The organism is Amycolatopsis bartoniae (assembly GCF_014191255.1).
Lineage (GTDB): Bacteria > Actinomycetota > Actinomycetes > Mycobacteriales > Pseudonocardiaceae > Amycolatopsis_E > Amycolatopsis_E bartoniae.
The window spans coordinates 744,889-800,516 of the sequence record NZ_JACHWH010000003.1; the positions used below are offsets into that span (position 1 = coordinate 744,889).

Annotated in this window: 52 protein-coding genes (1 of these 52 running past the window's edge); 25 read left to right on the forward strand and 27 right to left on the reverse strand. The window is 73.2% G+C overall.

The genetic code is table 11. The annotated features are described in order from the left end of the window. A protein-coding gene (locus tag FHX82_RS20245) for a GOLPH3/VPS74 family protein (RefSeq protein ID WP_145936171.1) crosses the window boundary here: on the forward strand, positions 1 to 618 show its 3' portion. 12 nt of this gene lie to the left of the window's left edge; 618 of the gene's 630 nt are visible here — the last part of the coding sequence; its start codon lies off the left edge, out of view; it ends in the stop codon at positions 616 to 618. A 692-nt stretch (positions 619 to 1,310) separates the two neighbouring features. Here the strand turns inward: FHX82_RS20245 and FHX82_RS20250 are convergent. After that, positions 1,311 to 2,249 carry a 5'-3' exonuclease gene (locus FHX82_RS20250; RefSeq protein WP_145938148.1) on the reverse strand — a complete coding sequence of 313 codons (939 nt, stop codon included), beginning with the start codon at positions 2,247 to 2,249 and terminating at the stop codon, positions 1,311 to 1,313. A 63-nt stretch (positions 2,250 to 2,312) separates the two neighbouring features. On the opposite strand from FHX82_RS20250, the gene FHX82_RS20255 reads away from it, so the two are divergent. The 9 genes from FHX82_RS20255 (at position 2,313) to FHX82_RS20295 (ending at position 12,368) form a co-directional block, all read left to right on the forward strand. Further along, entirely contained in the window at positions 2,313 to 3,452 is a 1,140-nt protein-coding gene (locus FHX82_RS20255) for an NAD(P)/FAD-dependent oxidoreductase (protein WP_145938149.1), read from the forward strand. Further along, complete coding sequence (locus FHX82_RS20260) at positions 3,449 to 3,715, forward strand: (2Fe-2S)-binding protein (RefSeq protein ID WP_145938150.1); 267 nt, start codon at positions 3,449 to 3,451, stop codon at positions 3,713 to 3,715. Before FHX82_RS20255 ends, FHX82_RS20260 begins: the two co-directional genes overlap by 4 nt. Further along, positions 3,696 to 5,066 carry an FAD/NAD(P)-dependent oxidoreductase gene (locus FHX82_RS37765; protein WP_145938151.1) on the forward strand — a complete coding sequence of 457 codons (1,371 nt, stop codon included), beginning with the start codon at positions 3,696 to 3,698 and terminating at the stop codon, positions 5,064 to 5,066. The genes FHX82_RS20260 and FHX82_RS37765 overlap by 20 nt, the downstream gene beginning before the upstream one ends. After that, the gene (locus FHX82_RS20270; RefSeq protein WP_145938152.1) at positions 5,063 to 5,947 is read left to right on the forward strand and encodes a dihydrodipicolinate synthase family protein; all 885 of its coding nucleotides are present in this window, start codon (positions 5,063 to 5,065) and stop codon (positions 5,945 to 5,947) included. The genes FHX82_RS37765 and FHX82_RS20270 overlap by 4 nt, the downstream gene beginning before the upstream one ends. Next, a complete protein-coding gene (locus tag FHX82_RS20275) occupies positions 5,947 to 6,948 on the forward strand; it encodes a proline racemase family protein (protein ID WP_145938153.1) in 1,002 nt (333 codons plus the stop codon). The genes FHX82_RS20270 and FHX82_RS20275 overlap by 1 nt, the downstream gene beginning before the upstream one ends. Continuing rightward, positions 6,945 to 7,811 (forward strand): ornithine cyclodeaminase family protein, encoded by an 867-nt coding sequence (locus FHX82_RS20280; protein ID WP_221216176.1) that lies wholly within the window; start codon positions 6,945 to 6,947, stop codon positions 7,809 to 7,811. Before FHX82_RS20275 ends, FHX82_RS20280 begins: the two co-directional genes overlap by 4 nt. 2 nt (positions 7,812 to 7,813) lie before the next feature. Next, entirely contained in the window at positions 7,814 to 8,473 is a 660-nt protein-coding gene (locus FHX82_RS20285; protein ID WP_222425995.1) for a GntR family transcriptional regulator, read from the forward strand. A 176-nt stretch (positions 8,474 to 8,649) separates the two neighbouring features. Further along, positions 8,650 to 10,695: a hydantoinase/oxoprolinase family protein gene (locus tag FHX82_RS20290; RefSeq protein WP_183176715.1), complete on the forward strand. Its 2,046-nt coding sequence runs from the start codon at positions 8,650 to 8,652 to the stop codon at positions 10,693 to 10,695. Next, entirely contained in the window at positions 10,692 to 12,368 is a 1,677-nt protein-coding gene (locus FHX82_RS20295) for a hydantoinase B/oxoprolinase family protein (RefSeq protein WP_145938154.1), read from the forward strand. The genes FHX82_RS20290 and FHX82_RS20295 overlap by 4 nt, the downstream gene beginning before the upstream one ends. A gap of 83 nt (positions 12,369 to 12,451) precedes the next feature. Here the strand turns inward: FHX82_RS20295 and FHX82_RS20300 are convergent, their stop codons facing one another. Continuing rightward, complete coding sequence (locus tag FHX82_RS20300; protein WP_229880652.1) at positions 12,452 to 13,288, reverse strand: helix-turn-helix domain-containing protein; 837 nt, start codon at positions 13,286 to 13,288, stop codon at positions 12,452 to 12,454. A 146-nt stretch (positions 13,289 to 13,434) separates the two neighbouring features. On the opposite strand from FHX82_RS20300, the gene FHX82_RS20305 reads away from it, so the two are divergent. Then, positions 13,435 to 14,175, forward strand: coding sequence for an SDR family oxidoreductase (locus FHX82_RS20305; RefSeq protein WP_145938155.1), 741 nt, complete (start codon positions 13,435 to 13,437; stop codon positions 14,173 to 14,175). A gap of 25 nt (positions 14,176 to 14,200) precedes the next feature. On the opposite strand, the gene FHX82_RS20310 is transcribed toward FHX82_RS20305, so the two are convergent. From FHX82_RS20310 to FHX82_RS20355, 10 genes are all read right to left on the reverse strand, one after another. Beyond that, entirely contained in the window at positions 14,201 to 14,758 is a 558-nt protein-coding gene (locus FHX82_RS20310) for a GTP-binding protein (RefSeq protein ID WP_145938176.1), read from the reverse strand. Between the two features lie 97 nt (positions 14,759 to 14,855). Next, complete coding sequence (locus FHX82_RS20315; RefSeq protein WP_145938156.1) at positions 14,856 to 15,227, reverse strand: DUF742 domain-containing protein; 372 nt, start codon at positions 15,225 to 15,227, stop codon at positions 14,856 to 14,858. Positions 15,228 to 15,335: 108 nt separating this feature from the next. Then, positions 15,336 to 15,737, reverse strand: a complete 402-nt coding sequence (locus FHX82_RS20320) for a roadblock/LC7 domain-containing protein (protein WP_145938177.1) — start codon at positions 15,735 to 15,737, stop codon at positions 15,336 to 15,338. Beyond that, the gene (locus FHX82_RS20325) at positions 15,737 to 18,184 is read right to left on the reverse strand and encodes a sensor histidine kinase (RefSeq protein ID WP_145938157.1); all 2,448 of its coding nucleotides are present in this window, start codon (positions 18,182 to 18,184) and stop codon (positions 15,737 to 15,739) included. The genes FHX82_RS20320 and FHX82_RS20325 overlap by 1 nt, the downstream gene beginning before the upstream one ends. Positions 18,185 to 18,495: 311 nt before the next feature. Then, positions 18,496 to 20,031, reverse strand: a complete 1,536-nt coding sequence (locus FHX82_RS20330) for a PucR family transcriptional regulator (RefSeq protein WP_145938158.1) — start codon at positions 20,029 to 20,031, stop codon at positions 18,496 to 18,498. Further along, positions 20,028 to 21,128 carry a DUF917 domain-containing protein gene (locus FHX82_RS20335; RefSeq protein WP_145938159.1) on the reverse strand — a complete coding sequence of 367 codons (1,101 nt, stop codon included), beginning with the start codon at positions 21,126 to 21,128 and terminating at the stop codon, positions 20,028 to 20,030. Before FHX82_RS20335 ends, FHX82_RS20330 begins: the two co-directional genes overlap by 4 nt. Beyond that, positions 21,125 to 22,330: a hydantoinase/oxoprolinase N-terminal domain-containing protein gene (locus FHX82_RS20340; protein WP_145938160.1), complete on the reverse strand. Its 1,206-nt coding sequence runs from the start codon at positions 22,328 to 22,330 to the stop codon at positions 21,125 to 21,127. The genes FHX82_RS20335 and FHX82_RS20340 overlap by 4 nt, the downstream gene beginning before the upstream one ends. A 9-nt stretch (positions 22,331 to 22,339) precedes the next feature. Then, the gene (locus FHX82_RS20345; RefSeq protein ID WP_145938161.1) at positions 22,340 to 23,332 is read right to left on the reverse strand and encodes an ABC transporter permease; all 993 of its coding nucleotides are present in this window, start codon (positions 23,330 to 23,332) and stop codon (positions 22,340 to 22,342) included. Beyond that, on the reverse strand, positions 23,329 to 24,828 hold the full coding sequence (locus FHX82_RS20350; RefSeq protein ID WP_145938162.1) for a sugar ABC transporter ATP-binding protein: 1,500 nt from the start codon (positions 24,826 to 24,828) through the stop codon (positions 23,329 to 23,331). Before FHX82_RS20350 ends, FHX82_RS20345 begins: the two co-directional genes overlap by 4 nt. 2 nt (positions 24,829 to 24,830) lie before the next feature. Next, positions 24,831 to 25,844 carry a sugar ABC transporter substrate-binding protein gene (locus FHX82_RS20355; RefSeq protein WP_145938163.1) on the reverse strand — a complete coding sequence of 338 codons (1,014 nt, stop codon included), beginning with the start codon at positions 25,842 to 25,844 and terminating at the stop codon, positions 24,831 to 24,833. Between the two features lie 151 nt (positions 25,845 to 25,995). Here FHX82_RS20355 and FHX82_RS20360 point away from each other — a divergent pair, with 151 nt between their 5' ends. The 3 genes from FHX82_RS20360 to FHX82_RS20370 are packed head-to-tail and all read left to right on the forward strand — an operon-like array spanning position 25,996 to position 30,895. Continuing rightward, positions 25,996 to 28,014, forward strand: coding sequence for a hydantoinase/oxoprolinase family protein (locus tag FHX82_RS20360; protein WP_145938164.1), 2,019 nt, complete (start codon positions 25,996 to 25,998; stop codon positions 28,012 to 28,014). Continuing rightward, complete coding sequence (locus tag FHX82_RS20365) at positions 28,011 to 29,720, forward strand: hydantoinase B/oxoprolinase family protein (RefSeq protein ID WP_145938165.1); 1,710 nt, start codon at positions 28,011 to 28,013, stop codon at positions 29,718 to 29,720. Before FHX82_RS20360 ends, FHX82_RS20365 begins: the two co-directional genes overlap by 4 nt. Continuing rightward, positions 29,717 to 30,895, forward strand: a complete 1,179-nt coding sequence (locus tag FHX82_RS20370) for a metal-dependent hydrolase family protein (RefSeq protein WP_145938166.1) — start codon at positions 29,717 to 29,719, stop codon at positions 30,893 to 30,895. Before FHX82_RS20365 ends, FHX82_RS20370 begins: the two co-directional genes overlap by 4 nt. Before the next feature lie 4 nt (positions 30,896 to 30,899). On the opposite strand, the gene FHX82_RS20375 is transcribed toward FHX82_RS20370, so the two are convergent. The 3 genes from FHX82_RS20375 to FHX82_RS20385 form a co-directional block, all read right to left on the reverse strand. Next, positions 30,900 to 31,601: a haloacid dehalogenase type II gene (locus FHX82_RS20375; RefSeq protein WP_145938167.1), complete on the reverse strand. Its 702-nt coding sequence runs from the start codon at positions 31,599 to 31,601 to the stop codon at positions 30,900 to 30,902. Positions 31,602 to 31,611: 10 nt separating this feature from the next. Beyond that, positions 31,612 to 32,778, reverse strand: a complete 1,167-nt coding sequence (locus tag FHX82_RS20380) for a glycoside hydrolase family 64 protein (RefSeq protein ID WP_145938168.1) — start codon at positions 32,776 to 32,778, stop codon at positions 31,612 to 31,614. 292 nt (positions 32,779 to 33,070) lie between these two features. Then, on the reverse strand, positions 33,071 to 33,751 hold the full coding sequence (locus FHX82_RS20385; RefSeq protein ID WP_145938169.1) for a helix-turn-helix transcriptional regulator: 681 nt from the start codon (positions 33,749 to 33,751) through the stop codon (positions 33,071 to 33,073). Positions 33,752 to 33,844: 93 nt separating this feature from the next. Between FHX82_RS20385 and FHX82_RS20390 the strand changes: the two genes are divergently transcribed. Then, on the forward strand, positions 33,845 to 36,202 hold the full coding sequence (locus FHX82_RS20390) for an ATP-binding protein (protein ID WP_145938170.1): 2,358 nt from the start codon (positions 33,845 to 33,847) through the stop codon (positions 36,200 to 36,202). Between the two features lie 52 nt (positions 36,203 to 36,254). Further along, the gene (locus FHX82_RS37770) at positions 36,255 to 37,229 is read left to right on the forward strand and encodes a helix-turn-helix domain-containing protein (protein WP_145938171.1); all 975 of its coding nucleotides are present in this window, start codon (positions 36,255 to 36,257) and stop codon (positions 37,227 to 37,229) included. Positions 37,230 to 37,523: 294 nt separating this feature from the next. Here the strand turns inward: FHX82_RS37770 and FHX82_RS20400 are convergent, their stop codons facing one another. From FHX82_RS20400 to FHX82_RS20410, 3 genes are all read right to left on the reverse strand, one after another. Then, positions 37,524 to 37,889 carry a hypothetical protein gene (locus tag FHX82_RS20400; protein ID WP_145936874.1) on the reverse strand — a complete coding sequence of 122 codons (366 nt, stop codon included), beginning with the start codon at positions 37,887 to 37,889 and terminating at the stop codon, positions 37,524 to 37,526. Positions 37,890 to 37,955: 66 nt separating this feature from the next. After that, complete coding sequence (locus FHX82_RS20405) at positions 37,956 to 38,633, reverse strand: thiamine pyrophosphate-dependent enzyme (RefSeq protein WP_145936875.1); 678 nt, start codon at positions 38,631 to 38,633, stop codon at positions 37,956 to 37,958. After that, positions 38,630 to 40,369 carry an AMP-binding protein gene (locus FHX82_RS20410; protein WP_145936876.1) on the reverse strand — a complete coding sequence of 580 codons (1,740 nt, stop codon included), beginning with the start codon at positions 40,367 to 40,369 and terminating at the stop codon, positions 38,630 to 38,632. Before FHX82_RS20410 ends, FHX82_RS20405 begins: the two co-directional genes overlap by 4 nt. A gap of 173 nt (positions 40,370 to 40,542) precedes the next feature. Between FHX82_RS20410 and FHX82_RS20415 the strand changes: the two genes are divergently transcribed. Further along, complete coding sequence (locus FHX82_RS20415) at positions 40,543 to 41,838, forward strand: nicotinate phosphoribosyltransferase (protein ID WP_145936877.1); 1,296 nt, start codon at positions 40,543 to 40,545, stop codon at positions 41,836 to 41,838. 10 nt (positions 41,839 to 41,848) lie between these two features. Here FHX82_RS20415 and FHX82_RS20420 read toward each other — a convergent pair whose 3' ends face one another. Together FHX82_RS20420 and FHX82_RS20425 are read right to left on the reverse strand one after the other, a co-directional pair. Further along, positions 41,849 to 42,124, reverse strand: coding sequence for a dsRBD fold-containing protein (locus FHX82_RS20420; RefSeq protein WP_145936878.1), 276 nt, complete (start codon positions 42,122 to 42,124; stop codon positions 41,849 to 41,851). 125 nt (positions 42,125 to 42,249) lie between these two features. Then, positions 42,250 to 42,906 (reverse strand): response regulator, encoded by a 657-nt coding sequence (locus tag FHX82_RS20425; protein WP_145936879.1) that lies wholly within the window; start codon positions 42,904 to 42,906, stop codon positions 42,250 to 42,252. Between the two features lie 212 nt (positions 42,907 to 43,118). Between FHX82_RS20425 and FHX82_RS20430 the strand changes: the two genes are divergently transcribed. Further along, positions 43,119 to 43,517: a pyridoxamine 5'-phosphate oxidase family protein gene (locus FHX82_RS20430; protein WP_145936880.1), complete on the forward strand. Its 399-nt coding sequence runs from the start codon at positions 43,119 to 43,121 to the stop codon at positions 43,515 to 43,517. Positions 43,518 to 43,525: 8 nt separating this feature from the next. Here FHX82_RS20430 and FHX82_RS20435 read toward each other — a convergent pair whose 3' ends face one another. Beyond that, on the reverse strand, positions 43,526 to 45,250 hold the full coding sequence (locus FHX82_RS20435) for a sensor histidine kinase (protein WP_145936881.1): 1,725 nt from the start codon (positions 45,248 to 45,250) through the stop codon (positions 43,526 to 43,528). Between the two features lie 165 nt (positions 45,251 to 45,415). Here FHX82_RS20435 and FHX82_RS20440 point away from each other — a divergent pair, with 165 nt between their 5' ends. Together FHX82_RS20440 and FHX82_RS20445 are read left to right on the forward strand one after the other, a co-directional pair. Beyond that, positions 45,416 to 46,414, forward strand: a complete 999-nt coding sequence (locus FHX82_RS20440) for an Acg family FMN-binding oxidoreductase (RefSeq protein ID WP_145936882.1) — start codon at positions 45,416 to 45,418, stop codon at positions 46,412 to 46,414. Next, the gene (locus FHX82_RS20445) at positions 46,411 to 47,322 is read left to right on the forward strand and encodes a hypothetical protein (RefSeq protein WP_145936883.1); all 912 of its coding nucleotides are present in this window, start codon (positions 46,411 to 46,413) and stop codon (positions 47,320 to 47,322) included. Before FHX82_RS20440 ends, FHX82_RS20445 begins: the two co-directional genes overlap by 4 nt. Positions 47,323 to 47,372: 50 nt before the next feature. Here the strand turns inward: FHX82_RS20445 and FHX82_RS20450 are convergent, their stop codons facing one another. Together FHX82_RS20450 and FHX82_RS20455 are read right to left on the reverse strand one after the other, a co-directional pair. After that, positions 47,373 to 47,804, reverse strand: coding sequence for an Hsp20/alpha crystallin family protein (locus tag FHX82_RS20450; protein ID WP_145936884.1), 432 nt, complete (start codon positions 47,802 to 47,804; stop codon positions 47,373 to 47,375). A 105-nt stretch (positions 47,805 to 47,909) separates the two neighbouring features. Continuing rightward, a complete protein-coding gene (locus FHX82_RS20455; protein ID WP_145936885.1) occupies positions 47,910 to 48,269 on the reverse strand; it encodes an STAS domain-containing protein in 360 nt (119 codons plus the stop codon). A gap of 129 nt (positions 48,270 to 48,398) precedes the next feature. Between FHX82_RS20455 and FHX82_RS20460 the strand changes: the two genes are divergently transcribed. The 5 genes from FHX82_RS20460 to FHX82_RS20480 are packed head-to-tail and all read left to right on the forward strand — an operon-like array spanning position 48,399 to position 52,309. Beyond that, complete coding sequence (locus tag FHX82_RS20460) at positions 48,399 to 49,268, forward strand: STAS domain-containing protein (protein WP_145936886.1); 870 nt, start codon at positions 48,399 to 48,401, stop codon at positions 49,266 to 49,268. After that, positions 49,268 to 49,630 carry an STAS domain-containing protein gene (locus FHX82_RS20465; RefSeq protein ID WP_145936887.1) on the forward strand — a complete coding sequence of 121 codons (363 nt, stop codon included), beginning with the start codon at positions 49,268 to 49,270 and terminating at the stop codon, positions 49,628 to 49,630. Before FHX82_RS20460 ends, FHX82_RS20465 begins: the two co-directional genes overlap by 1 nt. Further along, positions 49,627 to 50,046 carry an ATP-binding protein gene (locus FHX82_RS20470; RefSeq protein WP_145936888.1) on the forward strand — a complete coding sequence of 140 codons (420 nt, stop codon included), beginning with the start codon at positions 49,627 to 49,629 and terminating at the stop codon, positions 50,044 to 50,046. Before FHX82_RS20465 ends, FHX82_RS20470 begins: the two co-directional genes overlap by 4 nt. Continuing rightward, positions 50,043 to 51,032, forward strand: coding sequence for an ATP-binding protein (locus FHX82_RS20475; RefSeq protein ID WP_145936889.1), 990 nt, complete (start codon positions 50,043 to 50,045; stop codon positions 51,030 to 51,032). Before FHX82_RS20470 ends, FHX82_RS20475 begins: the two co-directional genes overlap by 4 nt. Beyond that, the gene (locus tag FHX82_RS20480; RefSeq protein ID WP_145936890.1) at positions 51,032 to 52,309 is read left to right on the forward strand and encodes a PP2C family protein-serine/threonine phosphatase; all 1,278 of its coding nucleotides are present in this window, start codon (positions 51,032 to 51,034) and stop codon (positions 52,307 to 52,309) included. The genes FHX82_RS20475 and FHX82_RS20480 overlap by 1 nt, the downstream gene beginning before the upstream one ends. On the opposite strand, the gene FHX82_RS20485 is transcribed toward FHX82_RS20480, so the two are convergent. The 4 genes from FHX82_RS20485 to FHX82_RS20500 form a co-directional block, all read right to left on the reverse strand. Next, entirely contained in the window at positions 52,302 to 52,736 is a 435-nt protein-coding gene (locus FHX82_RS20485) for an ATP-binding protein (protein WP_145936891.1), read from the reverse strand. The two genes, FHX82_RS20480 and FHX82_RS20485, sit on opposite strands and share 8 nt — an antisense overlap. Positions 52,737 to 53,007: 271 nt before the next feature. Continuing rightward, a complete protein-coding gene (locus FHX82_RS20490) occupies positions 53,008 to 53,652 on the reverse strand; it encodes a response regulator (protein WP_145936892.1) in 645 nt (214 codons plus the stop codon). Continuing rightward, positions 53,649 to 55,172 (reverse strand): GAF domain-containing sensor histidine kinase, encoded by a 1,524-nt coding sequence (locus FHX82_RS20495; RefSeq protein ID WP_229880654.1) that lies wholly within the window; start codon positions 55,170 to 55,172, stop codon positions 53,649 to 53,651. Before FHX82_RS20495 ends, FHX82_RS20490 begins: the two co-directional genes overlap by 4 nt. Before the next feature lie 34 nt (positions 55,173 to 55,206). Further along, a complete protein-coding gene (locus FHX82_RS20500; protein WP_145936893.1) occupies positions 55,207 to 55,608 on the reverse strand; it encodes a pyridoxamine 5'-phosphate oxidase family protein in 402 nt (133 codons plus the stop codon). Positions 55,609 to 55,628: the final 20 nt, after the last annotated feature.

Consider the following 55,628-nt stretch of genomic DNA (forward strand, 5'->3'; position numbering starts at 1 on the left):
TTGCCTGCCAAGATGTTCCTGCTGGCGTTCCACCCGGTGAAGGGCCGGTTGACGTCCCGGGACGAGCTGGGCCACCTGCTGCGTGCGGCGGCGCTGGCCGAGCTGGTCCTGAGTGGGCGGTTGCGGGACGACGGCGGGAAGGCCGTGGTGGCCGGTGCTGTACCGTCGGACCCCGTGCTGGCGGCGGTGTGGCAGGAGGTTTCGGAGTCCTCGCCGCGGTCGTGGAGCCGGTGGGTCGGGCGGGGCCGGAAGGAGATCTTCGCGGCGGTACGGGACCTGCTGGCGGACGAGCGGGTGATCCGGGTGGAGCACGCGCGGTGGCTGGGGCTGGTGCCGCACACGCGGATCACGCTGCGGGACACCCGGGAGGCGCGGCGGCTGGCGGAGCAGGTGCGCCGAGCCCTGGTGGGCACCCAGGCACCGTCCCGTGTGGACGGTGAGATTCGTGTCCTGGCGGCACTCGCGGGGGCGGCCCAGCTGCGGGTCGTGCTGTCGGCGGCGGATCGGCGCCGGAACCGCGCGAGGCTCGACCAGCTGGCGGAGCCCATCGCCCCGGTGGCGAAGGCCCTGCGGAAGGCCATCACGGCGAAACGCGCGGCAGCAGCGTCGAGCGGGTGAGGCGATGGGGGCGGTTCGGCGGTTGCTGTCAGGGGGCCGGGAGCGGGGATGGCTCGGAGGTGACGGTGGCGCCGGTCCGGTGACGCGGTGAGGGCCGGGGCAGGGGGTGGCCCGGAGGTGGCGTGCGTTCCGGTGGCGCGGCTGGTGGGTGGGGCCAGACCCGTTCCGTGGGCGAGGTTGCCCGAGGAGTGCGGTGGTTCGGCTGCCGCGGCTGTGGTTACGGGACCGGGCGCAGTGGCGGGGTAGGGGAGCCCCTGCCATCCTCCGGCGGTGGGCTGTGGGCCAGGCAAGGTCCCGGCCTCCGAGCGGCGGTGGCGAAGCAGGGGGAGCGCCTGCCACCGTGCGGCCGGGAGCCGGGAGCCGGGAGCCGGGAGCCGGGAGCCGGGAGCCGGGAGCCGGGAGCCGGGAGTGCCTGTCACCCCAGCCCGGACGGAGCTGGGGAGCGTCTGCCACCCCGCGGCCCGGAGGGGGCCGAGGGCCTGCCTGCCTGCGTGCGGGAGCCGGGAGCTGGGGAGTGCCTGTCACCCCAGCCCGGACGGAGCTGGGGAGCGTCTGCCACCCCGCGGCCCGGAGGGGGCCGAGGGCCTGCCTGCCTGCGTGCGGGAGCCGGAAGCCGGGAGTGCCTGTCACCCCAGCCCGGGACGGAGCCGGGAAGCGGCGCCGTCCTGCGGCGGAAGCCGCCGGAAAACCCGCTACTTCCCTCCCTCGATCGCTGCCACCAGGCGCTTCACCGAGCTGCCCAGGTTCCAGCGGTCGGCCAGTTCCGCCAGGCGCTTCGGGTGCTTCACCTTCGCCGGGACGGTGTCCGCGCCCGACAGGGACACCGGGGCGTCCACGGCCACCTCCACCACCTTCGGCGCCACCGCCAGGTAGTCCTCCGCCGAGGTCAGCTTGAGGCGCATCTTCAGCGGCAGCTCCCTGCTCCCGGACTTCGCCGCCGCCAGCAGGGCCGCCACGGAACCGAACTGCGTGATCAGCTTCGCCGCCGTCTTCTCGCCGATACCCGCCACCCCCGGCAGGCCGTCGGACGGGTCGCCGCGCAGCGCCGCCATCGCCGCGTACGCCGGGCCCGCTTCGGCCTTCGGCACGCCGTAGCGCTCGGCGATCTCCGCCGGGCCGAGGACCTCCGCCTTCGCCCAGCCCTTGCCCACGTAGATCACCGACGCCGGCGTCGGCTTCGCCCGCACCAGCTGGAACAGGTCGCGGTCACCCGTGATCACTTCCACCGGGTCCTCCGCCTCCCGCGCGGTGAGCGCCCCGATGACGTCGTCCGCCTCGTAGCCCGGCGCCTCCGCCGTCGCGAGCCCCACCGCTGCCAGCAGGTCGAGGATGATCGGCACCTGCGGCGTCAGCGTGTCGGGCACCTCCTCGGCGTTCGCCGCCTCGTCGGCCACTCGGTGCGCCTTGTAGCTGGGCAGCAGCTCGACCCGGAACTGCGGCCGCCAGTCCGCGTCCAGGCACGCCACCAGCCGCGCCGGGCGCCGGTCGGTGAGGATGCGCGCCACCGTGTCGGCGAACCCGCGCACCGCGTTGACCGGCGTGCCGTCCGGCGCGGTCATCGACTCGGGCAGCGCGTAGAACGACCGGAAGTACAGGCTCGCGGAGTCCAGCAGGGCTAACGTCACGCGCACAGCCTGCCAGAACCGTCCGACAGTTTCTTGACCGTCTCTGTGCAATGTCACATACTACTGCCCATGGATGTGGTGGTCGTCGGCGCCGGGATGGTCGGCGCGGCCTGCGCGTACTTCTGCGCGGCGGCTGGGTTGCGGGTCGCGGTCGTGGACCGGGGTGGCGTCGCGGGCGGCACCACCAGCGGCGGCGAAGGCAACATCCTCGTGTCGGACAAGGAGCCCGGGCCGGAGCTGGACCTCGCGCTGCGGTCGGTCCGCCGGTGGCGCGAGCTGGGCGAACGCTTCGGCCCGGGAACCTTCGAGCTGGAGCCGAAGGGCGGCGTGGTCGTCGCGCAGTCCCCGGAAGCGGCCGACGGGCTCGCGAAGCTCGCCGCGGCCCAGCGCGAGAGCGGCGTCGAGGCGCAGGACGTGTCTCCGGCGGAGCTGTTCGAGCTGGAGCCGAACCTGACGCGCGAGGTGGTGAGCGGCGTCTTCTACCCGCAGGACATGCAGGTGCAGCCGATGCTGACGGCGGCACAGCTGCTGCGCCAGGCGAAAGCCCTCGGCGCGACCGTCCACACGGGAACCGAGGTGCGGGGTTTCCGTCACGACGGCACAAAGATCACGGCGGTCGAGACGAGCGCGGGTGTGCTGTCCACCGACTGGGTGGTCAACGCCGCCGGCACGTGGGGTGGCGAGGTCGCCGCGCTCGCGGGCGCGCCGGTGCCGGTGCTGCCCCGGCGCGGGTTCGTGCTGGTCACCGAGCCGTTGCCGCGGGTGGTGCGGCACAAGGTCTACACCGCGGACTACGTCGCGAACGTGGCGAGCGGCGACGAGGGCCTGGAGACCTCGGTGGTGGTGGAGGGCACGGCGGCCGGGACGGTGCTGATCGGGGCGAGCCGGGAGCGGGTCGGCTTCGACCGGACGTTCTCGCTGCCCGTGGTGCGCAAGCTCGCCGCGCAGGCCATCGGCGTGTTCCCGTTCCTCGCCGACGTCGGGTTGCTGCGCTCCTACCTCGGTTTCCGGCCGTACTGTCCCGACCATCTACCGGTCATCGGGCTGGACCCGCGCGTGCCGGGACTGCTGCACGCGTGCGGGCACGAGGGCGCGGGGATCGGGCTGGCCGCCGCGACGGGGGAACTGGTCGCTCAGGTGGCCGCGGGGAAGCAGCCGGACTTGGACCTGACGCCGTTCCGGCCGGATCGGTTCGAGGAGGTCGCGTGAGTTTCTCCTTCCAGGGCAAGGAAATCCAGGCCGAGCCGGGACAGAGTGTCGGGGCGGCGTTGCTCGCGGCCGGGCATCGGTCGTGGCGTACGACCCGGCACGGGGGTGAGCCGCGGGGAATCTTCTGCGGCATCGGGGTCTGCTTCGACTGCCTCGTCGTCGTCAACGGGCGGCCCGGGCAGCGGGCGTGCCTCACCGAAGCGCGGCCGGGTGACCGGGTCGAGCCGCAGGAAGGAGCCGGGCGTGCCGACCTCGCCTGCTGACGTCGCCGTGCTCGGCGCCGGTCCCGCCGGGCTCGCCGCCGCCGCGGCGGCTTCGCACGTGGGCGCACGCGTCGTGCTGCTCGACGCCGGGCAGCGCGTGGGCGGGCAGTTCTGGCGACACCGCGACGGCGACTCCGGCGCGGGCCACCACCACTGGCGCGAGCTGGAACGGCTGCGGGCCGCCGTGCCGGAGTTCCTCGCCGGGCGTCAGGTCTGGCACGTCGAACGCCGGGACGACGGCTTCACCTTGCACACCAGCCAAGGCGAGGTCACCGCACGCACGCTCGTCGTCGCGACGGGCGCCTACGACCGTCAGCTGCCGTTCCCCGGCTGGACGTTGCCGGGCGTCTTCACGGCGGGGGGCGCCCAGGCGCTGCTGAAGGGGCAGGGCGTGACGGCCGGGCGCCGCGTGGTCGTCGCCGGGACGGGACCGTTCCTGCTGCCCGTCGCGGCCGGGCTCGCGGAGGCCGGGGCCGAGGTCGCAGGCGTGTACGAAGCCGGTTCACCAGCGGGATTCGCCCGGCATCCGCGCGAGGCGCTGGCGAAGGCGGGAGAGGGCGCCGAGTACGCGCGAACGCTGCTCAAGCACCGGATCCCGTACCGCACGCACTCGACGGTCGTCGCCGCGCACGGCACCGGTGCCGTCGAAGGTGCGATCATCGCCTCCCTGGACGCGAGCTGGCGCATCACCGGCACGCGCGAGGTGGCCTGTGACGCGGTCGCCGTCGGCTACGGGTTCACGCCCCAGCTGGAGATTCCCCTGCAGCTGGGCTGCGCCACGCGCCTGGACGTCGACGGAAGTCTTGTCGCGCAAGCCGATGAGCAGCAGCGGGCGAGTGTGCCCGGCGTGTACCTCGCGGGGGAGGTGTGCGGTGTCGGCGGCGCTGAACTGTCCCTTGTGGAGGGTGAGCTGGCCGGACTGCACGCCGCGTTCACCACCGTAGGCGCGGTACCGGACGACACGAGAGTGGCGCGGCTGCTGCACAAGCGCCGCCGGGCCCGCGCGTTCGCCCGGGTGCTGCACCAGACGCATCCCGTCCGGCCCGGCTGGCAGACCTGGCTCACTGACGACACGCTCGTGTGCCGGTGCGAAGAGGTCCCGGCGAGCCGGATACGACAGTCCATAGTGGACCTGGGCGCGATCGACGCCAGGGCCGTGAAACTGCTGGCACGTCCAGGAATGGGGCTGTGCCAGGGGCGGGTGTGTGGTTACGCCACCGCCTGCCTCACCGCTGGACATCAGAGGCGTGACGTGACCGCGCAGGACCTGCTGGGCCTGGCCGCGCGCCCCAGCGCGAACCCGGTCCCGCTCGGGACCGTGGCACAACCGGAAACTGTGGAGGGCTCATGACCCCGTGGCACGGCGTTCTCGTGGCAACCGCGCTGCCGCTCACCGAAAGCCTGGAGGTGGACTACGACCGCTTCGCCGAGCACGTGGCCTGGCTGGGCGCGGAGGGCTGCCACGGCGTGACGCCGAACGGCTCGCTGGGGGAGTACCAGACGCTCACGCCCGAGGAACGCACCCGCGTCGTCACCACCGCCGTGGCCGCCGCGCCCGAGGGCTTCACCGTGATGCCGGGCGTCGCCGCGTACGGCGCCGCCGAGTCCCGCCGGTGGGCCGAGCAGGCGGCCGAGGCGGGCTGCCCGGCCGTGATGTTGTTGCCGCCCAACGCCTACCGGGCCGACGAGCGGGCGGTGATCGCGCACTACCGTGAGGTCGCCAAGGCGGGCCTGCCGATCGTCGCCTACAACAACCCCATCGACACCAAGGTCGACCTCGTTCCCGAACTGCTCGCCGAGCTGTACGCCGAAGGGCTCATCGTCGGGGTCAAGGAGTTCTCCGGCGACGTGCGCCGCCCGTACCGGATCGCGGAGCTGGCGCCCGGGCTGGACGTGCTGTGCGGGGCCGACGACGTGTCGCTGGAACTGGCGGTCGCGGGGGCGCCCGGCTGGGTTTCCGGTTACCCCAACGCGCTGCCGCGCGCGTGCGTCGAGCTGTGGCGGGCCGCGAGCGCGGGCGAGCTGGACAAGGCCGTGCCGCTGTACCGGCTGCTGCACCCGTTGCTGCGCTGGGACTCCCGCACCGAGTTCGTCCAGGCGATCAAGCTGAGCATGGACCTCGCCGGCCGCTACGGCGGGCCGTGCCGCCACCCGCGCGTCCCGCTCACGCCCGAGCACGAGAAGCTCGTGCGGGAGGCGACGGAGCAGGCACTCGCGGAAGGGCTGCGCTGATGCGCGCCAAGCGGGTCTTCTCCGCGGTCGACTCCCACACCGAGGGCATGCCCACGCGTGTCATCACCGGCGGCGTCGGCGTCGTGCCCGGCGAGACGATGTTCGACCGCCGCCGCTACTTCGTCGAGCACTTCGACCACCTGCGGCAGCTGCTGATGAACGAGCCGCGCGGGCACTCGGCGATGAGCGGCGCGATCCTGCAGCCGCCCACCCGGCCCGACGCCGACTGGGGCGTGCTGTTCATCGAGGTCTCCGGCTGCCTGCCGATGTGCGGGCACGGCACGATCGGCGTCGCCACGGTGCTGGTGGAGACGGGCATGGTCGAGGTGACCGAGCCCGTCACCACGGTCCGGCTGGACACCCCGGCCGGACTGGTCGTGGCCGAGGTGCGCGTCGAGGACGGCGCCGCGCGGGCGGTCACGATCCGCAACGTACCGTCGTTCGCGGTGGGGCTGGACCGCAAGGTGCCGGTGCCCGGGCTCGGCCAGGTGCGCTACGACCTCGCGTTCGGCGGCAACTTCTACGCCATCGTCGAGCTGGCCGAGCTGGGGCTGCCGTTCGACCGGGCCGAGAAACAGCGCCTGCTCGACGCCGGGCTCGCGATCATGGCCGCGATCAACGAGCACGACGAGCCCGTGCACCCGGCGAACCCGGAGATCACCGGCTGCCACCACGTCTACCTCGCCGCCCCCGGTTCCGACGCCCGGCACTCCCGGCACGCCATGGCCATCCACCCGGGCTGGTTCGACCGCTCGCCCTGCGGCACCGGGACCAGCGCGCGGATGGCGCAGCTGCACGCGCGCGGCGAACTGCCGTTGCACACCGACTTCCGCAACGAGTCGTTCATCGGCACGCGGTTCACCGGGCGGCTGGTCGAGGAGACCGAGGTGGCGGGCGTGCCCGCGGTGGTCCCGACGATCACCGGGCGCGCCTGGCTGACCGGCACCGCGCAGTACTTCCTCGACCCCGACGACCCGTTCCCCGCGGGATTCCAGCTGTGATCGGGGTGGCCACGGCGATCGCCGCGCTCCGCGGCGCGCTGGCCGCCGGGCTCGACCCGGACGCCGACCCGCCGCGGTCGGTCGCCCCGGTGAGCCGGGGGCACCTGCTGCTCATGCCCGCGGAATGGGACCGGTATGTGGGGGTCAAGGTCGCGTCGGTGGCGCCGGCCAACCCCGCGCGGGGGCGGGCGCGGATCCAGGGGCGCTACCTGCTGCTGGACAGCGAAACCCTGACGCCGCTGACGGTTCTGGACGCCGTCGCGCTCACCACCGTCCGCACCGCGGCGGTGTCCGCGGTGGCCGTCGACGCACTGGCGGAGGCCGGGGCGTCGCGGGTGGTCGTGTTCGGGACCGGGCCGCAGGCACGCGCCCACCTGGAGGCACTGCGAGTGGTGCGGCCGGTCGAGGACGTCGTCGTGGTCGGCCGGGATCCCGGGCGGACGCGGTCGTTCGCGCAGGAGACCGGCGCCCGCGTCGGCACCGCCGAGGACGTCCGGGATGCGGACCTCGTCGTGTGCTGCACCACCGCGAGCGAGCCGCTGTTCGACGGGCGCCTGCTCGCGCCGCACGCGACCGTCGTGGCGATGGGGTCGCACGAGCCGGACGTACGAGAGGTGGACGACGAGACGGTGCGGCGCTCGACGGTCGTCGTGGAGTCCCCGGGAACGGCGTTGCGGGAGGCGGGGGACGTCGTCCTCGCGGTCGCGGCGGGGGTGTGCGACCCGGCGGAGCTGGTGGGGCTGGCCGCCGTCGTGCGCGGGGAGGCGAAGCCCGCCGTGGGAGCGCCACGGCTGTTCAAGAGCGTCGGGATGGCGTGGGAAGATCTGGTGGTTGCCGCGAGGGAGTACGAGGAGGGGGCATAACGGTGGAACAGCCGGCGTTCCCGTCGTTCGGCGCCCGTGGCAACCTGCGGGACGAGATCATCCAGACGCTGCGGGCCGCGGTGATCTCCGGGGAGCTGCGGCCGGGAGTGGTGTACTCCGCGCCGAGCCTGGCGGCGCAGTTCGGCGTGTCCGCGACCCCCGTCCGCGAGGCGATGCTCGACCTGGCGAAGGAAGGGCTCATCGACACGGTGCGGAACAAGGGTTTCCGTGTCACCGAACTGTCCGAAAAGGACCTGGACGACCTGAGCGAGCTGCGGGCGCTCATCGAGGTGCCCACCGTCCGGCGCATCACGGCGGCCGGTGTCGACGCGGCGGTGCTGCGGGAGCTGCGCCCGCTCGCGGTGGCGATCGAGGAGGCCGCCGCCGAGGGCGACCTGATCACCCACATCAAGGCCGACATGCAGTTCCACCTGCGGCTGCTCGCCCTCGCGGGCAACCCGCACCTGGTCGAGACGGTGCGCTCGCTGCGCGCCCGCTCGCGCATCTACGGCCTGCGCTCCCTCGCCGACCGCGGCGAGCTGGTGGCCTCCTCGCACGAGCACGCGGAGCTGCTGGACCTCATCGCCGCCCGCGACGCCGACGCGGCGGAAGCGCTGATGGACCGCCACATCCGCCACGTGCGGGGCATCTGGGCGCGCTGACCGGTTCCCCCACGACACGCCCGGCCTTCCGCGTGCCGCCCTCCGCCGCAGGCCGCGCCAGCCCGTCCGTGCGCGGCGCATAGTGATCGCCCGGTCACCGGTGCGGTGAGCACATCGCCCCCGAAAGCGCGGCTCCTAGCTTTCCAGGCACGTCTGCTGCTGGATTGGAGTACGCCATGGCGCGGTACCGCGTGTCGATGGACATCGGGGGCACGTTCACCGATGTCGTCACCTACGACGACGAAGCCGGGGTCTTCGCGGCGACCAAAGCGTCGACCACCCCCGACGACCTGAGCGAGGGGGTCATGGCCGGGCTGGGCGCGGTCGTCGACACCCCCGGGGACATCGGTTTCCTCGTGCACGGCACCACCCAGGGCCTCAACGCGTTCCTCGAACGCCGCGGCGTCCCGGTGCTGCTGCTGGGCACCGCCGGGGTCGAGGACAGCTACCACATCGCCCGCGGGCCGCGGACCCGCCTGTACGACCTGCACTACCGCAAGCCCGAACCGCTCGTGCCGCGCCGCGACGTGCTCGGCATCGGCGGCCGCATCGCGCCCGACGGCAGCGAGCTGACCCCGCTCGACGAGGACGCCGTGCGCGCCGCCGCGCGCACCGCGCGCGACCGCGGGCACGGCGCGATCGCCATCGCGTTCCTGTTCAGCTACGCCAACCCGGCGCACGAGCTGCGGGCCCGCGAGCTCGTCCTGGAGGAGCTGGGCGAGGACTTCACCGTGTCGCTCTCGCACGAGGCCGCCAAGGAGTGGCGCGAGTACGAGCGCACCTCCTCCGCCGTGGTCGAGAGCTACACCGGCCCCATCGTGCGCCGCTACCTCAGCCACCTCGAAGTCCGCCTGCGCGACGGCGGCCTCGCCGTGCCGCTGCACGTGATGCAGTCCTCCGGCGGCATCCTCACCGCGGACTCCGCGCGCGCCCGGCCGCTGCAGACCCTGCTGTCCGGGCCGGTGGGCGGCGCGATCGCGTGCGCCGAGCTGTCCCGGGTCAGCGGCAGGCCGAACCTGATCGGCGTGGACATGGGCGGCACCTCGTTCGACGTGTCGCTCATCGTCGACGGCGAGCCGGACGTCTCCGCCGAGGCGCAGCTCGAAGGACTGCCGATGCTGATGAGCGTGGTCAACATCCACACCGTCGGCGCGGGCGGCGGCTCGGTCGCATGGGTCGAGGCGGGCGGGCTGCGGGTCGGGCCGCGCTCGGCGGGCGCCCGGCCGGGCCCCGCCTGCTACGGCCGCGGCGGCACCGAACCGACCGTGACCGACGCGAACCTCGTGCTCGGCCGCATCGACCCCGAGGGCTTCGCGGGCGGGCAGATGACGCTCGACACCGCCGGCGCGGAACAGGCCGTCGGCAAGCTCGGCGAGACCTTCGGGCTCGACGCCGTCGCGATGGCCGAGGGCATCTGCGACGTGGCGAACTCCAAGATGGCGCAGGCGATCCGCACCATCACCGTCTCGCGCGGCATCGAGCCGCGGGACTCCAGCCTCGTCGCGTTCGGCGGCGCGGGCCCGATGCACGCCGTGTTCCTCGCCCGCGAGCTGGGCATCGCCGAGACGATCGTGCCGCGGTTCCCCGGCGCGTTCTCCGCGTGGGGCATGCTGCAGACCCGCATCCGCAAGGACTTCACCGAGCCGTACTTCTTCCTCGACGCCGACCTCGACGGCGCAGACCTCACCGCCGTGCTGCGCCGGCTGGAGGAGCAGGCACTGTCCACTTTGGGCGAAGAGGGCGTGCCCGAGGGACAGCGGTCGGTGGCGCACTCGGTGGACATCCGGTACGAGGCGCAGGAGTACACGCTCACCGTGCCGATCACCGACGCCGCCGATCCGTCCACACCGGACTTCCTGAAGGTCGTCGCCGAGCGGTTCGCCGAGATGCACCACAGCCGCTACGGGCACGCGAACCCGGGCGCGCCCATCGAGTTCGTCACCGTGCGCACCGCCGCGTTCGGCGACCTCGGCCGGCCGGAACCGCAGAAGTGGCCGCACGCGGAGAAACCGGAGTTCCCGCACGAGGTCAAGCAGGTCGTCTTCGGCGGCACGCCGTGCGACACGACCGTGGTGCGCCGCGACGACCTGCTCGCCGGGCACACCTTCGCCGGCCCGGGTGTCGTCGTCGAGGACACCGCCACCACCGTCGTCCCGCCCGGCTACTCGGTGTCCGTGGACGAGATCGGCTCGCTGATCATCCGCAACAAGGAGCAGGCATGACCACCACGACCGTCGACCCGGTCACCGTCGAGATCATCCGCAACGCGCTCAACTCCGCGGCGGACGACATGAACGCGACCCTCATCCGCTCGGCCTACACGCCCATCATCTACGAATGCGGCGACTGCGTCGTCGCGCTGCTCGACGCCCAGCACCAGGTGCTCGGCCAGTCCGCGGGCCTGCCGATCTTCCTCGGCAACCTGGAGACCTGCACCCGCGCCACCGAGGAGCAGTTCGGCCGCGAGGTGTGGCAGCCGGGCGACGTGTGGATCCTCAACGACAGCTACCTCGGCGGCACGCACCTCAACGACGTCACGATCTTCGGCCCCGTCTTCGTCGGTGACACGCTCGTCGGCTTCACCGCGTCCCGGGCGCACTGGATCGACGTCGGCTCGAAGGACCCGGGCGGCTCGATGGACTCGGTGTCGATCTTCCAGGAGGGCCTGCGGCTCGGCCCGCAGAAGCTGGTGTCCGGCGGCGAGGACGAGGCCGCGCTGATGGACACGATCGCCCGCAACGTGCGCTTCCCCTATCCCACCACGGGCGACATGCACGCCATGATCGCCTGCATCACGATGGGGGAGAAGCGGCTGCGGGAGATCGTCGAGCGGTTCGGGCTGGACACGCTGGAGGCGGCGCGCGACGAGATCTTCCGCCAGACCGAGGTGCTGGAGCGCGAGACGATCGCGAACATCCCGGACGGGGTGTACGCGGCGGAAGGCGTGCTGGACAACGACGGCGTCGACCTCGACACCCCGATCGCGATCCGGCTGAAGATCACCGTCGCCGGGGACACGATCGACTTCGACGTCACCGAGTCCGCCGACCAGACCGCCGGCCCGGTCAACTGCGGTGTGCCGCAGGCGGTTTCGGCGCTGCGGGTGGGCTACAAGCTGCTGGTGAGCCCGGACCTGCCGGGCAACGGCGGCTCGTTCCGCACCATGACCACCCAGGTGCGCGAGGGTTCCGTGCTCGGCGCCGTCGCGCCCGCGGCGTGCCAGTGGTACTTCTCCCACCTCGGGCTGCTGATCGACATGGTCGCCCGCGCGCTCGCCCCGGCGATGCCGGACCGGGTCGCGGGCGCCAGCCACGGTGACTCGATGATCGTGCTGACCTCGGGCGTCGACCCGCGGTTCGGGCGGGAGTTCGTCAACCTGGAGGCCACCGTCGGCGGCTGGGGCGCGTGGTCCGGTTCGGACGGGGAAAGCGCTCTCATCAACAACGTCAACGGGTCGCTGAAGGACATTCCGATCGAGGTGCTGGAAACGCGCTACCCGTTCCGCATCACCGAGTACCGCATCCGCCCCGACTCCGGCGGCGCGGGGAAGTGGCGTGGCGGCAACGGCGTGGTGCGGGAGTACGAGGCGCAGACCGACTGCTCGCTGTCGCTGTGGTTCGAACGCTCGCGGCAGCCGGCGTGGGGCCTGTTCGGCGGCGAGGACGCGGTCGGCCCGGAGGTGGTGATCAACCCCGGGCGCCCCGACGAGCGGCGGATGCTGAAGGTCAACGGCACGACGGTCCGCAAGGGCGACGTGATCCGCTGCGCCACCGGCGGTGGCGGCGGCTACGGCGACCCGGTGGAACGCTCGGCCGACGACGTCCGCGCGGACGTCGCGGACCGCAACATCACCCCGGAGACGGCGCTGAGCCGCTACGGCATCGGCGACGAATAGTCAGGACAACGCCTGCACGCGGTCGGATCGAGGTCGCGGGTCCGACCGCATGCGGGCGTCTCCGGCCTGACGCGCTTCGGGTGCTACGTCGGCGACCCGGTGTCCGGCGCCGTGGACGCCAGTGAGGCGAGCAGGGCGACCTTCTCCGCGCTGTCACTGTGCTCGTCGGGGTAATAGACGACGAGGATCAGCTCGTCGACCGGAAGCTTCTCGCGGTGCAGGCGCAGCTGCCCGACGACCGGGTGGTTGACGGACGTCGTTCCTCCCGCCAGCAGCCGGACGTCGTGCCGCCCCCAGAGCGACCGGAATCGCGCGCTGGCGAGGGAGAGCTCGCCCACGAGCTCGATGGCGCGCGGGTCGGCGGAACCGTCTCCGAGAGAGCGGCGGAAGGAGGCGACGAACTCGCCGACGGCGCTGTCCCAGTCGTCGTGGAACTCGCGCTCCTCGGGATCGAGCATCAGCGACCGCAGCCGGTTGTGGCCGGGAGCGAGCCTGGGGCTGAACGCGACGGCGAGCGGGTTGGCGGCGAGGACGTCGAAGTAGCGGTTCTCGATGAACGCGGGGATGTCGAGCGCCGCGAGGAGATGGTGCAGCCTCGCGGGCACTCGCTCGGTGCGCCGGGGCCGCCGGCGCCGGGGACGAGGGCCGCCCAGGCCGAGCAGGTATTCGGTCTCGACGTCGTCCAATCGCAGGACGCGGGCCAGTGACTCCAGGACCTGGACGGACGGGTTCTTGTCCCGTCCGCGTTCGAGCCGGAAGTAGTAGTCGGCGCTGATGCCCGCCAGCAGAGCGACCTCTTCCCGGCGCAGCCCCGGCACCCGGCGACCGGAACCGGCCGGGAGGCCGGCCTGCTGAGGCGTGACCAGCGCGCGACGCGCGCTCAGGTATTCGCCGAGCCGGTTCTCTTCGTCCGCATCCACGATTCCCACCCTAGCGACGCCTGCTCCGCCGAAGGGTGCCCTGTCACTACCTGGAGCAACGGGTCCTTCCTGGTGCGAACGCGGCGGCCGAACATGGTGCTGTGCCGGTCATCGGGCCGGACTCCGGAAGAGAAAGAGAAGCAGGAATGGACATCAGCGGACGCACCGCACTGATCGTCGGCGGCACCACGGGAATCGGCCGCGGCCTCGCGCAGCGGTTCGTGGACGCCGGCAGCACCGTGGTCGTCGGTGGGCGCGACACCGGCCGGGTCGAGGGCCTCGAAACGGTCCGGGTCGACGTCACCGACCCGGCCTCCGTCCTCGCCGCCCGCGACGAGGTCCTCGCGAAGCATCCCGGCCTCGACCTCGTGGTGACGATGTCGGGCGTCATGCTCACCGAGGACCTGCGCGACCCCGGCCACATCACCCAGGCCGAAGCCACCATCGCGGTCAACCTGCTGGGCACCATCCGGGTCATCGACGCGTTCACCCCGCACCTGACCGCCCGCGGCGCCGGCGACATCATCACCGTCTCCTCCGGCATCGGCTTCGTGCCGTTCCCGCTCATGCCCACCTACGGCGCCTCGAAGGCCGCCGTGCACTCCTACACCGAGTCGCTCCGCGCGCACCTCGCCGGCACCGGGATCGCGGTCACCGAGCTCATCCCGCCGGCCGTCGCCACCGCCGGACAGGAGAAGCTCAACCCCCACGCCCTGCCGCTGGACGGTTTCCTCGACGAGGTCATCGGGCTCCTCACCCGGAACCCGGCCCCGGACGAGATCGTCGTCGAACGTGCCAGGCCGCTGCGCCGGGCAGAGCACGACGACACCTACGCCGAACTGCTGGCCGCGCGGTCCCGGGCGCTCGGCAACCTTCCCGGACGCTGAGCCGCTACGGCATCGGCGACCGTAGTCAGGACAACCGCAGTTCCAGTGACCGCTTGGTCGCCATGACGTGCTCGATCAGCGTGATGAGCACCTGCTTGGTCGACTCGCGGTCGCGGGCGTCGCACAGCAGGACCGGGACGTGGTCGTCGAGCTCGATCGCGTCCCGGACCTCTTCCGTGCCGTAGCGGTAGGCGTCGTCGAAGCAGTTCACGCCCACCACGAACGGGATCCCGCGCCGCTCGAAGAAGTCGACCGCGGGGAAGCAGCTCTCCAGGCGGCGGGTGTCGGCCAGCACCACCGCGCCCAGCGCGCCGATCGCCAGCTCGTCCCACATGAACCAGAACCGGTCCTGCCCCGGCGTGCCGAACAGGTACAGGATCAGCTCCGGGTTGATCGTGATGCGCCCGAAGTCCAGCGCGACCGTGGTGGTGGTCTTGCGCTCGACCCCGGTCAGGTCGTCGACCCCGGCGGACGCCGCGGTCAGCGCTTCCTCGGTGCGCAGCGGCGGCACCTCGCTGACCGAGCCGACCATCGTGGTCTTGCCGACGCCGAACCCGCCCGCGATGAGCAGCTTGAGCGTCATCGCGTTCAGGTTGCGCCGGTACTGCGGGAAACCCGGCGCCGCGCCGGGCTGCTGCAGCTGTCCTCGAACGGGGGAGTCCACTGTGCTTGCCGCCCTATCAGAGTCTGCGGATGCCATCGAGCACCGCCTGGAGGATGCGTTCGTCGGGGGCCGCGGTCATCGGGGACGCGCTGCGGAAGATCACGTGGTTCTGCTCGATCAGGTCCGCCAGCAGCACCTTCACGACCGGCAGCGGCAGGTCGAGGTACGCGGCGACCTCGGCCACCGACAGCGGCTGCTGGCACAGGCGCACGACGCGCGCGTACTCCTGCGGCAGGTGCGCGGCGTCCATGATCGAGGTGACCGCGACCACGAGCGTGAGCAGGTCCAGCCCCAGTGTGTCGGTGCGGGTCCGGCCGCCGGTGACCGTGTAGGGCCGGACCAGCGGCCCGGCGGCGTCATCGAACCACGCCTCTTCCTCGGCTGTCATGGCCGCGGGTCAGGCTTCCGCTCACTCATGCGGCCTCCTGCCGGACGCGGCACGCCGCGACAGTGTTGTTGGCCGGCATGGCGCTCGATGATTCGCTCGCAAGCTCACTCATGCGTGCTCCACCCGCGGAGCGGCCGAAAGCACCGCCCCGACCCGCTTGACCATCATGTTCATCGCGTAGGCGACCAGCCCCATGTCGGCCTCCTCGCTGGTCAGCAGCGCCAGGCAGGCGCCGTAACCGGCGGCGGTGACGAACAGGAACGCGTGGTCCATCTCCACGACCGTCTGGCGCACCTGGCCACCGCCGAAATGCCTGCCGGTGCCCTTCGCGAGGCTCTGGAACGCCGAGGCGACGGCCGAGAGGTGCTCGCCGTCCTCCTCGGTGAGGTTCGACGAGCGGCCGATGAGCAACCCGTCCGCGGACAGCACCACGGCCCGGTCCGCCCCGGCGACCTGCTGGAGCAAGTCGTCGAGCAACCAGTCCAGTTCGTTCAAGCCGGGAGTGGCCATCATCTGCGCTCTCCAAAGAAATCGGTGGCGGCTGGGTCGGTGTCGCGGGCCCGCCGCGTCCCCTGCTGGAACGAGGCGAGCCTGCTACGGGCCAGGTCGGGATCTTCCCGCGGCTCGTACGACGAGGGAGCCTCGTAGGGCACCTCGTCGGTGCGCAGCTGGGGCGCCAGGTTCTGCTGGCGCCGCCGGCGCGGCAGCTGGGGGCGGTCCGGCGACAGCGGTCCCTGCTGCGGCCGGGACCGGGTGTCCTGCGGAGCGCGGTTCTCCTGCGGCGGCCGGGCGGGCTGCGGCGCGGCCCGGTGCTGCCCCGTCCTGCCCTGCGGCTGCTGCGGCTCACGGGGCTGCTGCTGTTCGTACCGCGGCTCGCGCTGCGGCCGGAACAGGTCGACCCGCCCGCCGTTGCCGTTCCCGTTGCTCCCGGCGGCGTCGACCTGTGCCTGCGCCTGGGCGAGCGAACCGGCGACCTGGCGCGCGGTCTCCTCCGCCGACGGCACCGCCTGCGGGCGGCGCACGGGCAGGCTCGGGTGGCTCGCCGTCTGCCCCTGCGAGGGCACGGGCGCCGCCGGCTCGGGCTCGTCGGCCAGCGGGACCGGTGTCAGCAGCTCCGAGCGGACCAGCACGATCGCCCGCGTGCCGCCGTAGGCCGACGGCCGCAGCGTCACCGAGATGCCGTGGCGCGACGCCAGCCGGGCGACCACGAACAGGCCGAGGCGGGGCTCCTGCGACAGCGCCATCACGCCGAAGTCCGGCGGGTCGGCGAGCATCGCGTTCAGCTCGTCGATCTGCTCGGGCTCCATGCCCAGGCCCTGGTCCTCGATCTCCAGCACCACACCGCGGCCGACGACGTCACCCCACACCTCGACGCGCGACTGCGGCGGCGAGAACGACGTGGCGTTGTCGATCAGCTCGGCGAGCAGGTGGATCAGGTCGGCGACCACCGGGCCGTTCACCGCGACGGCGGGCATCTTGCCGACGTTGACGCGGGCGTAGTCCTCGGTCTCCGCCGTGGCGCCTCGGATCAGGTCCGCCAGCGCGACCGGGTTGCGCCACTGCCTGCCCGGCCGCTCGCCGCCGAGGATGATCAGGTTCTCGGCGTTGCGGCGGGCACGCGTGGACAGGTGGTCGAGCTTGAACAGCAGGTCGAGCTGGTCGGGGTCCTCCTGCTTGCGCTCGGCCTCGTCGAGGGCCTTGAGCTGCCGGTGCACGAGCACCTGGCTGCGGTGGGCGATGTTGAGGAAGACCTTGCTGGTGCCCTCGCGGGTCTTGGCCTCGTCGACGGCCGCGGCGACGGCGGTCTGCTGCGCCTTGTTGAACGCGTCGGCGACCTGCCCGATCTCGTCCTCGCCGTGGTCGAGGAAGGACATCTCGGTCTCGAGGTCGACGTCCTCGCCGTTGCGGACCCGGCCCACCAGGTCCGGCAGCTGCGTGTCGGCCATCTCCAGGGTTTCCTCGCGCAGCCGGTGCAACCGCCGCACGAGCCTGCTCGACATCCGCCACGCGATGATCGTCACGAGCAGCGCCAGGATGATCGCGGCCGCGCCGGCGGCGATGGCCGTGACCAGCATCTGGTTGCCGGTGTCGATCTCGACGTTGGTGGCGTTGGTGCTCTGCTGGATGTAGAGGTTCATCAGCGCGCCGGCGACCTGTGTGCTCGCGGCCTGCCACTGCTGCGCCGTCACGCCCGCGGGCAGGCTGCGGTGGTTGCCGTCGATGATCGACTTCTCGACGCTCGTGACGGTCGCCCACGCCGGGCTCGCCTTGAGCGCGCTGTACTGCTGCGCGACCGTCGGGATCATCTCGGGCACCGCGTTGTCGAACCCGGCGTGGTAGGCGCCGGTGGTCGCGATGAACGCGCTGAACTCGTCGTCGGACAGGCCGCCGTTGGCGATCCCGCCCGAGGCCAGTGCGACGCTGCGCGCCATCTGGTCGGCCGCCACGAACAGCGGCATCGCCGTGGCCCGCAGGTACGCGGTCTTCGCGTCCGGCGTGCCCTCGGCGACGCCCAGCAGGCCGTCGGTGTAGGTGTCGAGGATCCGGTTGTAGAACGTGTACGCGTCCAGCAGCGAGACCTGGTGCGCGTCGACCTTCGCGCGGAACTCCGGCAGCTGCGCCAGGTTCGCCGCGGTCTGGTTGATGCTCGCCTGCACCCGCGGCGGCGCCTGGTCGTAGAGGCCGGACAGGTTCTGCGCCTGTCCCGCGCCGGTGCTGTCGGTCTTCGCGCGGACCTGCGCGAGCTGGGGCTGCACCGAGCCGTTCGTCGCCAGGTCGGTGAGCGTGAGCTGGCGCTCCTGCTGCACCGAGGCGAAGAACTGCACGGCGATCGTGGCCGAGTCGTGCACCTTGCTGATGAACGTCCGCGCGGCGACCGCGTTGTACAGCAGGTATCCCGCGAGTGCGACGCCGGCCACCAGCAGCGCGATGCTGGGCACGAAGGCGATCGACAGCACCCTCGTCCGGATCGAAGCACGTCCCTTGCGTGGTCCGAAGTTTTTCTTCAAGGCTCCTGAGGGCCTTCCCGCATCCGTTGTGACTGGCCAGGGCCCCCGCACCCAGTTGACATGTGGCGCCCGGGGCGACCGGTCCGGCCTCCTCAGCGCCTGAGCAGATTAATCGGGCTGCAACTCTGAGTCAACATCGCGCGTCCATTCAGCCCAATGTGGCTCTTGACATCGGAGCCGAGCCCTGTCACAAATTGTGGATCTTCCTGCGAGACATGATACCCGTTCATGTATTTGGCCCTCTTGCAGGGGAATGGCGGTCAGCCCCTGCCGGGCACCCAGAGTGACGCCAGGGAGTAACACAGCACGTGGAGGGCGAGCCGGCGCGCCGGATCGTCGAACACCAGGCCCAGCTCCTTCGCCCGCGCCACCCGCGAAAGCACGGTGTTGCGGTGCACGCCGAGGCGGGCCGACGCCTGGCTGAGCGAACCGCCGCAGTCGAGCACGGCGAGCACGGTGTCCACCAGCGCCTCGCGGTCGCGGGCGCCCATGAGGTCGGCCAGGCACAGGTCGGCGACCTCCGCGATCCGTGCCCGCGGCAGCCACGCGAGCGCGGCGCGGGCACCCACCTGGTCGAACCACTGCACCGAGCCGGGGCCGCCGTCGCGGGCGACGTGCGCCGCCAGCCGCGCCTCGGTGACCGACCGCATGAGGCCCGGCACCCCGGCGTGCGCGCCACCGACGCCCAGGACGAGGCCGTGGTCCGTGGCCGCGCGGGCCAGTGCCGTCAGTGCCCGGCGCATTCCGGCGGTGTCGTCGTTTCCGGAATCTTCGGAATCTTCGGGGTCTTCGGGGATGTTCTGCCACGACAGCCAGCCGTCGGAGTCGGCGACCAGGGGCCAGTCCGGGCGGGTGCGCTGCCAGAACGCGCGCACCAGCTGCGTCAGTTCGTCGGCGGGCACGCCGTGCACCGGGGACAGCCACAGCGCGCGGTTGCGGCCCTCCACCCGCCAGCCCAGCTCACCCGTCCACGAGGGCACGTCCACGTCGGCCGGAGGTGGCGCGGTCGCCGCGGGCTCGGTGGCGAGCCGCCGCAGGAGCCCGAACGCGGCCTGCTCCTGCGCGGCCTGCGCCGAGCTGTTCATCCGGGTCTGCGCCCACGCCGCGAGCAACGGCAGGCGGGCCAGGCGCAGCACGGACTCCACGTGCGCCGCCGAGCCCGCGCTCTTCGCCGGCACCGCGGCCACCAGCTCCGCCCACGGTCGTCCCGCCGCCTGGATCTCCACCCGCACCCGGGTCGTGTCCGGGCGCTCCTCCGCCGCCGCGGCCCGCCCGCCCGCGACCGCGCCGCCGACCAGCAGCGCGACCGGCACCGGTGTGAGCTCGCTGTTGAGCACACCCAGGACCCCGCGGAGGCTCGACTGCTCCGCGAGCCGTTCCGCGCACAGCGCGACCCGCAGCGCACGGGCCGCCTGCGGCGCGCTGACCTGCCCGGCGAGGGTGAGCGCGACGTCCACCGGCTCGTCGGAGATGACCAGCAGCGCGATCCCGAGCCGGTCGGCGAGCACGGCACTGGACGGGCTCATCGCCGCCTGCGGGACCACGACCGCGGAGACGTTGCGCTCCCACCCGGCGTGCAGCGCCGCGGCCAGCGCCCAGCCGCCGGTCGCGGCGTCGTCGTGCAGCACCACGAGCGAGTGCGGGGCCGCGCGGTGCAGCCGGTCGAAGGTCTGGGCGAGCACCACCTCGTGCACCGCGCGGGCCGGGTCGGGCAGGTGCACGGCCTTCGCGCGGGCGAGCGGGTCGACGCGCAGCAGCTCGGCGAGCACCAGTGGGTCCAGCGGCGGGCGGCTCATCGGCGCCTCGGGTGGGCCAGCGGGATCCCGTGCGAGGCCGGGCCGACCATGGCCAGCCCCTCGGCCGAGTACCAGACCGCGTCGGCGGGCATCACCAGCACGTCCACCAGGTCACCGGGCTCCAGGCTGTCCAGTGTGGACAGTTCGCCGTGCAGCACGTCGACGAGGCAGATCAGGTCCGGCGCGGCGGCCGCGAGCGCGCCGTCGGCGAACACGGCGACGACCTCGCTGCGCAGCTCCAGCCGCAGCAGCCTGCCCTGCCCGCCCAGCTCGTCGACCACCACCGTCGACGGGTGCGCGGGGATGGTCACGTCGGCCGGGCGGCTCAGGTGCTCCAGCTCGACGATGCGCCCGCGTCCGATCCGGCGGCAGCCGGTGACGGCGGCGAGCCGGGCGACCAGCACGTCCGGATCGCTCGACTCCAGCAGCAGCCGTCCGACGTTGACCAGCCGCGACACCGTGCCGGTGAGCGCGCCGCGGCGCAGCTCGCCGGTCGTGGTGGGGTACGCGGCCAGCGCCGCCCAGCCGCCGACGACGTCCACATTGGACCGCAGCAGCGTGTCGGCGCGGGCCGGGTCGGGCACGGTGATCGCGACGTTCTCCCCGGTGGCGCCCCGGATCACCAGCGGGGTGGGGGACAGCCCGGCCAGGTGCATCGCGGTGTGGTGGATCAGCGCGAACGTCCGGCCCATCCCGTCGGCGTCGATCAGCGGCACGTCCAGCTGCGAGGCCGCGGCCAGCGGGGCGAGCGCGCTCACCGTCGCCGCCGCGAGCGGGTAGACGGCCTCGAACCGGCGCCGCGTCAGGCGTTCCAGCTCGCGCACGGCGAGGGCGAACTCGTCACCGGACGGCGGCAGGTCCGCCAGCGCCGCGCCCGAGCCGATCACGCAGAGGGCGGCGCAGCGGGTCTCCGGGGCGAGCGCGTCCGGCCGCACGAGCGTCACCGGGCCGTTGCGCTCCAGCAGGTTCGTGGTCCACGCCTGCAGCGTGGTCTTCTCCGGGGCGACGGCGGGGGAGTAGAACTTCGCGCCCTCGTAGAGCGCGGCGACGTCGTCGGCGGTGATCGTGGTGGCGGCACCGACGTAGCGGGTGGTCATGCGTCCGGCACCCCCGCCACCCGCACGCGCACCCGCACCGTGCCCGAGGGGCTGTAGGGCACGGCCACGGTCGACATCTCGACCACGTCGGCGCTGCCGGGCGTGGCGCCGTTCGCGGTGGCGATCGCGGTGGCGCGGGCCTGCGCGTCGCGCCGGACGCGGTCCAGCTCCGCGGTGGACTCGATGAACGCGATCTCGTCGAGCCACGCCGTCGGGCGGCTCAGCGCGGCGCCCACGCAGGTCAGCTCCTCCGCCGGCCGGTCGGCCTTCACCAGCGCGAGGTCGCCGGGGCCGGAGGTGCCGGTGCGGGTCAGCGCCGCGGTGGGCACGACCAGCGCGGTGCCGAGCCCGGCCACGAGCTGGGGCCGGACTGCGGCGAGCCCGTGGCGCACGTCCCCGACCAGCGGGTGCGGCGCCCGGTCGAGCAGCACCCGGCAGTCGTCCGCGCCCGCGAGGACGGCCGCGCCCTGCAGCTGCAGCGCGTCGGCGGCCCCGATCCCGAGCACGGGCAGCGTGCGCAGGCGCGAGGGACTGACCCAGCCGCCGTCGCCGCGGGCGATCTGGAACGGCGTGCCGCGCGCGGCGCGCTCGCACACGTCGAGGATCTTGCCGCCGGCCGCGGACAGCGCGGCGTTGAGCACCACCGTCGCCTCGCGCGCGGCGAGCCCCTGGCCGCCGAACTCGTACGCGACGGAGATCTCGGCGTCGGGCATCGCCGCCTGGAGCGCGTCCGCGACCTCCCGCTCGTGCCGCGGCTGCGCGGGCGAGCCCGACGCGACGACCGCGATGTGCCGGGCCGGGCCCTGCCGGATCTCCTGGCACACCGCGTGCAGCGCGCCGCGGTCGATGGGCCGCAGCTCGCGGCCGAACAGGTCGTGCCCGCCGGGCACGGTGTAGCGGCGGGTGACCAGGCGCTCGACGACGTCGTCGGGATGCCGGGCGAGCGCCGGGTCGGTGGCCGCGCGCGGCACGACGCGGATCATCGCCACCGGCGACAGCTCCCCGTGCCGGTGCAGCACGTGCTCGACCAGCACGCTGCTGACGTCGATCACCAGGCCCGCCGCGTCCGGATGCCTGCGCACCACCTCGCCGAGCAGCTTCGCCGGGTCCGGTCCGGAGACGTGCCTGAGCACCTCGCCGTCCCGGACCGTCACCGCGCTGGACCGTCCAGGACCGAGGCTCACGCCGATCCTGACTTCCATTGCCGCAATCTACCTGGTCTTTTTCCGCAGGTAACGATCAACGGCGACGGCCAGGAGGATCAGGCAGCCCTGCACGACCTGCTGGTAGATGGTGTCCCAGCCCAGCAGGTTGAACCCGTTGCCGATGAGGGTGAGCAGCAGCGCGCCGACCACGCCGCGCCAGATCGCGCCCTCGCCGCCGAGGATGCTGGTGCCCCCGATGACCGCCGCCGCGATCGCCGACAGCTCCATCCCGGTCGCCATGCTCGACTGCGCCGAGCCCGCCCGCGACGCCAGGATCAGCCCGGCCAGCGCCGAGCAGATCCCGCTCACCACGTAGGCGGCGACCTGGATCTGGCCGACCCGGATGCCGGACAGCCGCGCGGCCTCGGCGTTGCCACCCACCGCGTACACCCGGCGCCCGAACGTCGTGGCCGAGATGAGCACCCCGATCGCGGCGACCACCACGACGAACACGATCGTCGCGGACGTCAGCCCGAACAGCGAAGGCCACGTGAGCATCCCGAAGTCCTCCTGCTGGGTGGCCAGCGGGTAGACGATCGCCCCCGCCGTGACCACCACCGCGAGGCCGCGGTAGATGATGCTCGTGGCGAGGGTCGCGATGAACGAGTTGACCCCGCTGCGCACCACGATCGTGCCGGTGACCAGGCCGAGCAGCGCGCCGGCCACCACGGCGGCGGCGAACCCGGCGAACACGCCGAACTCCCGCCCCGCCTGGACGCCGACGATCGCCGAGAGCGCCAGCGACGCGCTCGCCGTCAGGTCGAAGACGCCGCTCATGATGCAGACGGTCGCGCCCGCCGCGAGCAGCCCGACGACGGAGCACTGGTCGAGCAGGTTCACCAGGTTCGACGTGCTGAGGAACGTGCTGGTGCTCACCGACAACGCGAGCACGATCGCCAGCAGCGCGACGAGGATCCCGTAGTCGCGCATCCGGCTGCCTTTGCGCACCGCCCTGGCCGGAGCTGCCTGTGTGGTCTCCGGTGCCGTTTCGACCGTCATGCGGTCTCCCCTTCCTGTCCGAACGCCGCCGCGAGCACGTCCTCGCGCGGTGCGCCCCGGGTGAACTCACCGGCCACGCGGCCGTGCCGCAGCACGAGCACCCGGTGGGCGAGACCGAGCACCTCCTCGATCTCCGAGGACACGACGACGACCGCGATGCCCTCCGCGGCCAGCCCGGTGATCAGCTGGTGGAGCTGGGTCTTGGCGGCGACGTCGACCCCGCGCGTCGGCTCGTCGACGAGCAGCACGCGCGGCCGCCGCAGCAGCCACTTCGCGAACAGGGCCTTCTGCTGGTTGCCGCCCGAGAGCGTCTCGATCGCCGCGTCCGGTTTCGCCGCCCGGATGTCGACCGACCGCGACACGGTCTCGACGGCGCCGCGCTCGCTTCCGCGGCGGACGAACGGGCCCACGCGGCGCCCGCCGAGCGAGGCGAGCGCGACGTTCTCCCGCACCGACCGGGCCAGCACGAGGCCCTGTTCCTTGCGGGACTCGGGTACCAGCGCGATTCCGGCCGCCATCGCGCGGCGCGGGGTGAGCCGGGTAAGCGCTTTCCCGTCGACCTCGACGACGCCCGCGGTCGCCCGGTCGGCGCCGAACAGCAGCCGCAGCGTCTCGCTGCGGCCGCTGCCCACGAGCCCGGCGATGCCGAGGATCTCCCCGGCCCGCACGGACAGGTCGATGCCGTCGACCAGCCCCCGCCGCAGGCCGCGGGCGGCCAGCCGCACGGGCGCGTCCGGCGGCAGCGGCGGCGGGTCGGAGTGCAGCACCTCCAGCTGCCGCCCGACCATGTGCCGCACCAGGGTGGCGGGCGTGTGCCGCGCGGCGTCCTCGCTGAGCACGAGGTTGCCGTCCCGCAGCACGGTCACGCGGTCGGCCACGCTCAGCACCTCGTCGAGGAAGTGCGACACGAGGATCACCGTGCGGCCGTCGGCGGCGAGGCGGCGGATCAGCCCGAGCAGGTTCCGCTTCTCGTGCTCGGTCAGCACCGCGGTCGGCTCGTCCATCGCCAGCACGCGCGCCCCGCGCGCCAGCGACCGCAGGATCTCCACCTGCTGCTGCGTGCCGATCGGCAGGTCGCCCACTCGCGCCTGCGGGTCGACGGTGAACCCGGTGACTTCGAGCAGCTCGTCGAACGTGCGGCGGTCGTCGCGCCGCCGCGCGAACCCGGCGCGGTTGGCCCACCGGCCCAGGAACACGTTCTCCAGCACCGTGCGGGCCGGCACGAGCGCGCCCTCCTGCGAGATGAGGCTGACGCCGTGCCGGATCGAGTCGCGGGGCGTGTGCAGGGTGGCGGGCCTGCCGTCGAAGGAGATCGTGCCGGCGTCGGCCCGGACCGCGCCGCCGAGGATCTTCAGCAGCGTGCTCTTGCCGGCGCCGTTCTCGCCGACGAGGCAGTGCACCTCGCCCGGCGCGATGTCCAGGTCGATGTCGCGCAGGACCGACACCCCGCTGTAGCTCTTCCCTGCTCCGCGGACGGAGATGGCGGGTGCTCGCATCGTCAGTCCGAGTAGTCCGACGTCAGGCCCTGCAGGGTGGCCTTCGTGCCGAGCGCCTGGAACGTCGTGAGCGAACGGGCGTCGGTGGCGACGGGGACCTGCTGACCGCGGGCCTTGGCCAGGCCCAGCTCGGCGGCCTTCGCGCCCTCGGCCTTCTCCGGGATGACGTAGACGCCGTACCACGCACCGCTCTGCACGGCCTGGTACGCCTGCTGCGACCCACCGTTGCCGACGAACTTGATGTTCTTGCCCGCGGCCAGCGGGGCCGCGCCCTCGATGGCCTGCGAGGACCCGATCACGACGTTCACGTCGGGGTGCGCCTGCAGCACGTTCTGGAACGCCGCGCGCCCGGAGTCCTGCGTGTAGCCGCCGACCACGTTCGCCACCACGTCCGCGCCGCCGGCCTTGAGCGCGTCGACCGCCGCGTTGGTGCGGGCGGTGTCGAGCGGGTAGTTCGCGAAGCCCTGCAGGAACGCGACCTTGCACGGTTTCGCCCCGGCCTCCTGGCACGCGCCGAGCCCGAGGGTGGCCATGCCCTGGCCGTTGATCGTGGGCGCGTCGACGATGCTCACCGTGCCCGGCACCTGCGGCTGGGTGGTGGAGTAGTCGCCGCCGACCGGGGTGAACTCGATGACGACGGTGATCCCGGCGGCCACGGCCTGCTTGACCGCGTTGACGATCGCGGTGCCGTCGTTGGCCTGCACGATCACCACGTCGTAGCGCTTCGAGGTGACCGCGTCCTGCAGCTGGTTGACCTGCGTGGGGCCGTCGAAGTTCGAGTCCAGGAAGGTCGCGGTGGCGTTGTGCCCCGCCGCGTACTCCTGGATGCCGGCCCAGGTCGCCTGGGCGAAGGAGTTGGCCTTCGCGAAGCCGAAGAAGCCGATGCTGAGCGTCTTGTCCGCCGGTGCCGCCGCGGTGGCACCCGTGGCGTTGGTACTGGGCCGGCTGCACGCGGCGAGCGACACCGTCAGTGCCGCCGCTCCCACGAGCGCCGTGAGCCGAAGTGAGGTCCTCATAGCTCCTCCTCCGCCTTTCTCCAGGAATCGAGGTGGGGGAATGCTGACTGTGGCCCGCGTCGCGCCGATGTGCTCGCAGCACAGCGTTCGCCTGCCCGCCTGTGCTCCGTCATCCAGCCGTGCCCTGGGCGAAACCTCGATACTGCGCCGCATGACAAAGACCAGCCGGCTGGCGATCGACGTCGGGGGCACGTTCACCGACGTCGTCGAGCTGCTGCCCGACACGGGCGAGCTGCGCTTCGACAAGGTCGCGACCACCCCCGAATCGCCCACCACCGGAGTGCTCGACGCGTTCGGCGTGGCCACCACCGGCGTCGGCGGCATCGCGATGTTCACCCACGGCACCACGCTCGGCCTCAACGCGCTGCTGACCCGCACCGGCGCGCGGACCGCGGTGATCGGCACGCGTGGCTTCCGCGACGTCTACCTGCTCGGCCGCACCGACCGGCGCACCAACTACGACATCACCTACCGCAAGCCCGAGCCGCTGCTGGAGCGCTACGACACGTTCGAGGTGACCGAGCGCAGCCTGTTCGACGGCAGCGTGCACACCCCGTTCGACGACGAGGACGCGCGGCGGGTCGCGCGGACGATCGCCGAGCGCGGCTACCGGTCGGTCGCCGTCGCGTTCCTGCACTCCTACGCCAACCCGGCGCACGAGCTGCGGATGCGCGAGGTGCTCGCCGAGGTCGCGCCCGGGGTGGCGGTGACGCTCTCGCACGAGCTGTCGCGGGAGTACCGCGAGTACGAGCGCACGAGCACCGCCGTGCTCGACGCCTACGTCAAGCCGATCGTGCGGCAGTACCTGCACGACCTCGAAGGCGAGCTGACCGGGCGCGGGTTTCCCGGGCGGTTCCTGATGACGCGCTCGGGCGGCGGCGCGATGACCGTCGGCACCGCCCGCGAGCAACCGGTGAGCCTCATCCTGTCCGGGCCCGCGGGCGGCGTGATCGGCGCCGCCGCGTTCGCGGAGCTGACCGGCAGGCCGAACCTGATCACGATCGACATGGGTGGCACGAGCCTCGACGCGTCGCTGGTCCTCGACGGCGAACCGGTGCTGTACCAGGGCGCGGAGTTCGAGGGGCTGCCGATCAACACGCCGTCGCTCTACATCCACACGATCGGCGCGGGCGGCGGCTCGATCGCCTACCTCGACGAGGCCGGGGCGCTGCAGGTCGGGCCGCAGAGCGCGGGCGCGGCCCCGGGACCGGCGTCCTACGGCCGCGGCGGCACCGCGCCCACGTTCACCGACGCCGCGCTCGCGCTCGGCTACCTCGGCACCGACGCCCCGCTCGGCGGGAAGCTCGTGCTGGACCGGGTGCTCGCGGAGAAAGCGCTTTCTCCCGTCGCCGAGCGGCTCGGGATGAGCGTGCCCGCGCTCGCCCGCGGCATCGTGCGGATCTCCAGCACGAAGATCATGGGCGCGGTCCGGGCGATCACCGTCGAGGTGGGCCGGGACCCGAAGGACTTCGCGCTGCTGTCGTTCGGCGGCGGTGGCGGGCTGGTCGCCGTCGACGTGGCGGCCGAGCTGGGCATCCCGACGGTCGTGGTGCCGCCCGGGCAGGGCGCGTTCTCCGCGTTCGGGATGCTCCTGGCCGACGTCCAGCACGACTTCGCCCGCACCCTCGTCGCGCCGCTGGCCGAGCTGGACCCGGCGCAGGTCGAGGCGGCGTATGCGGACATGGCGGGCGAAGCCACCGAACTGCTCGCCGCCGAGGGCTTCGAGGCGACGCTCACCCGCAGTCTCGACGTGCGCTACGCGGGGCAGGAGCACTCCGTCACCGTGGCGTTCGCCGGACTGTCCGAAGTGGAGGCCGAGTTCGCCCGGCTGCACGAGCGGCAGTACGGGCACACCATGACCGACCCGGTCGAGGTCACCACCCTGCGCCTGCGGGCCACCGGCTCGGTCGACAAACCGCAGCTGCCGCTGCTGCCGTCCCGCACCTCCGGCGCCGTGGCACCCCACGGCACGCGGCCGGTGTACGTGTCGGAGGAGCAGCCCGCCGTGCCGTACTCGCTGTACACGCGCGAGGAGCTGCTGGCCGGGGACGAGTTCGACGGCCCGGCCGTGGTCGCCGAGCACACCGCCACCACCGTTATCCACGCCGGCGACCACCTGACGGTCGGGGCCCACGGCGAACTCGTGATCACCGTCGGGGAGAGCCGATGAACGCCATCGAAACCGAGATCATCCGCCACGGCCTGCTCGCCTCCGCCGAGGAGATGGCCCGCAACCTCTGCCGCACCGCCTACAACACCGTGGTCTACGAGATCCACGACTACGGCATCGGCATCCACGACGCCGCCGGGGACGTGGTCGCCGACGCGCCCGGTATCGCGATCTTCACGCGCGGCAACGACCACGGCATCAAGGAGGCGCTGAACTTCCTCGGCGCCGACGCGATGCGCCCCGGCGACGTGTTCGTGCTGAACTACCCGTACTGGTCCAGCGCGCACACGCTCGACCCGCTGGTGTTCGCGCCGGTGCACGCGGACGGGCGGCTCATCGGGTTCGCCTCCTGCCGCATCCACGTGCTCGACCTCAAGCAGAAGGACCCGGGCTACGTCCTGGACTCCACGGACATGTACCAGGAGGGCCTGTTCTTCCCGGCCACCCGGCTCTACCGCGAGGGCGTGCCGAACGACGACGTCTTCAACATCATCCGCTACAACTCGCGGATGCCGGAGCGCACGATCGGCGACCTGCAGGCCCAGGTCTCCGCGTGCGTGACGGGGGTGCGGCGCACGCAGGAGATCGCCGCGAAGTACGGCGTGGACGCGCTCGTCACCGCGATGGACGCGATCAACGACCACGGCGAGAAACTCGCCCGCCTCGCGCTCGCGAAGCTGCCGAAGGGCACCTGGACCGCGGAGGACTTCGTCGACTCCGACGGCGTCGACCTCGACCGGATGATCAAGCTACGCGCCACCGTGACCGTCACCGACGACGAGCTGGTCATCGACTGGACCGGCAGCGAGCACGGCGTGCGCGGGCCGATCAACCTGCCGCTCGGGCAGACGGAAGCGTTGTGCAGCCTGGTGTTCAAGGCGCTCACCACGCCGGACACGCCGGTGGTCGCGGGCAACTTCCGGCCGTTGCGCGTGGTCACCGAACCGGGTTCGGTCATGCACGCCGTGCCGCCCATGCCGACGTTCACCCTGTGGACCGGGCTGCTCGCCGGCGAGGTGGCGCTGAAAGCGCTTTCCCAGGGGATGCCGGACAAGGTGCCCGCGTGCTCCGGCGGCGACGTGTGCTCGATGATGGGCCTCGGGGTGAACCCGCGCACCGGCGAGTCGTGGCTGGAGGCGACGAACGAGGCCGTCGGCTTCGGCGCGCACGCCGGCGGCGACGGCGAGGACGGCGTGATGCACCTGTCCGAGCCGGGCTGCCGCAACAACCCGGTCGAGGTGCTGGAGACCAAGTCGCCGATGTTCATCGAGTCCTACGGCTACCGGCCCGACACCGGCGGCGCGGGACGCCACCGCGGCGGCGTCGGCGTCAGCCGGGTGTACCGGTTCACCGCGCCCTCGACCGGGATCTGCCTGGTGTACAAGACGAAGACAAAGCCATGGCCGATCGCGGGCGGGCAGCCGGGGACGAACAACCGCATCGTGCTCAACCCCGGCACCGAGCGCGAGGTCGTGCAGGGCGGGTCCTACAACCGGCTGGAGGCGGGCGAGGTGCTCGTCAACGACACCGGCGGTGGCGGCGGGTACGGGAACCCGTTCGAGCGTGACCCCGAGCGCGTCGCCCGCGACGTGCGCAACGGGTTCGTGTCGGCCGAGGCCGCGGCCCGCGAATACGGTGTGTCCGTCGATCCCGTCACGTTCGCCGTGGACGCGGCGGGCACCCAGCGACTGAGGAGCGCGTCGTGAGACTGTCCATTGTGAACGGTGCCGTGTTCGACGGCGAGTCCGCCGAGCTGCTCGACGGGCCGGTGCACGTCGAAGACGGCGAAATCGTGCAGCTCGGCGGCGAGTTCGAGGCCGACCGGACGCTCGACGCGCGGGGCGGCACGGTGGTGCCCGGCCTGATCGACGCGCACTTCCACGCCTACGGCATCTCGCTGGACCTCGTGGAGATCGGGTCGAAGACCCCGAGCTACGTGGCGTATTCGGGGGCGGACCGGTTGCGCAAGGCGCTTCACCGCGGGTTCACCACGGTCCGCGACGTGGCGGGCGGCGATCCCGGCATCTCCCGCGCGCTGGAGGAGGGCCTGATCACCGGGCCGCGCTACCTCTACACCGGCCCGGCGCTGAGCCAGACCGGCGGGCACGGCGATCCGCGGGGCGTCGACACGGACTTCTGCGGCTGCCACGAGTTCATGAACGAGGTCGTCGACGGCGTGGACGCGCTGCGCGCGGCGGTGCGCGACCGGTTCCGGCGCGGCGCGCACGCGATCAAGATCATGGCGTCGGGCGGGGTGGTGTCGCTGACCGACCCGATCCGGGTTCCGCAGTACTCGCCGGAAGAGGTCCGCGTGGTGACGGAGGAGGCGGCGCGGCGCGGCAGCTACGTGGCGGCGCACGCCTACTCGCCCGAGGCCATCCGGCACGCCGTGGAGAACGGGGTGCGCTCGATCGAGCACGGCAACCTGCTCGACGAGGAGACCGCGGCGCTCATGGCCTCCTCCGGCGCCTTCCTCGTGCCCACCCTCGCGACGTACGACGCGATGAACCGCCGCGGCGCGGAGCTCGGGATGCCCGGGGTGACGCAGGCGAAGAACCGGGAGGTGCTCGACTCCGGGCGCCACGCGCTCGAACTGGCGCGCGCGGCGGGGGTGCCGATCGGGTTCGGCACCGACCTGATGGGCGTGCTGGAGGACGAGCAGCTCAACGGCCTGCGCCTGCAGACCGAGGTCGAGGGGCCGCTGCAGGCTCTGCGGTCGGCCACGTCGGTGAACGCGGCCCTGCTGCGGCGCCCGGATCTCGGCCGGATCGCCGTCGGCTGCGCGGCGGACCTGCTCGTGCTCGACGGCGACCCGTTCGCGGACCCGTCCGTGCTGTGGAAGGGCCCGCGGCAGGTCGTGCGCTCCGGGCAGGTCGTATAACGGCCTATACGCCGAGTTTCTCGGCCAGTTCCGGGAAACCGCGGACGGAGAACTCGGCCTCGACGTCCTTGTCGGCTTCCCGGTCGGGCCCCTTCTCCCGCGGTCGCTCGACGAACGCCGTCCGCAGCCCGGCCTCGGCCGCGCCCTTGAGGTCCCAGCCGTGCGCGGCGACCATCAGGACCTCCTCGGGTGCCACGTCGAGCAGCTCCGCGGCGGTGCGGTAGACGCGGGCGTCGGGCTTGTAGGTGCGGGCCAGCTCGGCGGACAGGATGCAGTCGAACGGCAGGTTCGCCGCCTTGACCAGGTTGGTCATCAACGCGAACCCGCCGTTCGACAGCGCCGCGAGGACGTGGCCCTCCCGAAGCCTGCGCAGGCCGCCGGGCACGTCGTCCCACGCGGGCAGGCGATGCCAGGCGTGCACGAGCCGCTGCCGGGCGGCCTCGTCGACCTGCTCGCCGACGCCGTGGTCGTCGAGCAGGTCGTCGAGCGACTCCCGGTGCAGCGTGTCGAGGTACGCCCAGTCGCGTTCCCCGTGCTGCACGCGGGCCATCGACGGCAGGTACTTGTCGCGCCACTCGCTCGCGAAGATCCCCGCGTCGAGCCGGACGCCCAGCTCGCCGAAGACCTCCCCGACCTGGCGGGACACGCCCGTGTACCAGTCCACCGTCGTGCCGAAGATGTCGAACGCCAGTACGCGAATCGTCATCCCGCCAGTATCACGCGTGGGTGGCGTGCACCGTCACCGTCAGCGTGGCCGGATCGCCGGCGAACACCGAGCCGCTGAAGTCGGGGCCCGGCGTGACGTCGTCGTAGGGGAAGGCGTAGCCGCGGTTGTCGGGCAACTTGCTGTGCACGACGCGGGCGTAGTGGTTGGTCTGGGCGTTCTGGTAAAAGTTGGCCGGGTTCTCGCCCGTGGGCTGGTTCGCGTTCGCCAGCAGCGTGGTCCGGTTCAGTGCGGCGGCCAGTCGCGGGATGATGGCCTTGCGTGCGTCGCTCGCGCCCGCCGCGATCGCGAACGGGCCGCTGTCGCAGCTCCACACGTCGGCGGTGGTGGGCTTGGCGAAGGTCTCGCCGTTGTTGAAGGTGAGCACCCCGTTGGAGACGCGGCCGGTGAAGGGCCCGGTCCCGTTCTGCGGGTCGACGGTGAGGGTGGTGCCCGCGTACTTCTGCCAGACCTGGTCGATGTAGCCGTCGAGGTACCCGGCGAACTGGTCGGCCTTGTGGTGCGCGGCCATCACCCGCAGCACCCGCCCGTCGGAGCCCTTCTGGATCAGCTGCGGCCAGGCACCGCCCTGCGCGGTGAGGGCGCTGGCGAGCGCGTCCGCGGAGCCGGAGGGCAGGCCGGAGACGGACTGGGTGCCGGAGGAGGTGGTCTGCAGGGACAGGCTGAGCGGCAGCCCGACGAAGTCGACGTAGCTGATGTTGGCGAACAGCTGCGCGTCGTTGAACGTGAACTCGGCGAACGACCAGTTCCGGTTGAAGTTGGGGTCGGAGGTGTTGAGGAAGCTCGGGTGGACCAGCGCGGGGCCGGGGTTGAGGAAGAAGTCGAGCTTCGCGTCGGTCACGAAGTAGACCCGGGCCCCGTACATGCGCGGCACCGTCACGCGGCGGCCATCGACGGGAATGGCGCAGTCCACGGGCAGCGGCGTGAGCGTCGAGGAGGGGGAGGACGGGTAGTAGGGCTGCCCGGCGGAGTTGAGCAGCACGAGACGTCCGTCGGGCGCGAAGCCGGTGACGTAGGCGTAGACGGACCCGGAGCCGGACTGGTTCACCAGCGCAAGACTGAAGGTCGCGGGAGCGGCGGTGGCGGGCAGGGCGTGCGCGGTCACGGCGGCGAAGGACAGCCCGGCGGACACGCCCAGGAAAGCACGACGAGAGAGCACCAGAACCTCCACGTTCTAGGGACTGGACCCCTCCGACGCTAAGCACCACCCCCACACAGAAACAACCGACGATCGTAGGTTGTCTGAACCAAAACAACAGTGGTCCAGACAACAAGAACCCGGCAGCACACGCACCCACCAACCAAACCCCGCCCGCTCTCCCCCCAAACCCGATACAAAGCCGCATTAGCGGTTGGCGAGCCAACCGTTAAACGATCAAAAATCGGGGCGGGGCCACCACTGAGAGGACGCGATGTCGCGCCCCAGCGCGACGAGCCGACCCCCAGACGACCTAAATCAACCCCTCCCGCAGGGCGTAGGCCACCGCGTGGGTCCGGTTCCGCAACCCCAACCTCGACAACAGGCTGTGCAGGATGTTCTTCACGGTCCGCTCGGAATACGTCATCTCGGCGGCGATCTCCGCCGTGTCCATGCCCTCCGACAGCAGCCGCAGGACGTCGGCCTCTCGCCGTGACAACCCGCTCAACGTCAGCTCCCGGGGGGCGAGCACTTCCCGGTGCAGCTGCGAGAGCCCGCGCAGCAGCGGCCCGAGCTGTTCGGGCGGCAGGTCGCCGTGTCCGGCGTGCGCGTCGGCGATGGCCTGGAGCAGGCGGCCGGGGGTGGCTTCGGCGCGGGGGACGAGGACGACGAGGCCGTGCTCGACGGCGTTCCACAGCTCGGCGGGCCGGGTGTCGCCGGTGACCAGCACCAGCCGCGTGGCTCCGGCCTTCTCCAGCAGTTCCCCGAGTTCCCGGCCCGGTTCGGCGACGGCCAGCACGACGTCCGCGACGCTGTCCTCGCGCGCGTCCGACACCTGCACGCCCGGCTTGTCCCGCAGCTCGGCGAGGAGCCCGGCGCGCACCAGCGGGTCGGCGGCCACGACGGCGACGCGGATGACAGCGGACCGCCTCGCCGGAACGGAGTGCAGCCGGGGGCGTCCCGTGCCCTCGGCCCAGGCGATACGCGATGACATGTGACCCAGGAAACCCCATCGCACGCGCGCCGAGGAGGCCGAAGCACCGGCAGGTTTCGACCGCGGTGAAATCTGCCGGTTGAATGGTGCACGGTGAACGAGAACGGAGAGGACACGGCCCCGGCGTTCGGGCAGCTCCTGCTGAGCCACCGCCGGGCCGCCGGGCTGACCCAGGCGGAGCTGGCGCGGGCGTCGGGCATGAGCGTGCGCGCCCTGCGGGATCTCGAACGGGGTCGCGCGCAGGCCGCGCAGCGGCGTTCGGCGGACGCGCTCGCCGACGCCCTGCGGCTGTCCGCGCCCGAGCGCGCCCGGTTCCTGGCCACGGCGCGCGACGGCCGCCGCCGTGCCTCGCGGGCGATCGGGCCGGTGGTGGGCGATCTGCCGCCCACGGTGCCGGACCTGGTGGGCCGCGACGACGAGCTGGCGCGGCTGCGGGAGGCCGCGCTGGCGCCGTCGCCGAGCGGGGTGGTGGTGTCGATCATCGGCCATCCCGGGGTGGGCAAGACGACGCTCGCCGTGGCCGCAGCGCACGCGCTGCGCGAGTACTACCCGGACGGCTGTTTGGCGCTGGACCTGCTGGGCATGGCCGACCAGCCGCTCAGCTCCCGCGAGGCGCTCGAACAGCTGCTGCGCGCGCTCGGCGTGCCCGCGCAGCAGATCCCGGCCGCCGCGCCCGAGCAGCAGCACCTGTTCCGCTCGCTGCTGGCCGGCCGCCGCGTGCTGGTGCTGCTGGACAATGCCGCCGACGAGGCGCAGGTGCGGCCGCTGCTGGCGGCGAGCCCCGGCTGCCTGACGCTGGTCACGTGCCGCCGCGCGCTCGCCGGGCTGGAGGGCGCGCGGTGGGTGTGGCTCGAACCGCTCGCCGCCCCCGACGCGACGGACCTGCTCGCCGCCATCGCCGGCCCCGGCCGGGTCGCCGCCGAACCGGACGCGGCCGCGGAACTGGCGGCGCTGTGCGGAAACCTGCCGCTCGCCGTGCGCATCGCCGGCACCCGGCTGGCATCGCGCCCGCACTGGTCGGTCGCCTACCTGGCGGGGGAGCTGCGGGACGCGAGCACCCGCCTCAGTTCGCTCGCGGCGGGGGACCTGCAGGTGCGTTCGGCGTTCGAGACGTCGTACCGGCGGCTGTCCCCGGCGGCGCGGCTGGCGTTCCGCCGCCTCGCCGCGATCCCCGGCACCGACTTCGCGCCGACGCTGGCCGCGGTCGCGGCCGGCCTGCCCGTGCCTGCCGTGCGGGTGCACCTCGACGAGCTGGTCGACGCGAACCTGCTGCAGTCGGGCACCGACCCGTACCGCTACCGCTTCCACGACCTGATCCGGATCTTCGCGGGGGAGCGGCGGGAAGCCGAGGAGAAGCCCGCCGACGGCGAGACGCTCGCGGACGCCACTCTCAGCCACCTGCTGTCCACGGCGACCGCCGCCGCCCGCTCGTTCCGCCCCGACCGGCTCACCGCGGAGCCGTTCCCGTCCCGGCGGCGCGCCGCCGAGTGGCTCGACGCCGAGGCGTCGAACTGGCTCGCCGCGCTGCGCCTCGCGGCGCAGGCGGGCCGGCACCGGGCGGTGCTCGACCTGGCGCGGTCGCTGCGCTGGTACGCCGACGGGCGCACGCAGCAACGGCCCTGGTACGAGGTTTTCACGCTCGGCGTCGCCGCCGCGCGGGCGCTGGGCAGCCGCCGCGAGGAGGCGGTGCTGCTGAACTTCGCGGGCTGGGCCCGGTACTTCTGCCTGGTGGACCAGGAGGGCGCGGTCGGGCTGCACCGCGAGGCGCTGGCCATCGCGGTGGAGCTGGGGGACCGGGGCGAGCAGGCGCGGGCGCTGGGGTCGCTGGCGTCGGTGCTGCTGCGGCTGGGCTGTCTCGACGAGGCGCTCGGCTACGCGCGGGAGGCGGTGGAACTGGCCGGGGAACTGGAGTTCTGGCTCGGGCAGGGGAACATCCGCAACGTGCTCGGCTCGATCCTGCGGGCGCAGGGCCGGGCGGACGAGGCGCTGGCCGTGCACCGCGCCGTGCTCGCCGACGTCGAGGCGCACTACGGCGAGGCCAACCCCGACGCGCGCCGGTTCTTCCACTCCTCGACGTTGCTCGCGATCGGCCTGGACCTCAACGAGGCGGGCCGCTGGCAACGGGCGGCGCGGACCTTCCGCGAGGCGCGTTCCCTGTCCCGCCAAGGTGGGTTTTCGCTCGAAGAAGGGTATGCCGCACTCAACGAAGGACGTGCGCGGCGCGAGGTCGGCCAGCACGCGTTCGCCGGGGTGTGCCTCCAGCTGGCGCTCACCGCGTTCACCGGGGTAGCCCTGCGCTGGCAGCGGGCTCGCACCCTGGCGGAACTGAAAGCGCTTTCTGTCGTCATAGGGGACACCGCCGCGGCGGAGGAGTACCGGCGCGAAGCGCTCGCGCTGTGCGAGGAACTGGGCACCGAAGAGGCGAAGACACTGGCCGCCGAGCTGGCGTGATCCGTGACCGGACTGCAGGAGGGAACCGGAGTTGCCCGATACCCTGGGAACGATGCCCCGGCTGCGCATGCACTTCACCGCGGACGATCTGGCCAGGACCCGGATCGTCGCCGAACCGCACCCGATGTGGGAGCTGGTGCTGAGCCTGCACAAGGCACGGCTGTCGCGGCCGCGGTCGCGGTACGCGGACTGGCGGGAGTTCTCCCTGCCGCGCCTGGGTTCTCCGGCCCACCGGCGGCACCTGGACCTGCTGACCACGCTCGTGCCGCCACGCGGCAACTTCCCGGACTTCCTCACCCCGGTGTGTGCGGCGGGGGAGTTCGGCGCGGCGCTGGACACCGTGCTGAGCACGCCGAAAGCGAGGCTGCGCCAGGAGATGGCGGCACTGGTCGGCCCGCGGCGCGTGTCGCCGGTGGTGACGCGGCTGGCCGAGGGCTCCCTCGACGGGCTGCGGGAGCTGGCGGAAGCCGTGTCCTGGTACCACTGCACGGTGGTGGAGCCGTACTGGCAGTCGGTGCGGCGCACGGTGGGCGCGGACCGCGGGGCGCGCGTCGCGGACCTGTCGGAGGGCGGCGTGGAGCGGCTGCTGAGCCGTCTGCCGCACGGGCGCTGGACACCGCCGGTGCTGGAGTGCCTGTACCCGGTGGACCGGGACCTGGAGCTGGGCGGGCGCGGGCTGCAGCTGATCCCGTCGTACTTCTGCCACGCCAACCCGGTGACCTTCATCGACTCGGAGCTGCCGCCGGTGCTGGTCTACCCGGCCGCCGACCTGCCCGTGCCGCGGGACGGGACGGCGTCGCTGGTCGCCCTGCTCGGGGAGACGCGGGCGCAGGTGCTGCGGGCGCTGTCGGTGCCGCGCTCGACCACGAGCGTCGCCCGGCACGTGGTGACGTCGGCGGCCTCGGCGAGCAAGCACGCGGCGGTGCTGCGCGAGGCCGGGCTGGTGACGAGCACCCGCGAGGGCCACGCGGTGCTGCACCAGGTGACCCCCCTGGGGCGGGCCCTGCTGGACGCGGTGGGGGGCTGAGACTGTTTCTGAAGCGGCTTGCTGGCCGGTGCGGGTAGCAGCCCCTCCCGCCGGCCCGCCACCACCCTCAACGGACACGCTGCGCGTGACTGATCCACTCAGGCGGCCTCTCACTCCGGGATCGCCGACTCATGACCTCCCACCCGCCAGCCCGGCCACCACCCCCCATGGACGCTCCACGACTGCGGCTTTCACCACGTCGGCGCTGTCCTCGCGAGAGGCCACCTCAGAATTCGGCAGCAGAGTGCGAGCTGACGGCGCAGGAGCAAGCGGCTCCGCCGCTTGTGAAAACCCCTAGAAGTTCCGCGCCGCTCGTGCCACGGCCAGGCTGCGGCGGCAGGCGCGCAGCAGCTGGCGGTTGGCGGGGGAGTCGGGGAACCGGCCGCACGACGGGCAGCTCATCCGGATCTCGCCGGCCAGCTCGTCGACCACGACGGGCACCGGGCGTTCGCAGTCGCGGCACCAGCGGTGCCCGGTCACCACCACGACGTGGGCGGCGGAGGAGACGCAGCGGTGCACCCAGTGCCGGTGCGTCCGGCAGGTCAGGCGGTCGAACGGGTCGAGTCCGCGGGCCTCGGCGCGGTCCTCGGCCGACAGCCGGGCGGCGAGCCGCCGGTCGCGTACCCCCACGTACCGCCCCATCCGCTGCGCACTCGCCATGACCCATGGTATTTCCCCGGGACGAACCGCGCGGGAAGGATCATTTTCCGCCGGACGCGGGGGGAATCAGCCGACCGGTGCGGGTTCGGCGATTCCCAGCTCCTCGTCCACTTCGGACTCCAGCCGCGCCAGCGCGGCCGCGTCCAGCCCGTCCTCCTCGCGCATCCGGTCGGCCAGCAGCCGCACCGGGTCGAACTCGCGCCAGCGCGTCATCTCGGCGCGGCCGCGGAACCGGCACGTGCTCAGCTCCAGCAGGTGCGGCCCCTCGCCGGCGCGGATGGCGTCCACCGCCTCCCCGACGGCCTCGGCGACGGCGAGCGCGTCCATCCCGTCGACCGCCCACGCGGGAATGCCGTGCTCGGCGGCGAAACCCGTCTCCGACGGCAGGCCGCCGAGCGGGTGCAGGTTGTTCTCGCGGCAGAACAGCACGGGCAACCCACGGCGCGCGGCCACCTCCAGCGCCTCGCGCAGCTCGTCGGCGGGCACCGGCTGCCCGGTGAGCACGTAGACGGTCACGTGCGGCCGCCTCGACGCGGCGGCCGCCAGCGCCAGGCTCATCGCCAGCGGCACGCCGCCGCCTTCGACGACCGTGTCGTCCGGGCCGATCGCGGCGGCGATCCCGGCGACGACGGCCTCGTCGCCGATGCCCGGCCGCCCGGTGCGGTACTCCTCGATGCGCCGCGCCCGGATCATGGTGCGCAGCAGGTCCAGGCGCTCCATCGCGCGCAGGCTCCGGTCGGTCATCGTTGTTCCTCCACTCCATCGGGAAGTCCCAGCTCCCGCGTCTTGAGGACGCGGTGCAGCACCTTGCCGCCGCGGGTGCGGGGCAGGCGGGCGGCGAAGCCGATCTCGCGCGGCGCCAGCGCGCCGAGCGCGCGCCGGCCGAACGCGAGCAGCTCCAGCCGCAGGTCCTCGTCCGGCTCGTACCCCACGTGCGGCACCACCACGGCCTTGACCCGCTCGCCGTCGTGCGAGTCCGGCATCCCGATGACGCCGGTCTCGCGGACCGCGGGGTGGGTGAGCAGCACGCTTTCCACCTCGAACGGCCCCACGAGGTACTCGCCGGCGGAGATGACGTCCTCGGTGCGGCCGACGAACCAGAAGTACCCGTCCTCGTCACGCCGCGCGACGTCACCGGTGAGGTACCAACCGTCCGAAAAGGACTCGTCGTAGCGGTCGGGGTCGCGCCAGTAGCCGCGGAACATCGACGGCCAGCCGCGGCGCAGCGCGAGCTCGCCCGCCTGCCGCTCGTCACCCGACAGCTCGCGGACCTTGCCGTCCTCGCCGCGCTCCACGAGCCCGGCACCGATGCCCGGCAGCGGGCGGCCCATCGACCCCGGCCGCACCTCCTCGCCGGCGTAGTTGGCGATCGCGATCGCGCCGGTCTCGGCCTGCCACCACGTGTCGTGCACGGGTGTGCCGAGCGCGTCCTGGCCCCACACCACCGCCTCCGGCCCGAGCGCCTCGCCGGTGCTGGCGACGAACCGCAGCGCCGACAGGTCGTGCTCCGCGGGCGGCTCGGCGCCGCGCCGCATCAGGGCACGCAGCGCCCAGGGTTCGGTGTACCAGACGGAGATCCGCTGCCCGGACAGCACCGAAAGCCAGCGGCGGCGGTCGAAACCGCCGTCCACGCTGACCGTGGTGACGCCGACGGTCAGCGGCGCGACCACCGCGTAGGTCATCCCGGCGACCCCGCCGGGGTCGGCGCTGCACCAGTACACGTCGTCGGCGTGCAGGTCGAGGGCGTAGCGGGCGCTGACGTGGTGGGCCAGCACGGCTTCGTGGGCCTGCAGCACGCCCTTGGGCCGCCCGGCGGTGCCGCCGGTGAAGTACAGGAACGCCGGGTCCTCCGGCGCGGTCGGCTCGATCTCGTAGGCGGGCGAGGCCGCGGCGAGCGCGGGGTCGAGCGCCAGCGCGCCCTCCTCGGCGTTCGCCCCGGTCACGAGCACCTGGCGCAGGGACGGCAGCGAGCCCCGCAGCGGGGCGACCTTGCCGCAGTACAGCTCCGGGGTGGTGACGAGGACACCGGCCTCACCCAGCCGCAGCCGCTCGCGGATCGGCTCGGGCCCGTAGACGGGGAACAGCGGCGACAGCACGCACCCCGCCTTGAGCGTGCCCAGCACGGCCACGTACAGGTCCGGCACCCGGCCCAGCAGGGTGAACACGCGCTCGCCCCGTGGCACGCCGAGCCGGCCCAGCAGGTCGGCGAACCGGTTGCTGCGCTCGGCGAGCTCGCCGTAGGTGAAGTCGTGGACGACGTCGTAGCGGTCCAGCCAGCGCAGCGCGGGGTGGTCGCGGCGCGGGCCCGCGGCGTAGCGGTCGACGGCCTCGTGCGCGACGTTCAGGCCGCGGCCCTCCGGCAGGCCCGACAGGCCCAGCCGCTCCTCCTCCCAGCTGAACCCGGCCGCGGTCCGCGGGTAGTCCCGCAGGTTGGCGGCCGCGCGCACGGCGGCGGGTTTGCGGACGGTGGGCCACGTCATGCGCGCGCCCCTGCCGGCCCGGTGTTCGCCGCGGTGCGGTGGTCGACCACCATCGGTTCGCTCCCTCGCGCTGAGCTGTCGGAGTTGACGATGCCTTTTCCAGGGGTGCCCAGTACAGGGCTGGAGGTAACCGCGGGGATGGCCGAAAGTCCCCACGGGCGTACGGTGGGTGTATGGGTACGGCCGGTGCGGAGCACTCGGACCTGTACGCGATCCGGATGGCGGCGAGCTACCTGCGCCACGGGCTGACCGGCACCGCGACCTTCAGCCTGTTCCTGCGCGGGCTGCCGCCCGAGCGGGGGTTCCTGGTGGTCGCCGGCCTGGCCGACTGCCTGTCGTCCCTGGAGGGATTCCGCTTCACCACGGAGGAACTGGCCTACCTGACCGCCGTCGCCGAACTGCGCCAGTCCGATGTGGACGCACTGGGGGAGCTGACTTTCACCGGAGACGTGTGGGCCGCGCCCGAGGGGCGCCTGGTGTTCCCGCCGGAGCCGCTGGTCGAGGTCACCGCGCCGCTGCCGCAGGCGCAGCTGGTGGAGATGGCCCTGCTCAACCTCGTGACGTTCCAGTCGGCGGTGGCCACGAAGGCGGCCCGCTGCCGGATCGGGGCCGGCGGCGCGCAGCTGGTGGACTTCGGCGCCCGGCGCACGGACGGCTTCGACACCGCGCTCGCGATCGGGCGCGCCTGCGCGATGACGGGTTTCGCCGGGAGCAGCCACGTCGGCGCGGCCCGCCGGTACGGGCTGCCGCTGGTCGACACGATGGTGCATTCCTACGTGCGTGCGTTCGGCGACGAGCACGAAGCCTTCCGCGCGTACGCCACGGATTTCCCCGAAGCGCCGGTGTTCGTGGTGGACACCTTCGACGCGCTCGGCGGCGTGCGCACGGCGGTGGCGGTCGCCCGGGAGCTGGGCCTGCCGCCCGGCCGCATCGCGGTGCGGCTGACGTCCGGCGACCGGCTGGGGCTCGCCCGCGCGGCGCGCAAGATCCTGGACGAGGCCGGGTACGTGCAGGCACGCATCATGCTCAGCGGTGGCCTCGACGAGTACGAGCTGGCGCGGCTGTCGGCCGCCGAGGCGCCCGTCGACTCGTACGGGGTGGGCACGAAGCTGGGGGTGTCGGCGGACGCGCCGTCCGCGGACACCTCGTACCGGCTGGTCGAGTACGACGGGCGGCCGGTGGCGAGCGGAAACGCCCTGCCCGGCCCGAAGCAGGTCTACCGGCGCGCCTCGGGGGACCAGGACGTGTTGTCCCGGCGCGACGAACCCGCCCCGCCGGGGCACCGCCCGGTGCTCACCCACGTGATGCGGGCGGGGAAGCGGGTGCGCGGCAAGCACAGCCTCGACGAGGCGCGGGGGCGCTTCGAGCGCGACCTGCTGTGGCTGCCGAGCAGCGCGCGGCGGCTGCGGGACCCGGAACCGGTGGGGGTGCGGTACTCGCCGGGGCTGACGGCCCTGGCGGGCGCCTGACGCGGGCGCGTCAGGCGTGGCTCGCCACGGTGACCACCGGGCCGTCCGCGGATTCGATGTCCGACGCCACGGCCTCCAGCAGCTCCTCGGTGAGGTCGGAAAAGGCCCGGGCCATCGCCAGTTCCTGCGCGATGCCGGGCAGGTGGACGCCGCGGGGGCCGCCGCGGACGAGCCCGATCCCGAGGAAGGTGGCGCCTCCCCCGGTGGCCAACCGGACCTGCGCCCGCGTGGTGTGGCCGTTCTCGTCGAGCGCGACTTCCATCGTCCACTTCGCCGGTAGTGCCATGACGCTCCTTCGTTCCCCCTCACCCTCCCCGCCGGGGGTGGCGGGGCGTAGGGCCGAAAGTCCCCGGTTCCCGGGCCGCTTCCGCCGTCCACAAAGGATCTTGGCGTGCCGTCCACAAAGGATCTTCAGGACTGCGGGTCGCGCGAGCGGCGCTGCTCCCGCATGCGCGTGGCCAGCACCGCCGCCTGCGTCCGCCGTTCGAGCCCGAGCTTGGTCAGCAGTCGCGAGACGTAGTTCTTCACCGTCTTCTCGGCCAGGAACATGCGCTCGGAGATCTGCCGGTTGGTCAGGCCCTCGCCGATCAGCTCCAGCAGCGTCCGCTCCCGGTCGCTCAGGCTCGCGAGCGGCCCGGTGTCGGTGGCGTCGGAGCGCAGCTTCGCCATGAGCGTGGCCGCCGCGCGGTTGTCGAGCAGCGAGCGGCCGGAACCGACCTCGCGGACCGCCGAAACCAGCTGCAGGCCCTGGATGTCCTTGATCACGTAGCCGCCCGCCCCGGCGAGGATCGCGTTGAGCATGGCCTCCTCGTCGGTGTAGGAGGTCAGCATCAGCACGTTGAGCTCGGGCAGCTTCGAGCGCAGGTCGCGGCACAGCTCGATGCCGTTGCCGTCGGGCAGCCGCACGTCGAGCACGGCGACGTCCGGGCGCAGCGCCGGGATGCGGGCCAGCGCCTGCGCGGCGGTGGGCGCCTCGCCCACCACGGTCAGCTCGGGGTCGGCCTCCAGCAGGTCGGCGACGCCGCGGCGGACGACCTCGTGGTCGTCGACCAGGAACACAGTGATCACGGTCCGCACCTTTCCGAGCCGGGTCCGGGCTCCAGGCTAGGCGCCCCCGGCACCCGGGCACATCCGGGTCCATTGTGGACAGCGGTACCGGGGCTGGTGCCCCAGGTGGAAGCCTTGATCACGCCGGGGACTTTGTGCTCTTTCCGGCCGCGCGCGGGGCGGGCGAAGATGGCGCTCGTGGCGAACTGCGAACCGGCGGCCGGGGGTGGCGGATGAAGCCGCACCGGCCCCGCGAGCTGACGCGGGAGGAAGCCCTGCGCTGCCTGGCGAGCGTCCGGGTGGGCCGGCTCGTGTACACGCACCAGGCGCTGCCCGCGATCCGCCCCGTGCACCACGTGGTCGACGACGGGGAGGTGCTCATCCGCGGGCACGCGGGCTCCGCCCTGCTGCCGGCACTGGACACCGTCGTCGCGTACGAGGCGGACTCCGTGTCGGGCGACGACCGGATCGGCTGGAGCGTCACGGTGACCGGGGTGGCACGCCGCCTCGACGGCACCGACCTCGGCGAACGCCTGCGGCAGTGGGCCAACGGCGACGCCGGCTACGTCATCTGGATCCACCCCGAGCTGGTGACCGGGTTCGGGGCGGCCGAGGAGAACGGGACGGCGTGACGGCTCGTTCACGAGACGGGCACCGACCAGACCAGCCGGGTCCCGCCGCCCTCGGGCACGTCCAGCACGCAGTGCCCGCCCGAGCGGTCCGCGAGGTCGGCGAGGGTGCGCAGGCCGCCCTCCTCCGGCACGTCCGCGGGCAGCCCGCGCCCGTTGTCGGTGACCTCGATCCACACGTCGTCGGCCACCTCGACGGTGATTGCCACCGCGCTGGCCCCGGCGTGCCGGACGGTGTTGTCCAGCGCCTCCCGCACCACGGTCTCCGCGTCCTCGGCCAGGTGCGGCGACAGCACCCCGAGCGGCCCGGACACCCGGACGCTCGTCTGCAGCCCGGACTCGCCGGTGACCTCGGCGATGACCTCGTGCAGCCGCCGCCGCAGCTGGGTGGTGCCGTCGAAACCGCCGTGCAGGTCGAAGATCGCCGTGCGGATCTCGGCGATGACGTTCTGCACGTCCTCGATCATGTCGCCGAGGCGCCCCTGCAGCTCCGGCGAGCGGGTGCGCAGCCGCGCGCTCTGCAGCGCGAGCCCGTGCGCGAACAGCCGCTGGATGACGTGGTCGTGCAGGTCGCGGGCGATGCGGTCGCGGTCGGCGAGCACTTCGAGCTCGTAGAGGCGGCGCTGGTCGTCGGCCAGCTGGAGGGCGAGTGCGGCCTGGTCGGCGAACGACGCGGCGAGCGGCAGCTGCCCGGCGTCGAACGGGTCGCCGCCGGCCGTGCGCAGGGCGACCAGGACGCCCGAGACGGTGTCGGCGGAGGCGCGCAGCGGCAGCACCAGCACGGGCCCGAACTCCACGGGCAGCCCGGCGGACAGGTCGTGCACGAGGCTCGGCGCCTGCCTGGGCATCGCGTCGCGGAACGCCGTGCCGCACGTCGAGCCTTCCACGGGGATCTCGCGCCCGGTCAGCTCGTCCGCCCGCGGTCCGTCGGCCATGGTGATCACGAGCGTGGTGACCTCCTCCGGCGGCAGCTCGGGATCGTCGGGCCGGGCGAGGAACGTGTAGTCGGCGCCGGTCAGCGTGCGGGCGCGCTCGGCGATCAGGCGCAGCACCGCGCGGGGGTCGGCGGCGGCGAGCAGCTCGGCCCGGATCTCGCTGGTGGCCTCCTGCCACCGCTGGCGCAGCCGGGTCTCCTCGTACAGCCGGGCGTTCTCCACGGCGATGCCCGCGGCGGCCACGAGTGCCTGCACGACGACCTGGTCGTCCTCGGTGAACGGCTGGCCGTCGGCCTTCTCGGTGAGGTAGAGGTTGCCGAACACCTTGTCGCGCACCAGGATCGGCACGCCGAGGAACGAGTGCATCGGCGGGTGGCCCGCCGGGAAGCCCGCGGCCGCCGTATGCGCGGTCAGGTCCGCCAGCCGCAGCGGCCTCGGCTGGTCGATGAGCAGCCCCAGCAGCCCGCGGCCCTTCGGCAAGTGCCCGATCCGGCTCCGGCCGGCCTCGGTGATGCCCTCGTAGACGAACTCGGCGAGCCCCCCGCCGTCGGCGTCGAGCACGCCGAGCGCGCCGTAGCGGCAGTCCACCAGCTCCATCGCGGCGTGCACGATGCGGCGCAGGGTCGCGTCCAGCTCCAGCCCGCCCGCGATCGCGAGCACCGACTCCAGCAGCACGTCCATCTGGTCGCGGGCCCCGACCAGGCGCTCGATGCGGTCCTGCACCTCGACGAGCAGTTCGCGCAGGCGCAGCTGGGAAAGTGTGCCCCGGAGCGTGGACTGCGCGCTGCCTTCCGTCGCCATACGAGCCACCTTCGCATTCCGGGCGGTCGAAAACCAGGTCGCCGCCGTCGTCCCCCGGGGCGACCAGGGCCGAAAGACCCCGGATGTTCGGGCCACGTGCCCCTGCCGCACGTCGGCGGCTCCGGGCGAGGCTGGAAGCCGGAATTCACCCCTGGGAGCCACGCCATGACCGCGATCCACACCAGGACGGCGAACCTCGTCGTGCCGGCACTCGAAGCGGCCGTCCGCGCCCCCTCCCCGCACAACACGCAGCCCTGGCGGTTCGAGGTCGGCGAGGACCGGATCGACGTGCACCTCGACCCCGGCCGCGTGCTCACCGTCGCCGACGCCGACGGGCGGGAGGCCAGGCTGGCGTGCGGGGCGGCGATCCTCAACATCCAGCTCGCGCTGCGTGCCGCGGGCCGGGCGTGCGCGGTGCACCTGCTGCCCGACCGGGCACGCCCCGCCCACCTGGCCACCGTGTGGCTGCAGGGCCCGTGCCAGGTCACGCCCGAGGACCGCGCGTTCGCCAGGGCCGTCGGCTTCCGCCGCAGCAACCGGCGCCCGTTCACCGACCGGCCGGTCCCGCCGTGGATCCGGCACGCCCTCGTGCGCGCCGCGAGCCTGGAGGGCGCCTCGCTGGTGCTCCTCGACCGGCCCGCGGACCTCGACGAGCTCGCCGCGCTGCTGCGCCGCGCCGAGCACCTGCAGGCCGAGGACCCGGCGTTCCAGGAGGAGCTGCGGCGCTGGACCGCCGAGAACGGGCACCGCGACGACGGCGTGCCGCTCTCGGCGGGCGGCCCGCGCCCGGCGCCCGGCGGGCTGCTGACCCTGCGCCAGTACCCGGGCGGGGAGGAGCGCCCGGCGCGGCCGTTCGAGAGCGACCCGCTGGTCGCGGTGCTCAGCTCGTTCACCGACGTCCCGCTCGCCCAGCTGCGGACCGGCCAGGCCCTGCAGCGCGTGCTGCTCACCGGCACCACCGCCGGGGTCAGCGCGTCGTTCCTGTCCCAGCCGGTCGAGGTCGGCGCCACCCGCGACGCCCTGCGTGACCTGCTCGGCGGCGAGGCGTGCCCGCAGGCCGTGCTGCGGTTCGGGTACGGCTTCGCCGCGCCCGCCACGCCCCGGCGCCGCCCGGAGTGCGTTACCCGGCCCCGCCGCCGGCAGCCCGAGGAGGCGACGCGATGAGCTGGTCGGCCACCGAGCTGGGCGTGCTGGAACGGGCGGTGAACCAGTCGCCGTCGGTCTCGCCGACCCGGCCGTGGACGCTGGCGGCCCACGGCACCGTCGCCGAGCTGGCCGAACGGCGTGACGGCGGGCTGGAACGGGACAGGCTGCTGTCGTGCGGCGCCGCGCTCGCCAACCTGGAGCTGGCCGTGCGCGCGCTCGGCTGGGCCGCCGACGTCACGCTGTTCCCGGCGAGCGGCCCCGCCGACCTCGTCGCCCGGGTCACCGCGGCCGGGCCCGAGGACGCGGCGAGCGCCGAGGTCGAGCAGTACTCCGCGATCTTCCGCCGCCGCAGCTACCGGGCGCCGTTCAGCCTGCACCCGGTGCCGGAACCGCTGCTGGGCTCGCTCGCGGCGGCCGCGCACGGCACGGTGGTGCGGCCCCTGCGCGCGCCCGAGGAGTTCGCCGTCCTCGCCGAGCTGCTCGGGCACGCCGCCACCGTCCTGCGAGACGACCGCGGCTACCAGCGGGAGCTCACCGCGTGGACGGCCCGCTTCCCCGAGCCCGCCCAGGACCTGCCCGCCCTGCCGTGGACCGGGCTGCTGCGCGGCGGCGGCAGGCTGCCGGATCCCGCCGCGCTGACCGGCCGGCTGCGCCGCGAGGGCCTGCTGGTGGTGACCACCGACGGCGACGGGCCGCTGGACCACCTCCGGGCCGGCGTCGCGCTGGAGCGCACCTGGCTCACCGCGCTCACCCGCGGCCTGGTGGGTTCGGTGCTGGTCCGCCCGCTGCACGTGCCCGAGGTGCGGGCGCGGCTGCGGGAACGGCTGCACCTGCCCGGGCGCCCGCAGGCGATCCTGCGGTTCGGCTACGCCGTGACCGCCACCCCGGCCCGCCCCGCGGCGGCGGCCGCGGTGGGCTCGCAGTAACACGCGCGCGGGCCCCGGACTCGCTCGGAGTCCGGGGCCCGATCCACCTCTTACTTACCGCTGATCTCGATGCGGCGCGGCTGGGCGGGCTCGCTCTTGGGCACCCGCACGGTCAGCACGCCGTCCTCCAGCGTGGCGGCGACGTGCTCGCCGTCCACCCCGCGCGGCAGCAGCACGCGGTAGGAGAACTTGCCCGTGCGGCGGGTGCGGCGGCGGAACACGCCGTCACGCTCGCGCTCCTTCAGCTCGCCCGTGATCGCGAGCCGGTTGCCGGTCAGGTCGACCGTGATGTCCTCACGCCGGACACCCGGCACCTCGACCTCGAAGACGTACTCGCCGTCCGTCTCGGTCACGTCCGCGCTCGGGGCCCACGGCTGTGCCGTGGCGGCCGTTCCGTCGAACCACCGGGCCAGGTCACCGAGCTCCCGGAACGGATCCCAGCGGCTCAGGGTGGCACCGGATCGCATGGCAGGCAGCGCCATGACGCTCACCTCCTGGAAACTTCGCGGTCCGTCCGTCGGACCCGCACTCCTTACTACGAAGTTGAGCCCGGGTTTGTTCCCAAAGTTGAGCGTCAGCGACTCAAGTCAGAGGTCGTCGTCCTCTTCGTCCTTCGGCTCGATCGTGAACGCCACCGACAGCCCCGTCAGGTCCAGGATCCGCCGGGCGTACCGGTTGACGTTGGCCAGCGTGATGCTGGTGTCCTGCTCCTGCGCCAGCCCGCGCGCGCGGACCAGCGCGCTGATGCACGCGGAGTCGAAGAACGACAGGTCGGCGAAGTCGACCACGAGCTGGGCCACGCCCTTGCCGAGCAGTTCGGACACCGCCTGGTCGAGCTGCTCGACGGCCGTGTGGTCTATCTCTCCGAACAGCTTGATCCGGCCCGTGTCCCCGGTGAGTTCGGCCTTGACGGGTGCGCTGGTGTGGATGACCTCGTCCCTTCCCACGAACTGCTGCCTTTCTCCTCGTCCCGGCCCCCGGTTTGTCGTCCGGCGCCGGGTGTCTTAGCTTTGCCGCCAAGCCATTCCATCTTCGGCGGACCTGCCCGGTCCGCGGCGCGCGGAGCTACAGGAGCGATGACCACCACCTCGGTACCGGAAACCCACTCCATTGTCAGTGACTTCCTCGACCGGCGCAGGGAGACGATCGTCGCCGAGTGGTCGGGCGCCCCGTTCTTCCACACCGCGGGCCTGGACCGGGAGCAGGCCGCGCTCGACGGCGCCGAGGTGCTCGACGGGATGCGGCGCGCGGTCGAGGCCGGCGAGGTGAACAACCCCGCGGCCGAGGCCTTCGCCGGGATCCGCACCCTGCTGGAGGCGCTGGCCGTCCAGCAGATCCACGACGCGTCGCTGGTGTCGCAGACCGCGGCGCAGATGAACAGCCTCAAGGACCCGCTGCTGCGGCTGTGGGCGGAGGAGGACGTCGCGCACGAGCTCGTCGCCCCCGGCGCGGTGCTGCTGTCCGCCGCGGTCGACACCCTCGGGCTGATCCTGCTCGACGCGGCGCTCACCGCGGGCCGCGACACGATCGCGAGCCAGCAGGAGCAGCTGGCCGAGCTGTCCACCCCGGTGGTCAAGCTCTGGGACGGCGTGCTGGCCATCCCGCTGATCGGCACGCTGGACAGCATGCGCAGCCAGACCGCCACCGAGAGCCTGCTGCAGGCGATCCTCGACCAGCAGGCCAAGGTCGCGATCCTGGACATTACCGGTGTGCCGACCGTGGACACGATGGTCGCGCAGCACCTGCTCAAGACCGCGCTGGCCGCGCGGCTGATGGGCGCCGAGTGCGTGATCAGCGGTATCCGCCCGCAGATCGCCACCACCATGGTGCAGCTGGGCATCGACCTGGACGAGGTCGCCACGCGCGCCCGGCTCGCCGACGCGTTCGAGTACGCGCTCACCCGGCTCGGCCTGTCGGTGACCAGCACCGGAACCGGCGCCGTCTGATGCCCGGGGTACCGATCGTCAAGATGCACGGCGTGCTGCTCGTCACCATCCAGGACGAGCTGCTCGACTACTCCGTCGACGAGCTGCAGCAGCAGATCACCGAGCAGGTCGTGGAGTACCAGGCGCGCGGTGTGCTCATCGACATCTCCGTGCTCGACGTGGTCGACTCGTTCCTGGCCCGCACCCTGCACGACATCGCGGCCGCCACGGCGCTGCTCGCGGCCAAGACCGTGGTCGTCGGCATGCGCCCGGCCGTGGCGATCACACTGGTGGAACTGGGGCTCGTGCTGTCCGGACTGCAGACCGCCCTGTCGGTGGAGGAGGCGCTCGACCTGCTGCGCGACGGGGCGGCGCCGCGGTGAGCAGCGCACCCTCCACGACCAGCGTGGCGATCAACGGCGAGACGGACATCGTGCACGTCCGCCAGGCCGCGCGCGAGGCCGCGGTCACCGCCGGCTTCAGCCTGGTGCAGCAGACGAAGCTGGTCACCGCCGCCAGTGAGCTGGCGCGCAACACGCTGATCTACGGCGGGGGCGGGCGGGCCGAGATAGTCATCGAGGAAAGCGCTTTCGGCGACACCGTGCGCCTGGTCTTCGTCGACTCGGGGCCCGGCATCCCCGACATAGACCTCGCGCTGACCGACGGCTACACCACCGGCTCCGGACTGGGGCTGGGCCTCGGCGGCGCGCGGCGGCTGGCCGACCAGTTCCACATCGACTCGGCACCGGGCAAGGGCACCCGGATCGAGCTGTCCATCACCACCCGCAGGAAGCCGTGACCCGCACTGACCTCGTGCTGACGGGGGAGGGACACGTGGGCCGGGCACGGCGGCTGGCCGCGGCGGTCGCGCAGCAGGCGGGCCTGCCGATGACGCAGGTGCACCGCGTCGCGCTCGCCGCGACCGAGCTGGCCACCAACATCGTCAAACACGCCGGCCGGGGCACGTTCACGGTCGTGCCGGGGCCGGGTCAGCTCGACCTGCTCGCGATCGACCAGGGGCCGGGCATGGCCCGGATCGAGACGAACCTGCGTGACGGCTACTCCACCACCGGCACGATGGGCGCGGGCCTCGGTTCGATCCGCCGCGCCGCGGACCACTTCGACGCCTACTCCGTGCCCGGCCGTGGCACCGCCGTGCTCGCCCGCTGGCACTACGGCACGCCGCTGACCGGGCTGCGCGTCGGCGCGGCCCGGTCGACCGTGCCCGGCGAGGAGGCGTGCGGGGACATGTGGACCGCCGTGCCCAGCGGGGCCGCCGTGACGGTCGCGCTCAGTGACGGGCTCGGGCACGGCGAGGCCGCCGCGAAGGCCAGCGAAGCCGCGATCGAGACCGTCGCCACCCGTGCATCCCTGGGCCCGGCCCGTATCCTTGAGGCGATGCAGCAGTCTCTCGCGCGCACCCGGGGTGCGACCGTGGCGGTGGTCACCGTGGTGCCCGCGGAGGGACGGTTCCGCTTCGCGGGCATCGGGAACATCGCCACGCGCCGTTACACCGAGCCGGGCACGCCGGTGCAGCGGCTGCTGTCGCGGCCGGGCATCGTCGGGGTCGCCGGCACGGCCCGCGTGCTGGATTCCACCGATTCGTGGTCCCCGCGCAGTTGGCTCGTGTTGCAGACTGACGGGGTGTCCGACCGGTGGAGCGCCGACGACTGGCCGGGGCTGCTGCGGCACGACCCGGCGGTGGTCGCGGGCTGGATCCTCGGGCAGCGCGGCCGGGGGCGTGATGACGCGTGCGTGGTGGCCGTCACGGGAGGAGGTCGCTGATGGGCGAAAGCCGGCACGGCGACCAGCTCGTGCAGGAGCTGCGCGAGATCATCGACCGGCAGCAGCGTGAGCTGCAGATGCACCGCACCGAGCTGCAGCAGACCAACGCGGGCCTGCTCGCGCTGCACGCCGAGGTCGAGCGGCAGCGGCAGCGCTCGGCGTTCCTCGACGAGGTCAGCCGCACGGTGTCGGCGTCCCTGCGCGGCCGGGAGGTCGCCGAGGCGCTGGTGCAGCTGGTCGAGCGCGAGGGCGTCGCCACGTCGGCCGCGGTGTGGCTGCTGGACGACGAGCACCGGCTGCACCGGGAGCCCTCGCCGGGCGAGGCCGACAGCGAGGTGCGGCGCGTGATCGCGACCCGCCGCCCGGTCACCGACGAGAAACGCATGCTGGCGCCGCTGTCGGTGGGCCCGAACCTGCTGGGCGTGCTGGAACTGTGCCGCGACGAGCCGGGGTTCGACGAGGACGACGTGCCGTTCGTCACCGCCGTCGCCGCGCGCTCCGCGGTGGGGCTGCGCAACGCGGGGGAGTACGAGCGCGAGCGGGAGATGGCCGAGCGGCTGCAGCTGGCGATGCTGCCCACCCTCGACATCCCCGCCGACCTGCACCTGTGTGCCCGCTACCTGCCCGCCGCGCGCGGGGTCAACGTCGGCGGAGACTGGTTCGACGCGTTCACCCGGCCCGACGGCACGGTGGTGCTCACCGTCGGGGACGTCACCGGGCACGGCCTCGAAGCCGCGGTGATCATGGGAAAGCTGCAGAACGTGCTGCGCGCGTACGCCACCGAGGGACACGGCCCGGCCGAGACGCTCCGGCTGACGCACGGGCTGCTTCGTGGCTGGCACAGCTCGCTGCTGGCCACGGCGGTGGTGATGGACCTGGAGCTGTCCACCGGCCGCGTGCGCTGGGCGAACGCCGGGCACCTGCCGGTGTTCGTCGCGGGCACCGACGGCCGGGTGCGGGCACTGGACGAGCCGAACGCGCCGCTGATGGGCGTGCCGTTCACGTTCGGCATCCAGGAGTACGAGACGAACCTGCGCCAGGGCGAGACCCTGCTCATGTACACCGACGGCCTGGTGGAGCGGCGCACGCAGTCGATCGACACCGGCATGGACCGGCTCGCGGAGGTGTTCGGCCGCGCGGCGGGCGACCCGCCCGACGAGGCGGGCGACCGCATCCTGGACGAGATGCTGGGCTCGGACGAGCACGACGACGACGTGTGCCTGCTGCTGTGCCGCTGGGCGGCGGAGGACGCCGCTCAGGGCGCTCCGGTCAGCTGAGGTCGAACTCCGCCCACACCCACTTGCCGTCACCGCCGCGGCGGTGGCCCCACGTGGAGCTGAGCGCCTGGATCAGGGCGAGCCCACGGCCGCGGACCGACTCCGGCTGCGGGCGCCGCAGCACCGGGTCGTCGGGGGAGCAGTCGCGGACCTCCAGCAGCAGGCTGTCGCCCGCGAGCCGCAGCCGGACCGCGATCCCGCCGCTGCCGTGTTCGAACGCGTTGGTGACCAGCTCGGACGCGGCGAGCACGATGTCGCCCGCCTTGTCGCCCGGTACGTCCCACGAGCGCAGCGCGTCGGCCACGAACGTCCTGGCCTCCGCGGGCGACCGGGGCGCGGGCGGCAGGTGAGTGCCCAGCCTGCGCACCCGGAAGACGCCGGACGCCGAGTCGCGCTCGCCGGTCAAGGTGCCTCCCGCACGGTACATGTGCCTCCTCGTCGCTGGGGCAGTTGCTCGGGGATACCTCCGAAAGGCGGAAACGAATCAGGTTCCCGAAGAGAACCTTTCGCGACGATTCCGGCATCGCCCGGCTACCCCGGGTGGGCCTGCAACAGCCGCGGTGAGACCTCGAACCCGGACCGCCACGCGCGACCGTGGCCAGCCTCGCCATCCCACGATCCGGGCGCGTTCGCCCTCCCGGGACCTCGTACGTCTCCGCGTGCGCCCGTGCCCACGCGGCGAATTCGCGCCGCGACCGCTACCGCAGCGGCTTGCGCTTCGCCAGGAACACGGCCGCTTCGGTGCGCCTCTCGAAGCCCAGCTTGTGCAGCAGCGAGGACACGTAGTTCTTCACCGTCTTCTCGGCCAGGAACAGCCGCTCGGCGATCTGGCGGTTGGTGAGCCCCGCGGCGATCAGGTCCAGCACCCGCCGCTCCTGGGGGCTGAGCTGGTCGTACCGCGGGTCGGGCTCCTCCTCGCCGCCCCGCATGCGCCGGGCCACCGACGCCTTCAGCTCCGGGTCGAGCAGCGAACCGCCCGCCGCCGCGGTGCGGACGGCCTCCACGATGTTCGTGCCGGACACCTGTTTGAGCAGGTAACCCGCCGCGCCCGCGAGGACCGCACCGAACAACGCCTCGTCGTCGGCGTACGACGTCAGCATCAGACACGCCGGCGGCGGGTCGACGAGCGTCCGGATGTCGCGGCACACCGACACGCCCCCGCCGTCGGGCAGTCGCACGTCGAGGATCGCCACGTCCGGCCGCAGCGGCGGAATCCGCGTCAGCGCCTCGGCCGCGGTGCCCGCCTCGCCCGCCACCCGCAGGTCCGGCTCGGACTCCAGCAGCGTCCGCAGCCCGGCCCGCACCACCTCGTGGTCGTCGAGCAGGAACACCGTGATCGTCATCGCGCCTCCTGCCGGCCCGGCCGGACGGCCCACACCAGCTTCGTGCCCCCGCCGGTCCGCGGCTCCAGCGACAGAGTGCCGTGCCAGCGCGCCGCCCGCCCCCGCAGGTTCGCCAGCCCGCTGTCGCGCGCCGGCTCGCCCGCGAACCCGATCCCGTCGTCGAGCACCGTCAGCGACAGCTCACGCCCGTCGCGGTCCACCAGCACCTCGACGGCCACCGCGCTGGCGTTCGCGTGCCGGGCCACGTTGGACAGCGCCTCCCGCACCGTCGCGAGGAGGTCCGCCCGCAGCGGGCCCGTCACCACCGCGTCGAGCGGCCCGTCGAACCCGACCCGCGGCTCGAACCCGAGCATCCCCGTGCTGTCCTGCGCCATCCGCAGCAGGTCCGAACGCACCCCGCCGTGCGCCTCGGCGGGCTCCTGCAGCGAGAAGATGCTGTTGCGCACGTCCCGGATCGTGCGGTCGAGGTCGCGCACGAACCCCGTCACGCGCTCGGCCAGCTCCGGCTGCGTGGTGAGCCTGCTCAGCCCCTCCAGCCCCAGGCCGATCGCGAACAGCCGCTGGATCACCAGGTCGTGCAGGTCGCGGGCGATCCGGTCGCGCTCCTCGTACACCACCAGCCGCCGCCGGTCCTCCTCCGCGCGCGCGAACTCCACGGCCAGCGCGGCGTGGGCGGCGAAGTCACGCACCATCCCGACATCGGCCTCGGTGAACGGTTCCTCGTCGCGGAACTTCACCACCAGCAGCACGCCGAGCTTCTGCGTGCCCGCCACCAGCGGCACCGCCACCGCCGAGTCGAGGTCCTTGATCGTCTCCGGCACGACCCGCTCGCTGTTGGCCTGCTGCACCGCGACGTGGCCGCCGTAGGAGCTGACCACCACCGGCTCGCCGGAGGTGTAGGCCAGGCCGGACGCGGTGCCCACCAGCGGCACCCGCGCCCCGACGAGCCGCTGGTACTCCGGGTACTGCGAGGCGATCACCTCGAAGACCAGCGTGTCCGGCTCGGTCTCGCTGGGCAGCGCGACCGCACCGCCGGAGGCGTTCGCGACGACGCGGGCCCGGTCGGCGATCGTGTGCAGGGTGGTGGCGCCGTCCTCCCCAGCCAGCAGCGCCGCGGTGACCTGCTGCGACGCCTCCCGCCACCGCTCGCGGCGCAGCGCCTGCTCGTACAGGTTCGCGTTCTCGATCGCGATGCTCGCCGCCGCGGCGAGCGCGACCACCTCTTCGCGGTCCCGCTCGGTGAACGCCGTGCCGTCGCGCTTGCCCGCCACCATGAGCCGGCCGAACAACCCGTCGCGCGTGCGGATCGGGACCGTCAGGGCGCCGGTGCCCGCGAGCTCGCCGGCCTCGATGCGCCGGCCCGCCCTGCCGTCGGGCAGCACCTCCGTCATCAGGCCGTACCGGGCGCCGGCGAGCTCGCACGCGGAGTCGACGATCCGCCGCAGCACGTCGGGCAGGCGAAGGTCCGCCGCGATTCCGACCACCGCGTCCAACAACGCCCGCGCGCTGCTTTCGATCACTGGGTCTCCCCTGCCGGAGCCGAGACCTCGTAGGTTACCGCTTCACCCGCCGCCCGGAAACGACCTCCACCGGGATGCGGACGCAGCGCAGCTCCGAACCGCCGGACGACTGCCACGCCAGGTCTGGGCGCCGCCACGGCAGGTCGCAGCCGGGCATCGCGGCCGCCCGGCCGAGCACGGTCACCCACCAGCCGGTGTCGAGGCCCGGGTCGAACTCGTCGACCTCGAACGCGACCACCCCGTCCTGCGCGGCGCCGAACAGATCGGTGTGCACGGGGACGGGGAACCACACGGCGTCGTGGCCGTAGAGGAACTTCACCGGCTGCACGGCGGGCAGCCCGCGGGTGGTGAACACGACCCGGCCGATCTCCGCCGTGGCGAGCAGCGCCAGGCATTCGGCCCGGTCGAGGACCTCCTGGCCGGACGGGTCGAGCATCGGGAGCCTTTCGGGTCGGG

Coding starts and splice junctions, on each gene's coding strand:
- FHX82_RS20255 (WP_145938149.1), top strand. CDS start 2,313: ATGGATGTGGTGGTCGTCGGCGCCGGGATGGTCGGCGCGGCCTGCGCG.
- FHX82_RS20270 (WP_145938152.1), top strand. CDS start 5,063: ATGACCCCGTGGCACGGCGTTCTCGTGGCAACCGCGCTGCCGCTCACC.
- FHX82_RS20275 (WP_145938153.1), top strand. CDS start 5,947: ATGCGCGCCAAGCGGGTCTTCTCCGCGGTCGACTCCCACACCGAGGGC.
- FHX82_RS20290 (WP_183176715.1), top strand. CDS start 8,650: ATGGCGCGGTACCGCGTGTCGATGGACATCGGGGGCACGTTCACCGAT.
- FHX82_RS20295 (WP_145938154.1), top strand. CDS start 10,692: ATGACCACCACGACCGTCGACCCGGTCACCGTCGAGATCATCCGCAAC.
- FHX82_RS20305 (WP_145938155.1), top strand. CDS start 13,435: ATGGACATCAGCGGACGCACCGCACTGATCGTCGGCGGCACCACGGGA.
- FHX82_RS20310 (WP_145938176.1), bottom strand. CDS start 14,758: ATGACGCTCAAGCTGCTCATCGCGGGCGGGTTCGGCGTCGGCAAGACC.
- FHX82_RS20315 (WP_145938156.1), bottom strand. CDS start 15,227: ATGACAGCCGAGGAAGAGGCGTGGTTCGATGACGCCGCCGGGCCGCTG.
- FHX82_RS20320 (WP_145938177.1), bottom strand. CDS start 15,737: ATGGCCACTCCCGGCTTGAACGAACTGGACTGGTTGCTCGACGACTTG.
- FHX82_RS20330 (WP_145938158.1), bottom strand. CDS start 20,031: ATGAGCCGCCCGCCGCTGGACCCACTGGTGCTCGCCGAGCTGCTGCGC.
- FHX82_RS20335 (WP_145938159.1), bottom strand. CDS start 21,128: ATGACCACCCGCTACGTCGGTGCCGCCACCACGATCACCGCCGACGAC.
- FHX82_RS20340 (WP_145938160.1), bottom strand. CDS start 22,330: ATGGAAGTCAGGATCGGCGTGAGCCTCGGTCCTGGACGGTCCAGCGCG.
- FHX82_RS20345 (WP_145938161.1), bottom strand. CDS start 23,332: ATGACGGTCGAAACGGCACCGGAGACCACACAGGCAGCTCCGGCCAGG.
- FHX82_RS20350 (WP_145938162.1), bottom strand. CDS start 24,828: ATGCGAGCACCCGCCATCTCCGTCCGCGGAGCAGGGAAGAGCTACAGC.
- FHX82_RS20355 (WP_145938163.1), bottom strand. CDS start 25,844: ATGAGGACCTCACTTCGGCTCACGGCGCTCGTGGGAGCGGCGGCACTG.
- FHX82_RS20360 (WP_145938164.1), top strand. CDS start 25,996: ATGACAAAGACCAGCCGGCTGGCGATCGACGTCGGGGGCACGTTCACC.
- FHX82_RS20365 (WP_145938165.1), top strand. CDS start 28,011: ATGAACGCCATCGAAACCGAGATCATCCGCCACGGCCTGCTCGCCTCC.
- FHX82_RS20375 (WP_145938167.1), bottom strand. CDS start 31,601: ATGACGATTCGCGTACTGGCGTTCGACATCTTCGGCACGACGGTGGAC.
- FHX82_RS20385 (WP_145938169.1), bottom strand. CDS start 33,751: ATGTCATCGCGTATCGCCTGGGCCGAGGGCACGGGACGCCCCCGGCTG.
- FHX82_RS37770 (WP_145938171.1), top strand. CDS start 36,255: ATGCCCCGGCTGCGCATGCACTTCACCGCGGACGATCTGGCCAGGACC.
- FHX82_RS20400 (WP_145936874.1), bottom strand. CDS start 37,889: ATGGCGAGTGCGCAGCGGATGGGGCGGTACGTGGGGGTACGCGACCGG.
- FHX82_RS20405 (WP_145936875.1), bottom strand. CDS start 38,633: ATGACCGACCGGAGCCTGCGCGCGATGGAGCGCCTGGACCTGCTGCGC.
- FHX82_RS20410 (WP_145936876.1), bottom strand. CDS start 40,369: ATGACGTGGCCCACCGTCCGCAAACCCGCCGCCGTGCGCGCGGCCGCC.
- FHX82_RS20415 (WP_145936877.1), top strand. CDS start 40,543: ATGGGTACGGCCGGTGCGGAGCACTCGGACCTGTACGCGATCCGGATG.
- FHX82_RS20420 (WP_145936878.1), bottom strand. CDS start 42,124: ATGGCACTACCGGCGAAGTGGACGATGGAAGTCGCGCTCGACGAGAAC.
- FHX82_RS20430 (WP_145936880.1), top strand. CDS start 43,119: ATGAAGCCGCACCGGCCCCGCGAGCTGACGCGGGAGGAAGCCCTGCGC.
- FHX82_RS20435 (WP_145936881.1), bottom strand. CDS start 45,250: ATGGCGACGGAAGGCAGCGCGCAGTCCACGCTCCGGGGCACACTTTCC.
- FHX82_RS20440 (WP_145936882.1), top strand. CDS start 45,416: ATGACCGCGATCCACACCAGGACGGCGAACCTCGTCGTGCCGGCACTC.
- FHX82_RS20445 (WP_145936883.1), top strand. CDS start 46,411: ATGAGCTGGTCGGCCACCGAGCTGGGCGTGCTGGAACGGGCGGTGAAC.
- FHX82_RS20450 (WP_145936884.1), bottom strand. CDS start 47,804: ATGGCGCTGCCTGCCATGCGATCCGGTGCCACCCTGAGCCGCTGGGAT.
- FHX82_RS20460 (WP_145936886.1), top strand. CDS start 48,399: ATGACCACCACCTCGGTACCGGAAACCCACTCCATTGTCAGTGACTTC.
- FHX82_RS20465 (WP_145936887.1), top strand. CDS start 49,268: ATGCCCGGGGTACCGATCGTCAAGATGCACGGCGTGCTGCTCGTCACC.
- FHX82_RS20480 (WP_145936890.1), top strand. CDS start 51,032: ATGGGCGAAAGCCGGCACGGCGACCAGCTCGTGCAGGAGCTGCGCGAG.
- FHX82_RS20485 (WP_145936891.1), bottom strand. CDS start 52,736: ATGTACCGTGCGGGAGGCACCTTGACCGGCGAGCGCGACTCGGCGTCC.
- FHX82_RS20490 (WP_145936892.1), bottom strand. CDS start 53,652: ATGACGATCACGGTGTTCCTGCTCGACGACCACGAGGTGGTGCGGGCC.
- FHX82_RS20500 (WP_145936893.1), bottom strand. CDS start 55,608: ATGCTCGACCCGTCCGGCCAGGAGGTCCTCGACCGGGCCGAATGCCTG.